The sequence below is a fragment of the uncultured Duncaniella sp. genome, from assembly GCF_910577345.1.
Taxonomy (GTDB): domain Bacteria; phylum Bacteroidota; class Bacteroidia; order Bacteroidales; family Muribaculaceae; genus Duncaniella.
The window spans coordinates 1-50,304 of sequence record NZ_CAJTMT010000023.1 but is presented as its reverse complement, the minus strand read 5'-3'; the positions used below and the strand labels follow the sequence as shown (position 1 = coordinate 50,304).

33 protein-coding genes, 1 other RNA gene and 2 pseudogenes are annotated in these 50,304 nt (G+C 51.8%); 21 read left to right on the top strand and 15 right to left on the bottom strand.

Translation table 11 applies throughout. The annotated features are described in order from the left end of the window. The first annotated feature begins 350 nt into the window (after positions 1–350). Positions 351–1,223, top strand: a complete 873-nt coding sequence (locus tag QZ310_RS10180) for an N-acetylmuramoyl-L-alanine amidase-like domain-containing protein (RefSeq protein WP_297072404.1) — start codon at positions 351–353, stop codon at positions 1,221–1,223. Positions 1,224–1,234: 11 nt separating this feature from the next. Here QZ310_RS10180 and QZ310_RS10175 read toward each other — a convergent pair whose 3' ends face one another. Together QZ310_RS10175 and QZ310_RS10170 are read right to left on the bottom strand one after the other, a co-directional pair. Next, positions 1,235–2,485, bottom strand: coding sequence for a sigma-54 dependent transcriptional regulator (locus QZ310_RS10175; RefSeq protein WP_297072401.1), 1,251 nt, complete (start codon positions 2,483–2,485; stop codon positions 1,235–1,237). Between the two features lie 37 nt (positions 2,486–2,522). Further along, positions 2,523–3,371: a lysophospholipid acyltransferase family protein gene (locus QZ310_RS10170; protein ID WP_297072399.1), complete on the bottom strand. Its 849-nt coding sequence runs from the start codon at positions 3,369–3,371 to the stop codon at positions 2,523–2,525. Between the two features lie 234 nt (positions 3,372–3,605). On the opposite strand from QZ310_RS10170, the gene QZ310_RS10165 reads away from it, so the two are divergent. After that, positions 3,606–4,796 carry an aminotransferase class I/II-fold pyridoxal phosphate-dependent enzyme gene (locus QZ310_RS10165; protein ID WP_297072397.1) on the top strand — a complete coding sequence of 397 codons (1,191 nt, stop codon included), beginning with the start codon at positions 3,606–3,608 and terminating at the stop codon, positions 4,794–4,796. 255 nt (positions 4,797–5,051) lie between these two features. On the opposite strand, the gene QZ310_RS10160 is transcribed toward QZ310_RS10165, so the two are convergent. Further along, complete coding sequence (locus QZ310_RS10160) at positions 5,052–6,041, bottom strand: YitT family protein (protein WP_297072395.1); 990 nt, start codon at positions 6,039–6,041, stop codon at positions 5,052–5,054. Between the two features lie 363 nt (positions 6,042–6,404). Here QZ310_RS10160 and rplM point away from each other — a divergent pair, with 363 nt between their 5' ends. The 8 genes and pseudogenes from rplM to QZ310_RS10120 all read left to right on the top strand — a co-directional run. Continuing rightward, positions 6,405–6,884 (top strand): 50S ribosomal protein L13, encoded by a 480-nt coding sequence (gene rplM, locus QZ310_RS10155; protein WP_297072393.1) that lies wholly within the window; start codon positions 6,405–6,407, stop codon positions 6,882–6,884. Positions 6,885–6,891: 7 nt separating this feature from the next. Further along, positions 6,892–7,278 (top strand): 30S ribosomal protein S9, encoded by a 387-nt coding sequence (gene rpsI, locus QZ310_RS10150; protein WP_297072391.1) that lies wholly within the window; start codon positions 6,892–6,894, stop codon positions 7,276–7,278. A 289-nt stretch (positions 7,279–7,567) separates the two neighbouring features. Beyond that, on the top strand, positions 7,568–8,392 hold the full coding sequence (gene rpsB, locus QZ310_RS10145; RefSeq protein ID WP_297072390.1) for a 30S ribosomal protein S2: 825 nt from the start codon (positions 7,568–7,570) through the stop codon (positions 8,390–8,392). A gap of 57 nt (positions 8,393–8,449) precedes the next feature. Then, positions 8,450–9,442: a translation elongation factor Ts gene (gene tsf, locus QZ310_RS10140; protein WP_297072389.1), complete on the top strand. Its 993-nt coding sequence runs from the start codon at positions 8,450–8,452 to the stop codon at positions 9,440–9,442. Positions 9,443–9,696: 254 nt separating this feature from the next. Beyond that, positions 9,697–10,791, top strand: a complete 1,095-nt coding sequence (locus QZ310_RS10135; RefSeq protein WP_297072388.1) for a sensor histidine kinase — start codon at positions 9,697–9,699, stop codon at positions 10,789–10,791. A gap of 23 nt (positions 10,792–10,814) precedes the next feature. Next, positions 10,815–11,543 (top strand): LytTR family DNA-binding domain-containing protein, encoded by a 729-nt coding sequence (locus tag QZ310_RS10130; RefSeq protein WP_297072387.1) that lies wholly within the window; start codon positions 10,815–10,817, stop codon positions 11,541–11,543. An 822-nt stretch (positions 11,544–12,365) separates the two neighbouring features. Then, positions 12,366–13,034: a hypothetical protein gene (locus tag QZ310_RS10125; protein WP_297072386.1), complete on the top strand. Its 669-nt coding sequence runs from the start codon at positions 12,366–12,368 to the stop codon at positions 13,032–13,034. A 218-nt stretch (positions 13,035–13,252) separates the two neighbouring features. Further along, positions 13,253–13,978: pseudogene (locus tag QZ310_RS10120) on the top strand (SDR family NAD(P)-dependent oxidoreductase); the annotation flags it as partial. A gap of 438 nt (positions 13,979–14,416) precedes the next feature. Here QZ310_RS10120 and QZ310_RS10115 read toward each other — a convergent pair. The 9 genes and pseudogenes from QZ310_RS10115 to prfA form a co-directional block, all read right to left on the bottom strand. Next, positions 14,417–15,148, bottom strand: coding sequence for a porin family protein (locus QZ310_RS10115; RefSeq protein ID WP_297072385.1), 732 nt, complete (start codon positions 15,146–15,148; stop codon positions 14,417–14,419). A 9-nt stretch (positions 15,149–15,157) separates the two neighbouring features. After that, positions 15,158–16,993 carry a LysM peptidoglycan-binding domain-containing protein gene (locus tag QZ310_RS10110; RefSeq protein WP_297072384.1) on the bottom strand — a complete coding sequence of 612 codons (1,836 nt, stop codon included), beginning with the start codon at positions 16,991–16,993 and terminating at the stop codon, positions 15,158–15,160. A gap of 247 nt (positions 16,994–17,240) precedes the next feature. Then, positions 17,241–17,801 (bottom strand): LysM peptidoglycan-binding domain-containing protein, encoded by a 561-nt coding sequence (locus QZ310_RS10105; protein ID WP_297072383.1) that lies wholly within the window; start codon positions 17,799–17,801, stop codon positions 17,241–17,243. A 15-nt stretch (positions 17,802–17,816) separates the two neighbouring features. Then, positions 17,817–18,122: a LysM domain-containing protein gene (locus QZ310_RS10100; protein ID WP_297072382.1), complete on the bottom strand. Its 306-nt coding sequence runs from the start codon at positions 18,120–18,122 to the stop codon at positions 17,817–17,819. Positions 18,123–18,381: 259 nt separating this feature from the next. Beyond that, on the bottom strand, positions 18,382–18,636 hold the full coding sequence (locus QZ310_RS10095; RefSeq protein ID WP_107033022.1) for a type B 50S ribosomal protein L31: 255 nt from the start codon (positions 18,634–18,636) through the stop codon (positions 18,382–18,384). Between the two features lie 123 nt (positions 18,637–18,759). Further along, on the bottom strand, positions 18,760–21,744 hold the full coding sequence (locus QZ310_RS10090; RefSeq protein WP_297072381.1) for a M64 family metallopeptidase: 2,985 nt from the start codon (positions 21,742–21,744) through the stop codon (positions 18,760–18,762). Positions 21,745–23,453: 1,709 nt separating this feature from the next. Next, positions 23,454–24,272 (bottom strand): annotated as a pseudogene (locus QZ310_RS10085) (pectate lyase); the annotation flags it as partial. Positions 24,273–24,628: 356 nt separating this feature from the next. After that, complete coding sequence (gene pyrF / locus QZ310_RS10080) at positions 24,629–25,459, bottom strand: orotidine-5'-phosphate decarboxylase (protein ID WP_297072380.1); 831 nt, start codon at positions 25,457–25,459, stop codon at positions 24,629–24,631. Positions 25,460–25,505: 46 nt separating this feature from the next. Next, on the bottom strand, positions 25,506–26,615 hold the full coding sequence (gene prfA, locus QZ310_RS10075; RefSeq protein WP_297072379.1) for a peptide chain release factor 1: 1,110 nt from the start codon (positions 26,613–26,615) through the stop codon (positions 25,506–25,508). A gap of 284 nt (positions 26,616–26,899) precedes the next feature. Here prfA and thrA point away from each other — a divergent pair, with 284 nt between their 5' ends. The 6 genes from thrA to QZ310_RS10045 all read left to right on the top strand — a co-directional run bounded on the left by thrA (position 26,900) and on the right by QZ310_RS10045 (position 37,572). Further along, on the top strand, positions 26,900–29,332 hold the full coding sequence (thrA, locus tag QZ310_RS10070) for a bifunctional aspartate kinase/homoserine dehydrogenase I (protein ID WP_297072378.1): 2,433 nt from the start codon (positions 26,900–26,902) through the stop codon (positions 29,330–29,332). 15 nt (positions 29,333–29,347) lie between these two features. After that, complete coding sequence (locus QZ310_RS10065; protein WP_297072377.1) at positions 29,348–30,586, top strand: cofactor-independent phosphoglycerate mutase; 1,239 nt, start codon at positions 29,348–29,350, stop codon at positions 30,584–30,586. 43 nt (positions 30,587–30,629) lie between these two features. Then, positions 30,630–31,934: a threonine synthase gene (thrC, locus tag QZ310_RS10060; protein ID WP_297072376.1), complete on the top strand. Its 1,305-nt coding sequence runs from the start codon at positions 30,630–30,632 to the stop codon at positions 31,932–31,934. A gap of 165 nt (positions 31,935–32,099) precedes the next feature. Continuing rightward, positions 32,100–33,962: a methylmalonyl-CoA mutase small subunit gene (gene mutA, locus QZ310_RS10055; protein ID WP_297072375.1), complete on the top strand. Its 1,863-nt coding sequence runs from the start codon at positions 32,100–32,102 to the stop codon at positions 33,960–33,962. 28 nt (positions 33,963–33,990) lie between these two features. After that, a complete protein-coding gene (gene scpA, locus QZ310_RS10050; RefSeq protein ID WP_297072374.1) occupies positions 33,991–36,126 on the top strand; it encodes a methylmalonyl-CoA mutase in 2,136 nt (711 codons plus the stop codon). Positions 36,127–36,402: 276 nt separating this feature from the next. Next, positions 36,403–37,572 carry an iron-containing alcohol dehydrogenase gene (locus QZ310_RS10045; RefSeq protein ID WP_297072373.1) on the top strand — a complete coding sequence of 390 codons (1,170 nt, stop codon included), beginning with the start codon at positions 36,403–36,405 and terminating at the stop codon, positions 37,570–37,572. A gap of 175 nt (positions 37,573–37,747) precedes the next feature. Here the strand turns inward: QZ310_RS10045 and QZ310_RS10040 are convergent, their stop codons facing one another. Together QZ310_RS10040 and uvrB are read right to left on the bottom strand one after the other, a co-directional pair. Continuing rightward, a complete protein-coding gene (locus QZ310_RS10040) occupies positions 37,748–39,805 on the bottom strand; it encodes a YgiQ family radical SAM protein (protein ID WP_297072372.1) in 2,058 nt (685 codons plus the stop codon). Between the two features lie 15 nt (positions 39,806–39,820). Continuing rightward, complete coding sequence (gene uvrB / locus QZ310_RS10035; protein WP_297072371.1) at positions 39,821–41,920, bottom strand: excinuclease ABC subunit UvrB; 2,100 nt, start codon at positions 41,918–41,920, stop codon at positions 39,821–39,823. 302 nt (positions 41,921–42,222) lie between these two features. On the opposite strand from uvrB, the gene QZ310_RS10030 reads away from it, so the two are divergent. Beyond that, the gene (locus tag QZ310_RS10030; RefSeq protein WP_297072370.1) at positions 42,223–44,226 is read left to right on the top strand and encodes a KUP/HAK/KT family potassium transporter; all 2,004 of its coding nucleotides are present in this window, start codon (positions 42,223–42,225) and stop codon (positions 44,224–44,226) included. A gap of 803 nt (positions 44,227–45,029) precedes the next feature. Here QZ310_RS10030 and ahpC read toward each other — a convergent pair. Beyond that, positions 45,030–45,596, bottom strand: a complete 567-nt coding sequence (gene ahpC / locus QZ310_RS10025; RefSeq protein ID WP_297072369.1) for an alkyl hydroperoxide reductase subunit C — start codon at positions 45,594–45,596, stop codon at positions 45,030–45,032. Between the two features lie 411 nt (positions 45,597–46,007). Here ahpC and QZ310_RS10020 point away from each other — a divergent pair, with 411 nt between their 5' ends. The 4 genes from QZ310_RS10020 to ssrA all read left to right on the top strand — a co-directional run bounded on the left by QZ310_RS10020 (position 46,008) and on the right by ssrA (position 50,029). Further along, positions 46,008–47,504, top strand: coding sequence for a HAMP domain-containing sensor histidine kinase (locus QZ310_RS10020; RefSeq protein ID WP_297072368.1), 1,497 nt, complete (start codon positions 46,008–46,010; stop codon positions 47,502–47,504). A gap of 6 nt (positions 47,505–47,510) precedes the next feature. Next, a complete protein-coding gene (locus tag QZ310_RS10015) occupies positions 47,511–48,218 on the top strand; it encodes a response regulator transcription factor (protein WP_297072367.1) in 708 nt (235 codons plus the stop codon). Between the two features lie 186 nt (positions 48,219–48,404). Next, positions 48,405–49,439: an alpha/beta hydrolase gene (locus tag QZ310_RS10010; protein ID WP_297072366.1), complete on the top strand. Its 1,035-nt coding sequence runs from the start codon at positions 48,405–48,407 to the stop codon at positions 49,437–49,439. 191 nt (positions 49,440–49,630) lie between these two features. Further along, positions 49,631–50,029: a transfer-messenger RNA gene (ssrA, locus tag QZ310_RS10005) on the top strand. Positions 50,030–50,304: the final 275 nt, after the last annotated feature.

Below are 50,304 nucleotides of genomic sequence, written 5' to 3'. Positions count from 1 at the left end.
TCTTTAACAAGATTTTAACTTTTCTTTAACTTTTCATCGGCAAACCGAATCAAGCTTTTCAGCGTTTCAATCTTTACCGCCTCACCGCTGTGGGGCTTGCTCCTCAAAAGCGAGTGCAAAGGTAGGCACTTTCTGCATATCCTCCAAATTTTTACAGGTATTTTAACGCAAATTTAACACTATTCATCAACTATGGTCATTTTTAATTACAAAATTTCACATTTCAATCAAAAATGAAGACTTTAAAGACAAAGCTTATGGCACGGATATTTTGCCAAGAACAAAGAAATGAGTAATTTTGGGGAAACAAAAAAAGTCTCTCCTTAATTTTAACCTGAACCAGAAAACTCATGAAAAAAGTATCCACCTTATTATATATAGCGTTTTTCATGGTTGCACCGTTGGTCCACGGAGCGACTCACGACAATATCAGATGGCACAATGAAGCTGCCGACACGACCAACATAACAAATTTACTTATAAAAGCTACCAATTTCGGTGCCTCAAACCCGAATGAACTCATCGAATTCATCGGGAAAGAATTCATCGGCACCCCCTACAAAGGTGGAACTCTTGAAGGCAAGCCGGAGGCTCTCACCATAAACCTCGAAGAATTTGACTGCACGACGTTTGTCGAAACCGTCACAGCACTCGCTCTCACAATCGAAGAAGAAAAGAATTCCTGGCAAGACTTCGCCAACAGCCTCGAGACCTTGCGCTACCGCCAAGGTGAGGTCAACGGATATGCATCACGCCTTCACTACTTCAGTGACTGGATAGTCTCGAACACCCATCGCGGCATTGTAAAAGAGGTGACTGACCGCATCCCACAGTCGGATTCCCAAATTAAAACTCTCGACTTCATGTCGCGCAACCGTTCGGCCTACCCTGCCCTGGCTGACTCAGCAGACTATGCAGGCATCAAAAACATGGAGGTCGGATTCCGCTCCCACCGCTTCCCCTATATAAAATCAGCGCGCCTCACGGCCAAACAGGTCATGGGCGCACTAAAAGCGGGCGACATAATAGCATTGACGACAAAAACAAACGGTCTTGACGTGAGCCATGTCGGAATTCTTGTCATTGAAAAGGATGGTCCTCATCTGCTCCATGCTTCATCAAAGGAAGGGAAGGTAGTGATAGACAAACTCCCATTGACCGAATACATGCGCAAATCGCCAAACCTGACCGGCATCAGGGTTATCAGGCTTCAGGACCAATAGCCACTGAGCGGTTAGAGTTCAATTCCGTAATCCTTGATTTTCCTATACAGCGTGCGTTCTGAAATATTCAGTTCGCGCGCTGCTTCTTTACGCTTACCACCGTTGCGTTCAAGCGCACGGCGTATGGTATCGCGTTCAGTCTCCTCGAGTGTCACAGGCGAGGATTGGGATTCCGGCTGCAATGGCGCGCTGCCACACGGAGGCAGAGGCGAAGAAAACGGCTGGAATCTCACGAGAGATCGGACAGGCACATCATCGCCTGACGGAATCTCCTCGACAGGCTGAAAACCGCCGCCATGGCCGGACTGCGCTCCGGCGGAAAGCTCGTCGATTCTCGCGTTGAGCGATTCAATCTGACGCTGCAAACGAAGAATCATACCAAAAAGCGCATCACGCTCGGTGGAATACTCATGTGGATTCTCCTGATGCGCTGCGACAGGACTGTAGTTGACCGAGCCGACAGGCAGGAAAGTTCCCACCATCTCGCCATCAACAGTGTTGCCGGATTCGAAAAGCGCAATCTGCTCGACTATATTTTTCAACTGACGGACATTTCCCGGCCAACGGTAGCGCATGAGCATCCCACGTCCGGAATCGTCAAACGACACGGGCGGCATCGTGTAACGCTCGGCAAAGTCAGCAGCGAACTTGCGGGCAAGCAGAGTGATGTCATTGCCCCTCTCACGAAGAGGCGGGATATGGATGGACACTGTCGAAAGACGATAGTAAAGATCCTCTCTGAAACGTCCCTCCGCAACAGCCTTCGCCATGTCGACATTTGTCGCAGCCACTATGCGGACATTTGACTTCTGGACAGTCGAAGAGCCTACCTTGATGAATTCTCCGCTCTCCAACACACGCAGCAACCTGGCTTGAGTGGTTAATGGCAACTCAGCAACCTCGTCAAGAAATATCGTGCCGCCATCCGCCTCCTCGAAATATCCTTTTCGCGAAGAGATGGCCCCGGTGAACGAGCCTTTCTCATGGCCGAAGAGTTCCGAGTCAATGGTTCCTTCCGGAATTGCACCACAATTGACCGCAATATATTTAGCGTGTTTACGGGGCGAAAAGCCGTGGATAATCTTCGGAAAAAATTCCTTGCCCGTACCGCTCTCACCTGTGACGAGCACAGAGAGGTCGATTGGTGCCACCTGAATGGCACGCGAGATGGCGGCGATAAGACCGGGAGCATTCCCGACAATACCGTAACGCTGTTTTGCCTGCACTATTTCCGCAGGCAATTCCTGTAGATTAAGTTGCATGATTGAATTTCCTCTGGAATAAAGACAGGACCTGAAATCATTTAATCGACTGGAGCGAATATGTGCGCTCACGCAGGAAATCGCCGAGTTCCTTAAGCGAACCCGAATGAGCCTCAATCTCCTCGACAGTGATGGGATCCCCGACAGAGATGTGGAGGGTATCGTTCTTGCGACGGAACACTTCGGCAGGCAAACGCAGTGTGCGCAACTGCCAGCTCACTATTCCCAGGAAGCGGAACCACCAACTGTTGTAACCATGGAAGAAAATAGGAATCACCGGCACCTTCAACTGCTGAATGAGACGGATGATGGACTCGCGCCACTCGCGGTCCTCGAATTTCAGATGCTTATTATAATTGCCGACAGCACCGGCGGGGAAAAATCCGATCGGATGCCCCTTGCGCACCTGCATTATCGCCTCCTTTATACCCTTCATCGAGACAGCCTTCTTCGCAGGATCATCGCTTGCAGTCTGGTCAACGGCTATGAAATTGGGGCGCATGGCCACGATATAGTTGAGAATCATGTTGACCATCACCTTGAAATCTGGACGGCGACGACCGATTATATCAATAAGCGTGATGCCGTCCAACGCACCGAAAGGATGGTTGCTGATGGTGATGAATGCGCCCTCGGGAAGATTGTCGAGCACCTTCTCATTGTCGATGCGCAGCTTTATGTTCAGATCCTCCAGCAAGCCGCGGCAAAACTGCGGGCCGGGAGTGTCGAAATTATGATCGTGAATCCAATTCACCTTGTCGATGTCAAGAACCTTCATGAACCACTCGACCAGACGGCGCTTTCCCTTGAAAAAAGGAGCCATCTTCACTATATCGTCATAGTCAAGCACAGTTCGCTTGACAGTTGTAGTTTCGCTTGTTTCCATTATTTATACCTTAGTATTATCTTGCAAAATTAACAAAAATCCCCCAATCCTCACTTACACCTGCGAACATAAGGCCAAAATCGTTGACTAAAAGGGAACGAAAAAGCCCCGTTTCGTAAAATTAACAAATAAAACGCGCACAAAAAGTATAAAAATGTGAAAAAATTCCTAACTTTGCCCACCGCAAAAATAAGCATAGTCATATAGTTTAATCGCGGAAGCAAGTTACCGATTATGAATTTACTACAGAAGAAACTATCACAATACACAGCGCCGCAGCAAGCCAAGGCAGCAGGAGTTTACCCCTATTTTCGCGCCATTTCAAGCGAACAGGATCCTGAGGTCATCATCAACGGCAAGAAAGTATTGATGTTCGGCTCGAACTGCTACACCGGCCTCGTAAACGACCCGCGAATCAAGGAAGCAGCCATCGAAGCAACCCGCAAATATGGTACAGGCTGCGCCGGTTCTCCGTTTCTCAACGGCACCCTCGACATCCACAAGGAACTTGAGGCAAAGCTCGCCGAATACACCGGCAAGGAAGACGTGATGATCTACTCCACCGGTTTCGGTGTGAACCTCGGTGTCGTCTCTGCCCTCACCGGCCGTGAGGACTACATCCTCTGGGACGAACAGGACCACGCCTCAATCATCGAAGGCCGTCGCCTCTCCTTCAGCCAGCAGCTCAAATACAAGCACAACGACATGGAGTCGCTCGAAAAGCAGCTCCAGAAATGCGACCCCGACAAAGTGAAGCTCATTGTCAGCGACAGTGTCTTCTCAATGGAGGGCGACATCGCGAATATACCCGGCATGGTGGAACTTGCCAAGAAATACAACGCAAGCATCATGATTGACGAAGCCCACGGCATCGGCGTGTTCGGCGAAGGCGGACGCGGCCTCGTGAACCACTACGGCTTGACCGATGATGTGGATCTCATCATGGGTACCTTCTCTAAATCATTCGCATCACTCGGCGGCTTCATCGCGACCAACAAAGAAGTCACCAACTTCCTCCGCCACCACTCGCGCTCCTACATCTTCACTGCAAGCATCACACCGGCCTCCACTGCAGCAGCACTGAAAGCCCTCGAAATCATGCAGACCGAACCGGAGCGTCAGGAAAACCTCTGGAAGCTCACCAACCATGCGCTCGACGGATTCCGCTCACAGGGATTTGAGATCGGCCACACATCGACCCCTATCATCCCCCTCTTCATCCGTGACGACTTCAAGACATTCGCCATCACACGCGACCTCCTTGAAGAAGGCATCTTCGTCAATCCCGTCGTATCGCCCGCCGTCGCCCCGACCGACACTCTCATCCGCTTCTCGCTGATGGCCACACACTCGATGGAACAGGTCGACCGCGCGCTCGAGACAATCACCCGCGTATTCCGCAAATACGACCTCCTGCCGAAGTAAAGTCCTCCTCCGGACACTTTACCGATAAAAAATCAACGCGCATTTCCGAAATCTCAGGAAATGCGCGTTGATTTTTTATTGATTGTCTTTTTAATAAAAAATAAGTGAATCATAGACAATCCAAATATCCATAAACAAAATCAATTAGATCAAGTAAAGGCCGGAGTATAGGGATGTGAATATTTCTATTCGCTGCAAAGATACAACTATTTCACAAATAAACAAAATTTTCAGCAATTTCCTTACTAATTGCAATCAATCAGCCTCGGAATTTTTAGAATTGACAGCCAGGGCTGCGTCTGAGCCTACTTCCTGCGTCGATGCGGAATCTGCCTCTTCGCCGAGTTTCTTGCTCAACTCCTCATCGGCTTTCAGCTTGATAGGGTCGAAACCCTGACCATACACACCGTTCACGTTAGCCTGAGTGATGAAGGCATTCGGATCCACATCCTTCACAATACGGAAGATTGTCACGGATTCAATCTTTCGGCTGACCACAAGTAGAATCTTGATCGGCTGTTTCGTATACCAGCCCATCCCGTCGAGAACCGTCACACCGCGACGGCCATACTTGTTCACCGCAGTGGCAATCTTCTCCCAATGCTTCGATATGATGATGAACTGCACCGCCTGACGGTTGGTATTAATCATCAGGTCCACCATATATGTAATGATAAACAGGACGATGAAACCGTAGACCACCGTAGTTATATTATGAAAGAACAGGTAGCTCGACGAAATAATAGCGAAATCCACATAGAGCATCGTTCGTCCGACAGTGACATTGGTCTTCTTCGCCACTATAGCCGCGACAATATCCGTGCCGCCGGTACTGCCGTTGTGGATAAACACAATTCCAAGAGCAAGTCCCGAAAGGACAGAACCGATACACACACTCATGAACGGCTGCCCGGGAATCAGAGGCCCGTCAAAGAGCGGAGGCATGAGCGTGACCACAAGCGAAACCGCCGTAGCACCATAGATGGTCTTGTAGACAAACGTCCGTCCGACCACTCTCCACGCAACCGCAAGCAGCGAAAGGTTGATTGCATACTGAGTGATACCGATAAGATACACATTGCCGGTCAGAAAATAAACGATGGTACCCACACCCGTAACACCCCCTATGACCACCTTTTCAGGCAGGATGAAGGCCGAAAAACCTAAACCGTAGATAAGCACAGCAAGCGTGATCATGATATAGTCACGACTCGACATCCAGAGCTTTTTTCTCGAAAAAGTCATATTATTTAAGTGATAAATGATTATGACGCAAATTTATGTTTTTTAAACATACCCTCCAAATTGATTTCACCCGTCGGTCCGACTTCCTGATACCCCCCGACACCCGCAACATTATAAATCCGCATCAAAAACGCTCGGTTTTGTAACGATTCTTTGCACCTTGGCCAAAGTTGATTCGCAAAATAAACAAACCCACTGAATTGTTAAAGATTCATAAAACACATTTGCTAATCGCCGAAAAATGACTACCTTTGCAGACCGATTATGTCCAATTAATAAACCCGGTTGCATCCGGCCGAAGCTTTTGGCCAAGCCAAGCCAGCGTGCAATCAAAAGTAACTTTCTATTAATTAAACATTTAACGTGGATACTTTAAGCTACAAGACCATTACTCCCAACGCACAGAGCGTTGAACACAACTGGGTCGTTATCGACGCTACCGATCAGGTGCTCGGTCGCCTTTGTGCAAAAGTCGCCCTTATCCTTCGTGGTAAGAACAAGCCCAGCTACTCACCCAACATCGAGTGCGGCGACAACGTTATCATCATCAACGCCGACAAGGTTCGTCTCACCGGCAAAAAGTGGACTGACCGCGAATATCTTTCTTACACCGGCTATCCCGGAGGTCAGCGTGTCGCTACTCCCGAGATCATGATGAAGAAATCTCTCAACAAGCACATCAAGCCCGGTTACCACCCCCTCTTCACAAAGGTTGTAAAGGGTATGCTTCCCAAAAACCGCCTCGGTCGCGCCATCATCGGCAACATGCATGTCTACAATGGCCCCAACCATCCCCACGAAGCACAGAATCCTATTGTTATTGACATCAACAAAATTAAATAATTGAAGAATGGAATCAGTTAATGCAGTTGGCCGCCGTAAAGCTGCCGTAGCTCGCGTGATCGTTAAAGAAGGAAACGGTCAAATCACCATCAACAAACGTCCCCTCGATGTTTACTTCCCCTCTTCCATCCTTCAGTATATCGTAAAGCAGCCCCTGAGCACCCTCGAAGCTACTGAAAAGTACGACATCAAGGTCAACCTCAACGGTGGTGGCTACAAAGGCCAGGCTGAGGCTCTCCGTCTCGCTATCGCCCGCGCTCTCGTAAAGATCAACCCCGAGGACAAGCACGCACTCCGCGTCGAAGGCTTCATGACCCGCGACCCGCGCGTCGTTGAACGTAAAAAGCCCGGTCGTCCCAAAGCACGCAAGCGCTTCCAGTTCTCAAAGCGTTAATCTTACCCCGACGATTAAAAATTTCAGTTTTAAAGTACTTGGAGCCAACCTCCCCGGAAAAGTCAGAGCTTAGGGCTTAGAGTATATGTTTAAAATCACTTAGAGTGTATATTTAAAATCAAGGGCCTATCCCCTCTATACTCTATACTTTATACTCTATACTTTAATCTCTATACTCAATACTTTATACTTTAAAACCCGTGTTTAGTATCTAAACCGCCGAGATGGACACGTTCCCTACTCCCCGGTTGTAATTTTCAAAAGAACGTAAACAACATTTCAAACGACAATGTCAACTCCCAATTTTGACCAACTCCTCGAAGCAGGTTGCCATTTTGGCCACATGAAAAGAAAATGGAATCCTGCTATGGCTCCTTACATCTTCATGGAGCGCAACGGTATCCACATCATCGACCTCTATAAGACTCAGGCCAAGCTCGAAGAAGCTGCAGCAGCCCTCCGCAACATCGCAAAGGGTGGCAAGAAAATCCTTTTCGTAGCTACCAAGAAGCAGGCCAAGGAAATCCTCGCTGACAAGGCTCAGAGCGTCAACATGCCCTACGTTATCGAACGTTGGCCCGGTGGTATGCTCACCAACTTCCCCACAATCCGCAAGGCTGTGAAGAAGATGACCTCTATCGACAAGATGCAGAAGGACGGAACTTTCGACAACCTCTCAAAGCGCGAAAAGCTCCAGATCTCTCGTCAGCGCGCCAAACTCGAGAAGAACCTCGGTTCAATCGCTGACCTCAACCGTCTTCCCTCCGCACTCTTCATCGTTGACGTTTGCAAGGAACACATCGCTGTTGCCGAAGCAAACCGTCTCGGTATCCCCGTGTTCGCTATCGTCGACACCAACTCTGATCCCTCTAACGTTGATTTCGTAATCCCCGCAAACGACGACGCATCAAAGTCAATCGAGCTCATCCTCAACACCGTTTGCTCTGCAATCAGCGAAGGTCTCGAAGAGCGCAAGGTTGAAAAGGCCGACGAAAAGGCTGCCGGCGAGAACGCCGACGCTCCCCGTCGCGAACGCCGTCGCGTCAACCGCAAGGACGAAGCCGAGGAAGAAGTTGTAGCTGAAGCAGCAGCTGAGGCTCCCGCCGCTGAATAATCGGCATCCCCAACCAATCCATTAAATTCAACAACCCCATTAAAACTCCAGAATAATATGGCAGTAACAATGGCAGAAATCACCAAACTGCGCAACCTCACAAGCGCAGGTTTGATGGACTGCAAAAAAGCTCTTGCTGAAACTAACGGTGACATTGAAGCCGCTGTCGAAATCCTCCGCAAGAAGGGTCAGGCCGTAGCTGCAAAGCGTGAAGACCGTCAGGCTTCAGAAGGCTGCGTAATCGCCAGAACCGATGGCACTTTCGCAGCTGTCCTCGCCCTCAACTGCGAGACTGACTTCGTGGCTAAGAACGCCGGCTTCGTGGCTCTCGCCAACAAGCTCATGGACCTTGCCATGGCCAACAAGTTCAAAACCGTTGAGGAACTCAAGGCTTTCACCGTCGACGGCCAGACTGTTGCCGACCTCATCACCGAGGAAAGCGGCAAGACAGGCGAAAAGACCGAAATCGGTGCCTACGAAGTAGTTGAAGCTCCCACAACCGCCGCTTACAACCACTTCAACAACAAACTTGCAGCCATCGTTGGTTTCAACCTCGAAGGCGTTGATCCCCAGGTAGGTCGCGAAGTATGTATGCAGATCGCATCCATGAACCCCGTTGCTGTAAGCCGCGAAGACGTTCCCCAGGCCACTATCGACCAGGAAATCGCCGTAGCTGTTGAAAAGACCAAGCAGGAACAGGTTCGCAAGGCCGTTGAAGCAGCTCTCAAGAAAGCTGGCCTCAACCCCAACCACTTCGACTCTGAGGACCACATCGAATCAAACATCTCCAAGGGCTGGATCACCGAGGAAGACGCAGCTAAGGGTCGCGAAATCATCAAGACCACTGCCGAAGCCAAGGCCGCTAACCTCCCCGAGGCTATGATTCAGAACATCGCCAACGGTCGTCTCAACAAGTTCTTCAAGGAGTCTTGCCTCATGGAACAGGAATATGTCCAGGACAGCAAGCTCACTGTCGGCCAGTTCCTCGACAGCACTCAGAAGGGCCTCGTTGTAGTAGCCTTCAAGCGTGTTAACCTCAATCAGGATTAATCCAATCCGCTGAAAGTCATAACAACGCACTATACCTTGAACGGTTGCCGCCTGCACTGTCAGAACGGCAACCGTTCAACTTTTTTTGAACAGTCACCTCCACTCCCCACCGCAATCGTTAACAATATTTCATATTCCCCGCCATCACGAATCATCTTTGTCGGTGAAAACCAAACTCCTGTCCATCTGATTTGTAAGGACAGTAAAAAAAAATTACATTTGCGCTTATCTTTCACCAAATCAGAGTCGCAGCCATGAGAGAAATACTCACCCGACAGCGGGTCAATACCTTTCTGACCCACTTACTCTGCATAATCATCCTTTTCATCCTGCCCGAGATTATCACAAGTCTTGCCAACCCCGGTCGTCCTATAAAACCGTGGATGTACACCAAGACTTTCGTCTTCCTCGGAGTCTTCTATGTGAACTACTACTGGATCATCGAGCGTTCTCTCGACAAGCCCAAACGTTTCATCCGCTTCTTCGGCTACAACCTCATTCTCATCCTCATCTCCCTCGGATTCATATATCTCATCTGGCGGTTCAAGGGTCACTTCGGAGGGAAGACTCCACTGCGGAACCACGTCGACCCGACAGAATGGATGTATCTCGCCAAAGCTGCAGGCATCCTTTCGCGCGACCTCGTGATGCTCATCCTCGTCATCGGATTCGCCACAGCGCTCCGCCTCGGCGACAAATGGATACAGCTTGACCGACGCCGTCAGGACATGCTCAACTCCCAGCGCGAGGAAGAACTGAAAAATCTCAAAAGCCAGTTGAACCCTCATTTCCTATTCAACACACTCAACTCAATCTACGCCCTCATCGCAATCTCCCCTCAGAAAGCCCAGTCGGCTGTCCACGAACTCAGCCGCCTTCTCCGCTATGTCCTCTACGACACTTCCGCAACCGTCAGCCTGAAACAGGAACTCGATTTCATCGACACCTACATCAGCCTGATGAAGCTGCGCCTCAATTCCGCAATCAAACTTGATGTCAGACTCGATGGAGGCAAGGATGACAACATCCCTGTTGCCCCCCTCCTCTTTATCACTCTCATTGAAAATGTATTCAAACATGGTATCCACAATCCATCCGTACCCCTCCAAATTTCCGTGACCGCAACCGACGGCGTCATCAGATGCACGACATCCAACGGACTTCCCCCGGCCGACACTGTCACTAACGTTGAAACCAAAAACACCGAAGGAGGTATCGGCCTTGCCAACCTCCGCCGCCGCCTCGACCTAATCTACGGCAACAACGCCGACCTGAAGGTGGACACCTCTGACGGAAACTACAACGTTTCCCTTACAATCAACACAAATTCATCAAAGCTTATACGTTAACCTTACATACTTCTATAACCAATATGTCACTCCGCTGCTGCGTCATTGACGACGAACCCCTCGCTTCCGGTCTTATTGCGTCATATATTGAAAAGACCCCGTTCATGGAACTCATTGGAGAATACTCATCTCCAAAGGATGCCATATCAGCCATACTCAACAACAATGTGGATGTCGTTTTTCTCGACATACAGATGCCACAGCTCAACGGCATAGAATTTGCCAAGATAATCCCACCGACAACAAGAATCATCTTCACAACCGCCTATTCGACCTATGCCGTCGACGGATTCAAAGTCAACGCTCTCGACTATCTTCTCAAGCCCGTCAGCTACGAGGAATTTCTCGCTGCCGCCAATCGCGCGCTCAACTGGTATGACCTCACCCGCCGTTCCCAGCCAAATCTTGCCGACGCAGCCGCCGACAGCGAATACATCATCATCAAGAGCGAATACAAACTCGTCCAGATCAAAGTCGACGACATCCTCTATGTTGAAGGACTGAAAGACTACGTCAAAATCTATCTTGACGGCACCGACAAGTCAATCATGACACTCCTCAGCATGAAGACACTCGAACAAACCCTTCCCCAGAGCCGCTTCATGCGCGTGCACCGCTCCTTCATTGTCAACCTCTCCAAAATCCGCATCATCGAGCGCAACCGCATCCTCTTCGGTAAAGTCCAGATTCCCATTTCCGACAGCTACAAGGACGCCTTCTCCGACTTCATCAGCCGCCGCACCCTCGGCTAACACCCCAACATTAAAGACGCCTCGCCTATCCCCGCCTATCCCCTACAGAATACATCAACAGTCAAGCCCCCACAGAGGAAACACCCCCGATTAATATCTCCATAGAAATAATCCGCATGGCAACCGGAAAGCTGCGCAACAGCGATGCACTGATAGCCCCACCACGAGCGGACAAATCCGCACGGCAACCGGAAAGCTGCGCAGCAGCGATGCGCTGGTAGCCCCACCACGAGCGGACGGATGCGAGCGACGACCGAAGGTCAAAGCTCGTATCCGGAAGCGAGGCGTGGGGTAAATGGACAATTCTCCACAATGGGCATCGAAGATGTCCGGCAATACTATCCGCCACCAACCATTGGAAAAATCGTCACCCTCCTCAGGCGACAAAACCAAAAACAACAGAGGGTCAGTCATCACGACCAACCCTCTGTTGCTTTATACTTAACCCACTCATTGCCAAGAGTGGAGTAATTACAAATGGAAGCTAAATTAATCTCGTATTACAGAGAGCAAACAATTTTCATCTGCTCTCACTAATAAGACGCATAATGACCCCGAATAGTTACACATAGACATCAAATTTTCAGATAAATTAACATATCTCATACGTTTTGACCCACTTCAACGTCGATTCATAAACGTTAAAATCAGTTAATAACTTGTTTTCATTTATTTTTAAGTGTAAATTTGCCAATCAATTGAGCTACGGCTATTTCACCATGAAAATGTCTTAACGAAATTAGATACCAACAATTTAACCACATTTTGAAAATTTATTTACAAAATAATTTCTAACCTTTTATTAACTTAAATCAATCGTTTATGAAGAAAATCTTTACTCTTCTTGCTGCCGCTGCTGTAACCCTTTCAGCCATGGCTGACACAATGATTCTTTCTAACCCAGGTAAAGTTAAGCAGAACATTCTCGCCGGAGCAGATCTTGGCACTGATGTACCCGACGGATGGCAAATGCAGTGCATGAATGAAGCAAAAAATCTTGAAGCTGGAACCGCATCATTCGATATTAACGGAAACCAATATATTCCTATCAAGTTCTCTAATGGAGCTCAAAACACTGTTACACTTCCCGACGGTCTTGTTGCTACTAAGGTAACTTTCTACACAACAATTAACAAAGACGCGGCAACTCAACGTCCTTGCTACTGGGCTGAAGCTGGCGGTGTTGAATACACTCTCGAAGACAACCATGGCATTATCGAATCTTTCAAAGATTATGGAAATCCTAACATCCAGTCTTTCGACCTCAACAACCTCAACCAGTTCACATTCAAGAACGCTGGCGAACAGCCATTTGCCGTTCTCGAAGTTGAATATACCAAGGGTGACACTTCTGCCATCACCGACATCGCTGCTGACGAAAACGCTCCTGTTGAATACTTCAACCTCCAGGGTATGCGCGTAGAGAACCCCGCAAACGGTCTCTTCATCAAGCGTCAGGGTTCAAAGGTAAGCAAGGTTATCATTAAGTAATCCCCGCTACTGACAACAATCTTTCATTCCCTACATAACAGGTCGGCCGACAGACTCATGTGTCGGCCGACCTCATTTTTTCCACATCCATCAGCAAACTTTTCACAATCCTTAAACTATCCGCCAGTTCCCGACGTTTTTAACAATAGACCGAAAGGGTAAAAACCGCCCTCGGATTATTACTCACTTATCAACAAAACCCACCCACACAAACTGAGATGAAACGCATCGTAATCATGGGCGCAACCTCCGGCATCGGCCTCCGGGTTGCTGAAATATTCGCCAAAGCAGGATGGATGGTTGGCGCAGCCGGCCGCAAAGAAAAAGTATTGAGAAAACTTCAATCCGACTTTCCCGAGCGCATACGCTACGCACAGATCAACATCGACGACCCAGCAGCCGTCTCCAAACTCCAGGACCTCATCAACCGTCTCGGAGGAATGGACATTTACTTCCACATCTCAGGTATCGGCTACGAGAATGAAGCCCTGATTACCGACCACGACACCGCTACGGCAACCACCAACGTCGTCGGCTTCACGCGCATGATAGACACCGCCTTCCGCTACTTCCGCTCCCACGGCGGACACGGACGCATCGCAGCCATAACATCCGTTGCAGGAACCAAAGGCATCGGCGAACTTGCATCCTACTCCGCTTCGAAAAAATATCAGCAGACCTATCTGACCGCGCTCTCCCAACTCGCCCGCATCCAGCAACTCGACATATCCTTCACCGACATCCGTCCGGGCTGGATACGCACACCGCTTCTCAACCCCGACCGCATCTACCCGATGACCATGAGCCTCGACTACGCCGTCGTCCGCATTGTCCGCGCCATCATCGCACGCAAGCGCGTATGCGTGGTCGACTGGCGCTGGAATCTCCTTGTCGACGCATGGCAGCTCCTCCCCAACTGCATCTGGGAACGCCTCCCCATCCGCGTATCCACTCCCGCAACACCTGCCGAAGACAAGACTGACACCAAAATCGAAAAACAGCTCCAAGTCCCCGCCCCTCCCGCACAAGTCCCCTCAATCAAACCGGAAAGCAAGCAAATCCCGGAACCAAAGCAAATCCCGGAACCCCAAAAACCGGAAAGCAAGCCAATCCCGGAACCAAAACAAATCGAGCAAGGAAAAGAGCCCGAAAAATCAAAGACAATCAGCTGAAAAAAAGCTTATCTCCAGAAAAAACACCGCAGGAGCGGTTAGCGCAACGCTAACCGCTCCTGCCTTATATTTCCAGCTATCTATCGGCCTTATCAGCCCTATTGGCCCTATTTAACTTATTAGCCCTATTAGCCTTATTAGCCCTATTTGGCCTATTAGACCTATCAGCCCTATTGGGCCTATTTGCCCTATTAGCCTTATAAATCCCTCCTACCTCACTCTTATCATATACTTCAAAGTAACTTCAATCGACTGGTTTCTCGATGCCGCAAAAAAGTCCCTTTTCGAATCCTTGTAGATATTACCCAATCCGAAATAATACCTGCCTTCGAGCAAGAATGAATGTTTGCGCTTGACAATAAACTCAATGCCTGCGCCACCGGCGATACCATAGTCAAACTTCCGGTCTATGGGCATGTTCAACTGCTCGTTAGTGCGGTAGCCCTGCGGGAAATCAGGAATCGACTTATAATTCTCATAGTCAAAATTCGCACTGATATTGTCCGACAGCATGAAGCTCACCTCCGGTCCAAGATTGAAGAAACCCCTGACCTTGTTGGAGCCGAAATAGATATGTGTCATCAGAGGGATTGACACATAATTGAGGGTGCGGGTATACTTGAACTGCGGAGCCTCATCCTCAGCGAAATCCTCATCCCATCCGCGCTGGATGAAATTAATTTCCGCGATAAGTCCGAAATACTTCTCTTCCGTATAGCGCGCAGCCACACCCATCGTCATACCCTGGGTGAATTTCTGATGCACCTCAGGAGAAAAAGACATGCGCGACAACGTCGCACCCGCCTTGCCTCCGATTGCGAAATTCGGAGAATACTCCCTTTGAGCCAAAGCGACCCTGGGCACCGACAGCAGACCTATTGCAAAAAGCGGTCCAAGCAGCTTCCGGAGACCGCGACATGATATGATACTGTTGAAATTCATGCGCATTTTTTACAGATTAGTCTTCTCGACCATTCCACCCGGACGGTAGTTAATCAGGTAAAGAAGACGGTTGCAATCACCGGCGGCTCCCTGCGGAACAAAGAAGTCGAAACCGTTCTGGACACCGTCATAGAGGCCGGTAGCACCCTTCAGATAGTTAAGCGCAAACATTCCGGTGTCGAAACCGAGCATACCCTGACGTGGCACGGCATTCTCCATTCCGGCACCATACCACTCCTTGAACTTGTTTTCAAGACTGCGCGAACGGGGATTGTTCTCATCGTCAAAGAAACGCGAGTAGACGGTGGTGTTAAGATTGTGCATATTGGCAAGAGTCTCCCCACGGAAAGTAATCCATTCGGGGTAGCCCATCACCTTGACCGAAGGCAGCACAACCTCGTCGCGCCACTCAATGATGGCGGGAAGAAGACGGTTGACGTCGCTCTGTCGGCCTGATGTCGGGACAAATGTATAGTTGCCTTCCGATGCAAGCGTCTTAAGGTCGTTGACAGTCAGACGGCCATCGACATTAATAGTCTTATAGACGATACCCTTGGCATCAAGAGCCGCCTTCAGCGCATCGACCACCTCACCCTTGTCGTTCATACCGTCCGACAGATTGAGGAACACAGGCATGGTTCCCGCCATGCGCGAGGCCATTGCATTGACAGCCTTTTCAAGCATGAGACCCGAAGGAATATTGCCCTGCATCACCGACGGATTTGTCAGATATGTCTCATCGCGCACAATGAAGTTGTTGAGAACCTTCATGCCGTTGACGCGGCCATAGTCGCTGATGAGAGCGAACTGCTCGACATTGTCGGGCGCGATAATCATGCGGTGGTTTCTGAGTTCGGGATTCGCAAGAATCTCACGGACCTTGCTGATGCTACCCTCCGTGTCATAGACACTTATGCGGACAGGAGTGCCGTTGTTGCGCAGACTGTCGGCTGCAAGGAGGAAACCTTTATAGAATTCAGTGTAGCGCTGTGCGCTCTTCGAGGGAGTCTCCTCATTGAGCATGAAAGGAAGGATGACGGCCACCGAGAGTTCCGACGACTGCGGAGTCACGCCCGAAGCGGCTGCAAGCTCATCAACACCAATGGTTTTTGTACTGTCGTTGACAGCGGCAAGACCGGGAGCCGATGCCGCGCCTCCTGCTGAAGCCTGACCGCCCGCCGAAGGAATATTCAGCACCTGGCCCTCACGCAACACAGTGATACCGGGGTTGGCGGCTTCAAGCTCTCCAACCGTGATGCCGTGGGCATTGGCGATGGAATAGAAAGTCTCCTTTTTCTTTACGATATAGCCTTCGTTGGCCGCCGAAGCGGCTGCTGTCCGCAAAGCCTGTTCCTGAGCCTGGGGCTGGACCGAAGGCGACATGGCATGATCCTTCGAGGGAATGGACAGATGGAGCGTCTGGCCTGCTTTCAGCCCCTCGCTGACAATCGGATTCTGACGTATCAGCTCGTCGGTCGAAATGCCGTAGTGAGTAGCTATACCATAGATGGTCTGACCCTTCTCGACATAGTGCGACACCATCGTCACCCCATGCTGCGCGGCATTTGACGGAGTGAGCGTCGCGCCCTCATCGACAGGGAAAAAGAGCATTGTGCCCGCACGCAGACCGTCGGCCACAGTCGGATTATACTGCACCAGCTCTTCCTTGGTGATTCCAAGGCGATGACAAATTGAATAGACAGTCTCTTTGGCCGTAACCTCATAGTAATGATAGCTACGACCGTTTACCTCACGCGTGGGTAAATCCTTTACCGAGGCATTTATTACGCCAAGCGCTGCCCAAGCCATGAGGACAGCCGAGATGCTTAGTCGGGTGAATTTCATATAATAAAATCTGTTCGGTGCAAATCCGTTTAAATTACATGCAAATTTACGCAGAATTATTCAGACTGCAAAGCCTTTGCGCCCCAACGCCTCTCCGACATTGCCAAAAACCGTTAATGCAGCAACGCATCCGGCTTCCTCTCACTCCGGATGAAAGATATACTGTTGATTTTCAACCGATGTGATAGGGATAGCGACGGATGCGTTGCAATGCAGCCGACCCGGAGTCTGTTGCCCGGACCGCCGTTCAGGGATGATTCTTCTGATGGACAGGGATGTGGAGGATCTGGCCTTCGCGCAACACCGTCACGCCGGGATTTGCAGCCTCAAGTTCCTCTACGGTAATACCGTGGGCCATTGCGATTGAGTAGAACGTCTCCTTTTTCTTCACGACATAACCGGCCTTACGGACAGAAGCGTTTGCCGACTGACGGCCATGTGTTGTTGCCGCCGATGAAGATGACGCGTTATATGCTCCTGTGCGGGCTGTCGCCGCCACAGCGTTTGATGTGGACGCTGAATTCGTGTAGGCTCCTGTCGATGTTGTTGAAGCTGCCGGAGCTGCGTAGGCCGAAGAGTGTACCGGCTGAACGGTAGCTGCCGGAGTCGCTGCACTTGCTGCCGGAGTCGCGGACGCAGGCGTTCCTTGAGAGGCATAGCCCTTGGCCGGAATCGTCAGGTGGAGTGTCTGACCGGCCTTAAGCCCGTTGGCCACAATGGGATTCTGACGGATAAGCTCATCGGTCGTAATCCCATAGTGCGTGGCAAGACCATAGATGGTCTGTCCGCGCTCGACATAATGCGACACGACTGTGACACCATGCTACCGGCTACCGGCAGTCGGAGCTGCCTGGACGGCCTGCGGATTCATGGCATCCACCGGAAAAACGAGCACTGTGCCTGCACGAAGACCGTCGGCCACTTTCGGATTGTATTTCACAACCTCGTCCTTCGTGACGCCAAGCTTCTTACAAATCGTGTAGAGGGTCTCTTTCGACGTGACCTCGTAATGATAATACTTTTTGCCATCAACCGTAAGCATAGGTAAATCCTTGACTGAGGCGTTAGCAAAACCAACCGTGCCACACATCATTAGAATGGCTAAAATTGTTACTCTGGTGATTTTCATAAATTAAAATATTCGATCGGGATAAGTTGGGTTAAATCACATTGCAAATATAAGTAGAAATATCAAGACTTCAAAGACATCAGCGACAAGCGGAGCAATTTCATGCCACTGATGACCACTTGACAGCTCCATACCACCATTGCGGGAGCCGCCCTGAAAGGCCGGATGCAACACGCGCTCCACAATCCCGGCCCTGACGGACTACGGTTTTGCGGAGCGCGCGTTATGCGTTGAAGCAAATAATCGAGACAGCCCGATATTATTTCTTCTTGCGGTTGCCGTAGCGGCTCATGAACTTGTCCACGCGACCTGCGGTGTCGACAAGCTTCTGCTTACCGGTGAAGAAGGGGTGTGACGAGCTGGTGATTTCAAGCTTGACCAAAGGATAGGTCACGCCGTCAACTTCGATAGTTTCCTTTGATGCGACAGTAGAACGGGTGATGAAGATTTCATCATTTGACATGTCCTTGAATACTACTTCGCGGTAGTTGGAAGGATGGAGATCTGCTTTCATTTTCTTATCTGGAGTTTTTTGTTGTCAAAGTTACCGAAATGCGCTGGTAGGACGCGTGGATTCGTAATGGCGGTGCAAAGGTAAGGATTTAAATCGACTTATCAAAACTCTTGCACTCTTTTTTCATTCACTTACATAGAAATCAATTAGCTTCGCGAGGGCTTCACGGCAAGCGGGACAGAAAACCGGCCATGCGTTGTCGCGCATACGGCAACGGTCGGCTGGACGGTAGACTCCATGAAACGTATAGCCCCCACCCTCATAGACTCCGAGCGGATACTTTTCAGCATCTGCAACGGGTGTCGGTACCGGCGTTCCCTCCGCAAGCTGCGACTTCCACTTGCTATCGAAATCAACAAGTGTGGTGAGATTCGGCTCCCACGGCTCAACATCAAGTGGATAGCTGTTGTCCATCACGTCACCTTCATAGAAATATTCGTCCGCGAGACCTCCGAAACTGTGGCCGAACTCATGGACTACGACCGGACGGAAATCCTTGTGGCGGGAGGTGGTGAGGGTATAGCTGTTGTAGATGCCGCCACCGCCATATTCCTCCGTGTTGGCGAGTATGATGATATGCTCGTAGGGTATGCCCGCAATCGCGTCGTGGATGTCCTTGACATGGAGGGTCGTAAGATAGCGGTCAGAATAGAACGTGCTGAAATTCGACGAGAATGCCGTCGACTTCCAGTCGTCGAGACGCGGGACACTCACTCCGGACTCCTCCGAAGGTGTGGCCACCGCGACGAAATTGAACTTTGAGGCGCGTTCCTTGAAGGGATCATAGCCGAGAATCGACTCTACAGCCACCTCGGCATGACGGTAGAAACTGTCCATCTCATCCTTCTTGTAGCCCTCGGCAAGAATCACCACATCAATTGCCTCCGCCGGATCGCCTCCGCGATGGATGTAGCGATGGTCGGGGAGCTTGCCATCTCCCTTCTTGGCAATCAGTATGTCCTTCGGGTCAAAACGATGTTTCATCCCTGCTATCCGTTTATGACGGTTGTCGAGAAGGTCAATATATATGGTAGCCGGCTCTTTTGGATAGGGCACGAGCACACAATGCTCAAACGCCTTCGGGGTCTGTGTCGATTCCTCGGTCGAAAGCCATTCATGATAGAGCGACGAGAACGAGGTGCGGTAGAGCGTATCGCCAGTTGCCTCGGAGCATACGGTCACAGTTCCGTTGCCTTGCAGCGGAAGTTCCGACAGGTGGAAACGCCGTCCTGCCCACCCCTTCATCGAGGACTGACCTGACAGATGAACTGCGCGCTCCCCTTCCGGTGTCGCCGAGAAGAGATAGTCAAGACGCAGGGTGCGGTCATGGAAATTCTTGTCGAAGAATGCGGATGAGAAATGCTTCTTACCACCCATCAGTTTTCCGTCGGTCAATCCGGCCTCCATGATGGGAGCGACAAGCGAATTCATGTAGACTTCAAGATTTGTATAGCCCGCCTCGGCAAGCTCGCTGCCGTCCGAAGCATTTTTCGGGTCGAGGCCGTTGGCCTTCTCCCATGCGTCGGGCATTCCGTCGCCGTCGGTGTCACGCGGAGCTTTTTCGCTTTTGAGTTCCGGCCAGCCACGGCTACCGTCGGCATACACCACTTCATCCTGAGAATTGATGATACCCCCCTTGCCGAAACTTGCCTTTCCGCTGCGGGTATCGGCGATGACAATCTCGTCGTATGCGTCACGTCTGAGCGAGGCACCGGCATAGTCGAGCACAAGCTCGTAGGCCTTCTCTGCCGTATGGGTCGTTGTCGGAGCATATTCCATCGGTGAATCCAGACATATCTCGCGCTCCAGTGCCGAATCCCAGTAGTTGTCGAAATCCTTCGGCTGTATCTGGTCGATGACTCCGAGTTTCCAGTTGTCGTCACCGACAGCGGCTATCTCATGGTTGACATTTCCGCGCACATAGAAGCGCCCCCATTTGTGGAGCATCGGAGTCCAGACATTCCATTTGACATTGATTTTCTTACCATCTATATCCACCATATTGTCAGTCATATCAATGTCGAATACGCGTCCTCCTATCTCCACCTGATTCTTTCCGTCGGCAGGCTGACCGGAGCGCGTCCCCTTGACGTCATCTTTTGTGAACGAAGTGCCGAAAAGGGCATTGTAGTCCTCAGCGAGCTTACGGGTGTTGAGACAATAGCGGACTGTGCGGATGCCTGGACTTGCGATGCGCTCGGGCATCATGTTGGTGGTCACGCCGGGGCGGAAATAGTTGTTGACGATGTTGACCGTCATGCCCTCGCCGCCATAGCAGCCGTTGGAACCGTAGTTGTAGATGACATTGTTGCGAAGGTCCATGCGCTCGTCGGTCTGAGTGTGGGGGCTCGGCCCGAGACGCGGAGTGCGGGAGGTGTGGTTGGCAATGAGGTTGTGGTGGAAGCTCGCACCGCTGCCTCCCCAGTTGCCGCCGTAGCCGTGAGGGCCCTTCTGGTGTCCGCTGTCATGCAGACTGTGGGATGCGATACACCACTGCACCGTGCAATCCCTCATGCCGTAGACCGACAGACACTCGTCAATGCTCCAACTGACCGAGCAATGGTCAACGATGACATTGCGGTGGCCGCTTCCTCCCAAGCCGTCACCCTCATGGTGTGCCACCTGACGGTCACCGAGACGGAAACGCATGAAACGGAGAATCACATTGTCGGCCTGAATCGTGAAGGGGAAGTCAGCGATACAGACACCGTCGCCGGGAGCTGTCTGTCCGGCTATCGTCACATCCGGCTGCTCCAGACGCAACTGCGACTTCAGATAGATAGTTCCGGAGACATCAAACACGATTGTACGCCGTCCGGGTTGATTGCAGGCATAACGGAAAGAGCCCGGAAGGTCGTTATCATCAAGAGTAGTGACATGATAAACTGCTCCTCCACGGCCTCCTGTCGTATAGCGGCCGAAACCCTCCGCTCCGGGAAAAGCCGGAACCGGATCGGCATTTATTCCAGCCGAAAGCGGATCGGAATTCACACCTGCTGAAAGCGGATCGGAATTCACCCCTGCCGAAAGCGCAGCGGCATTCACACCTGCCGAAAGCGCGGCGGGCCAGATGACCAATGCCGAAAGAAGGCATTTTAATTTATTCATGATGAATGTTGGTATTATACATGATGAATGTTGGTATTATAAATGTAAAAAACCTGTAGGGACGCTTTTCAAAGCGTCCGCTATGACCACGGATATTCCGCGAATCAGGTTGCGGACGCTTTGAAAAGCGTCCCTACAAAATTAATACAAAATTAATGCAAAATTAATACAATTAATACAAATCAATGCAATAATGATTATCGCACGATGAATTTCTTACCGTCGCGGATATAGACACCGGGAAGAAGCGGTTCATGAACCTCAACACCCATGATGTTGTAAATCTTGCCATTGCCCTTCACGTCATCGGAATCTGTGATAATATCCTCGATTGCGCTGGTAGAGCCCTTGACAGCATGGATGGTCAGCTTCAGACCAAGCTGTTGACCTGCAGGACGGAAAACGAACTGTGAAACCGGAGTGTCGAACATCTTGGTATATTCCTTATAGACATTCTCACCCTTGGCACCATCGTCAATCTTGGCCGGGAAAATAAATTCGCTGCTTGTATCCTCACCGTTGACAGACTGCATATAGCCGTCGGCACCGGTCGCATTGGCATAGCCATAGAAAGTCACACCTTCGGCAATAAGACCTTCTGGCATTGCAACTGTAAAATTCACATTTCGTGAGAACTTGATACAATCCTCAACACCATTGGAATAGCCCTTATCCGTAAGAATGTCAATGCCGTTCGAGAAGTGCCATACACCTGTCTCCGAACCGTCGGAAGTACTGATGGCAAGCACATAATCCTCATGCTTCACCTCACCGTCACCTCCATTGGGATCGTAAACCGGCAACTCAACGGCATCGTCAGCGAAAGTAAGCTCGCCGTTGAGCATCTTGCCGTTGGCGTTTCCGGCCTCCATGATATGGGCAACGATTGAATTGAGGTAAAGCTCCAGATTTGTGAAACCGCTGTCGGAAGCCTTTGCACCGTCAGTGGCATCATTCGGGTCAAGACCGTTGGCGGTTTCCCAGTCGTCGGGCATACCGTCGCCGTCGCTGTCCTTCATAGCCTGAGTGGACTTCAATGCGGGAAGCACACCGTCGAGTTCAGTGCCCGAGGGATATGTCACATCATCGGGGACATTGATGAAGCCTCTGTCAAGACCACTTCCCGTTCCGGAATTTGCGACATTGTTCTTCGCGTCGTTGACAACCATCTCGTCAAGAGCATCACGCTTAAGGGATGCACCGGCGTAGGCCAACACATTCGTATAGGCATCCTGCGGGCTATGGGTAGTCGTATAGACATATTCTATCGGGAGATCACGCCTCATGTCCTGCTTGGTGTTGGTCCATGAAGCCTCATCCGGACAATTCTCATAACGTGAAATCTGGTCATAGACACCTAAGCCCCAGTTGTCGGATTTCACAGCAGAGATATTGTGGTTCTCATTACCGTCAACATAATATGTGCCGAGCAGATGCAGCGCGGGAGCGTATGCGTTCCAACTGATATTCACAGTCTTGTCGTCGACAGTAATCTTGTTGTCATCTGAAATTTCATATCTCTTTCCTGATATTGTCACACATTTCTTTCCGTTGACAAATGAACCCTTGATGCTGCTGGTCGAGATGCTGGTACCCATCGCATTATTGTAGGCAGTGGCTATCTTTGTCTTGTCGAGACAGTAGTCCACCGTGCGGATTCCGACCGAGGCGATACGGGTTTCCTTGGTCTTGCCCGAATACTTGTTGCCGGGACCGGGCTTGTAGAAATTGTTGACAATATTCACATTCATGCCCTCACCGCCATAGCAGCTCTCACCTGAGTAGTTGAACATGACGTTGTTGCGCATATCCATGACTTCGTTGAGCTGAGTGGATGGACGCGGACCGAGGCGGGGCGAACGCGATGTGTGATGGGCAAGGAGATTGTGGTGATACGAACCGTATTCGCCACCCCAGTTGCCGCCGTAGCCATGACCTCCCTTGCTATGACCGGAGTTGACAAGGCTCTGCGAGACGATACACCACTGGACGGTGGTGTTGTGAGTTCCGCTGAACGAAAGACATTCATCAATACTCCAACTGACAGAGCAGTGGTCAACAATGATGTCGCGCTGGTCGAGCGAACCGAGGCCGTCCCAACCGTCCGCTCCGTCTTTCGTCACATTTGCATTACCAAGACGGAAACGAAGGAAACGGAGGATGACATTGTTGGCCTTTATCGAAAACGGATAGTCTGCGATGCAGATACCGTCACCGGGCGCAGTCTGTCCGGCAATAGTCACGTTTCCGCTTCTCAATTGGAGTTCTGAATTAAGATGGATATTACCGGAAACATCAAAGACAATGGTGCGTGTGCCTGACTGATTGACGGCATAGCGCAAAGAGCCGGGTTCGCCTGTATCCTCAAGTGTTGTCACATGGTAGACCTTGCCGCCACGTCCGCCGGTCGTGTAGCGGCCATAGCCCTCAGCGCCGGGAAAAGCCTCAAGCTTGTCAATGGTCTCGCGGGCTGAAACGCCTACAGTACACAGTGCAGCCAAGGCTGAAATAAGTAAAGTTCTTTTCATATTGCAATGAAATGGTATAAAGATTTAATAAAAATCAAGACAGGGATATTTTTACAATAAGGTTAGCAAAATGTGAATCACAACTGACTAACTGTTACTATATCAATGTGCAAATATAGTTTTTTTACGCCAACTTTCAAAAAACGCCGCCTCCATCCCGACATGAAATAACTAAAAAAGTCAGATTTTAACATCAAATACTGAAATTATGGCGATGACTCCGGAGAAGACTGACTCAAATCTGCAAACACCGGCCCGGTTAGCACACTAAAAATGAAACGGCACCTGATTCAATGTCATCTGACAAGAACCAAGTGCCGTGAACTGTTATTTTTACAGGGATAAGACGCCCCTTATCAGATCACTCCGTAGGTTGAAAGGAGGATGGTCATGTGGTCGCGAAGCTTGCGGGCTTCCGCAGCGGCTGCTTCAGCAAAGTCCTCGCCGTTTGACGCATAGATGATGCCGCGCGATGAGTTGACAAGAAGACCGCACTCATGGGTCATGCCCCACTTGGCAACTTCCTCAAGACTGCCACCCTGCGCGCCCACACCGGGAACGAGGAGGAAGCTCTGTGGAGCCACACGGCGCACTTCGGCAAACATCGCGCCCTGGGTAGCGCCGACGACAAACATGAGATTCTCCGGGCTTCCCCACTTCTGTGCGGTTTCGAGAACCTGCTCGAAGAGGCGGGTGCCGGTCATGTCGGTACGGAACTGGAAATCATGGCTTCCGGGGTTGGATGTGAGCGCAAGCAGAATCACCCATTTTCCCTCATATTCCATGAAAGGCTTCACGCTGTCGAAGCCCATATAGGGAGCGACAGTGATGGCATCGACACCCATATTTTCAAAGAACGCGCGCGCGTAAAGCGACGATGTGTTACCGATGTCACCACGCTTTGCGTCAGCGATGATGAGCTGATCGGGATAATTCTCGCGGAGATACTTGACGGTGCGGTCGAGCGACTTCCATCCGTCAGTGCCAAGGCTCTCATAGAAAGCTGTGTTGGGCTTGTAGGCCACACAGTAGGGAGCTGTGGCATCAATGATGGCCTTGTTGAATGCGAAGATGGGATCTTCCTCGTTGAGAAGATGCTGCGGCACCTTCTTGATGTCAGTGTCGAGACCTACACAAAGAAACGAACCTTTCTTCTTGATCTGTTCAATGATTTGCTGGCGATTCATATTATTTATTGCTATTATTTTGTCTCTGAAATGTGTGTTGGGGGGATTAAAGTTCTGCGGCTTTCAGCTTCTCGGCGTTCTCGGCGATGGTGAGTTGGTCAATCACATCCTGGATGTCGCCGTCCATGAAGGCCTGCAGATTATATATGGTATAGTTGATTCGGTGGTCGGTGATTCGTCCCTGCGGATAGTTGTAGGTACGGATTTTGGCCGATCGGTCGCCTGTCGAAACAAGGGTCTTGCGGCGCGAGGCTATGTCGTCGATATACTTCTGATGCTCCTTGTCATATATAAAGGTGCGCAGGCGGCTCAACGCGCGCTCCTTGTTCTTGGGCTGGTCGCGGGTCTCCGTACACTCGATGAGAATCTCCTCAGTCTCGCCGGTGTTGGGATTGCGCCAGAGATAGCGCAGACGCACACCCGACTCGACCTTGTTGACGTTCTGACCGCCGGCACCGCCCGAACGGAAAGTGTCCCATTTGATTTCACCTTCGTTAATCTCAACGTCAAACGCCTCGGCTTCCGGAAGCACTGCGACTGTGGCAGCAGAGGTGTGGACTCGGCCCTGCGTCTCCGTTGCGGGGACACGCTGCACACGGTGGACACCGCTCTCATATTTCATCGTGCCATAGACATTCTCGCCTGTCACAGCCATAACGATTTCCTTGAAACCTCCGGCTGCGCCCTCGCTGAAACTGGTGACAGCGACATTCCAGCCTTTCGACTCGCAATACTTGACATACATCTTATATAGGTCACCTGCGAAGATTGCCGCCTCATCGCCACCCGTGCCACCACGGATTTCAACGATTGCATTCTTCCCATCCTCAGGGTCGGCCGGAATGAGCAGCAGTTTGATTTCCTCTTCGAGTCCGGGAAGAGCCGAGGTAGCCTCGTCGAGTTCCTCCTTGGCCATATCGCGGAGTTCAGGGTCATTTTCGGATGCAAGCACCTCGCGCGCCTCGTCGATATTGCCGAGGAGCGAACGGTACTGACGTGTCACTGCCGTAAGTTTCTCAAGGTCCTTGTATTCCTTGGTCAGACGGACGTAGCGTTTCATATCCTGAATCACGGAAGGGTCGGTAATCAGCGTGCCCACTTCCTCGAAGCGGGCCTCGATACCGTCCAGACGTGACAAGAGGGTGTTTTCTGCCATAATGAATTTCTACTTTTAGGTTGCAAATTTACGAAAATTCCCCGACATTTCTGTCTTCAAAGGTGGAAAAGCACTCTTCATCATGCGTTTTCCCGTCGGCGCAGGATGTCCCATTTCACGTTTCTCTTAACATTTTCAACAAAAACATTGGTTTGGACGAATAAATTTGCTTAATTTTGCCCCAAAATTAAACAACTGTTTGTAAAGTTACGTCGCCGCTACCGGAATGAATGGTCTGCAGACCCTGAAAGCGGAAACGGCAAAAAATTTTTTCAACCCACAAAATGAAAGTATTAAAATTTGGCGGGACATCCGTAGGTTCCGTAAACAGTCTCCTTAATCTTAAGGAAATCGTCGAAGGTCAATCAAAACCGACCATAGTTGTAGTGAGCGCCCTCGGAGGCGTGACAGACCTTCTAATCAAGACAGCCCGGACAGCCGCCGACGGCAATGAAGACTACCGGGAACTTTTCGAAAGCATAGTCACACGTCATCACGATATAATCGCCGGAGTGATTACCGACAGGACCGGGGAACTTCTGAAAGAAACCGACACACTCCTCGCCGAACTGTCATCAATCTATCAGGGTGTCTACCTCATCCGTGACCTAAGTCCAAAGACCCAGGCGGCAATCGTCAGCTATGGCGAACGCCTCAGCAGCCGCATCGTCGCCCGCCTGATAAGCGGAAGTATGCTCCACGACTCGCGCGCATTCATCAAGACCGAACGCAAACACGGTCGCCCCGTCCTCGACAGTGAACTGACCCGTTCGCTTGTTGTCGAGGAGTTCCGCCCCGAAGTCCTCGGCGAACGCATCCACGTGGTCCCCGGCTTCATCAGCACTGACAAACATTCCGGCGAGGTGACCAATCTCGGACGCGGAGGCAGCGACTACACCGCATCAATCATCGCCGCCGCGCTCGATGCCGAGGCCCTCGAAATCTGGACCGACGTGGACGGCTTCATGACCGCCGACCCGCGCGTAATCCCGACCGCCTACACAATCAACTCCCTTAGCTATGTCGAAGCAATGGAGCTGTGCAACTTCGGTGCAAAGGTCATCTATCCCCCGACAATATATCCCGTCTGCGTCAAGAATATCCCCATCCGCGTCAAAAACACCTTCAATCCCTCCGCTCCGGGGACTGTCATCCGCAACGATGTCGAGGATGACCGCAAACCCATCAAGGGTATCTCAAGCATCAACGGGACCTCACTCATAACCGTCACCGGCCTCTCGATGGTCGGCGTCATCGGTGTCAACCGCCGAATCTTCACCGCGCTTGCCGACAATGGCATATCGGTCTTCATGGTCAGCCAGGCATCGTCGGAAAACTCGACCTCCATCGGTGTGCGCGACGAGGATGCCGAAGAAGCCATCCGTGTGCTCAACCATGAATTTGCAAAGGAAATCGAGGAGGGAGCCATGTTCCCCATGCACGCCGAGAGCGGCCTTGCAACAGTCGCAATCGTCGGCGAGAACATGAAGCACACCCCCGGCATAGCCGGAAAGCTTTTCGGGACCCTCGGACGCAGCGGCATCAGCGTCATAGCCTGTGCGCAGGGTGCGAGCGAGACCAACATATCGTTCGCCGTCCACGGCGACTATCTGCGCAAGTCGCTCAACGTCATCCACGACTCTTTCTTCCTCAGCGAATACAAGGAACTCAACCTCTTCATCTGCGGCATAGGCACTGTCGGCGGAATGCTCATCGAGCAGATACGCAGCCAGCAGGAGAAACTGCGCCGCACCCACCGCTTGAAACTCAACGTCGTCGGCATCGCGTCGAGCCGCCACGCCATCTTCTCCCGCACCGGAATTGACCTTTCAAGCTACCGCGAGCAGCTTGCGGCAAGTCCTGAAAGTTCGCCCGAACGCCTCTGCGAAGAAGTAGTCGGAATGAACATCTTCAACAGCGTGTTCGTCGACTGTACCGCAAGCCACGAGGTGGCCGGACTCTACCAGACATTCCTCAACCACAATATATCGGTCGTCGCCGCCAACAAGGTCGCAGCGTCAAGCAGCTACGAGACATACCGCAGCCTGAAGGATACTGCCCTCAGCCGTGGTGTGAAATTCCTCTTCGAGACCAACGTTGGCGCAGGTCTGCCAATCATCGGCACCATCAACGACCTCATCTCGTCGGGCGACCGCATCCTGAAAATCGAAGCCGTCCTCAGCGGTACGCTCAATTTCATCTTCAACGCCATCTCGGCCGACATCCCCTTCTCGGAGACAGTCCGTCTGGCCAAGGAGATGGGCTACAGCGAACCGGATCCACGCATCGACCTCAGCGGTCAGGACGTGATTCGCAAACTCGTCATCCTCACCCGCGAGGCGGGCTACAAAGCCGAGCAGGAAGAAGTCGAGAAACATCTCTTTATCCCTGCGGAACTATTCGAGGGTTCACTCGAAGATTTCTGGAAACGTCTGCCCGAACTGGACGCAGATTTCGAGGAGCGCCGCAAGGTGCTTGAAGCCGAAGGGAAACGCTGGCGCTTCGTTGCCCGCATGGAGAAAGGCCGTATGAGCGTAGGACTGGAGGCTGTCGACAGCCGTCACCCCTTCTACGGACTCGAAGGCTCCAACAATATCGTCCTTCTCACCACCGAACGCTACCGCGAATACCCGATGCTCATCCAGGGCTACGGTGCAGGAGCGGAGGTCACCGCCGCAGGCGTGTTTGCCAACATCATGTCGTCGGTCAACAACTAAGAGGAGGCTCACATCATGAAACATCTTATCATCCTTGGCGATGGAATGTCGGACCATTCCATCGCCTCACTGGGTGGCAAAACGCCACTGCAGTATGCCTCCACACCCGCTCTTGACCGTCTTGCAGCCGAAGGTCGCTGCGGTCTGCTCGTGACCGTCCCAGAAGGTTTCGCCCCCGGAAGCGAAGTTGCCAATACAGCCATCCTCGGCTATGACCTCAATGAGGTCTACGAAGGCCGCGGACCGCTCGAAGCCGCAAGCATCGGCTACGAGATGAATCCTGAGGATATGGCCATGCGCTGCAATATCATCACTCTCGGTAAAGGAGGAGAAATCGCCAATCACCACGGCGGCCACCTCACAACCGAAGAGGGAACGGAACTCATAGAATATCTCGACAAGCATCTCGGCAACGAACGTGTGAAGTTCATTCCCGGCATCCAATACCGTCATCTCCTTGTCGTCAAAGGTGGAAACAAGCACATCACCTGCGCTCCGCCACATGATAACCCGGGCAAACAGTGGCGACCGCTGCTCATCACTCCGGATGCAGATGCTCCGGCCGAAGATGGCCGCATGACTGCCGAGGAAACAGCGGAACTGCTCAACGACCTCATCCTCCGTTCGCAGCAACTTCTCGCCGACCATCCGATAAACATGAAGCGTAAGGCAGAGGGCAGGCTTACCGCCAACTCAATCTGGCCCTGGAGTCCCGGCTACCGTCCGCGCATGTTGACTTTGCAGCAGATGTATCCTGCAATCAAGACCGGGGCAGTGATTTCAGCAGTCGACCTCATCCGTGGCATCGGCCACTACGCGGGATTGCGCACAATAGTTGTACCCGGAATGACCGGTCTCGCCGACACTAACTATGAAGGGAAAACCCAAGCCGCTATAGACGCTCTGCGCACCGATGACTTTGTGTTCCTCCATCTCGAAGCCACCGATGAAGCGGGTCATGACGGCGACATCGAGCTTAAGACCCGCGCGATAGAGTATCTCGACAATCGCGTAGTCGCCCCCATTCTCCGCGAACTCTCGACATGGGACGAACCCGTGAGGATTGCCCTCCTCCCCGACCATGCCACCCCCGTGGAGAAGCGCATCCATATCGCCGAACCTGTCCCCTTCGTCATCTACACCCCCGATGGCACCCCCGACGCAGTCCTCACCTACGATGAAGCAAGCTGCGCCCAAGGCTCCTACGGCACCCTCCGCCTCCAGCAGTTCATGAAAGAATTCATGAGCGAATAACCCCACTCTACACTCTACACTCTACACTCTATACTCAAAAAAAATGAACTACTACAGCACCAACCGCCAGGCTCCCGAAGCCACACTCGAAGAGGCCGTCGTCAAAGGTCTCGCTTCGGACCGTGGTCTATATATGCCCGAACATATCAAAGCTCTCCCAAAAGAATTTTTCGACACAATCGACACCCTTTCCTTCCATGAAATAGCCTGCCGCGTGGCCGAAGCATTTTTCGGTGACGACATACCCAAGGAAGACCTCGACCGGATTGTCTGCGACACACTCGCCTTCGACTGCCCTGTTGCGGAAGTCGAACCTGACATCTACAGCCTCGAACTTTTCCACGGCCCTACCCTCGCTTTCAAAGATGTCGGCGCCCGCTTCATGGCCCGTCTGCTTCAATATTTCATCAGAAAACGCGATGATTCCCGCGAGGTCAATGTGCTTGTCGCCACGAGCGGCGACACAGGCTCGGCCGTTGCCAACGGCTTCCTCGGTGTCGACGGCATCCACGTCTATGTCCTCTACCCCAAAGGCAAAGTAAGCCCGATTCAGGAATGTCAGTTCACCACCCTCGGACGCAACATCACCGCCGTTGAGGTCGACGGTGTGTTTGACGACTGCCAGCGTCTCGTAAAGAGCGCATTCATGGACGAGGAACTTTGCAATAAGATGGTCCTCACCTCCGCCAATTCAATCAACGTCGCCCGCTTCCTTCCGCAGGCATTCTACTATTTCAACGCCTACGCACGGATGAAAGCACTCGGCAAGGCCGATGAGTTGGTCATCAGCGTACCCAGTGGAAATTTCGGCAACATCACTGCCGGACTTTTCGCCCACCGCATGGGTCTGCCCGTCAAACGCTTCATCGCAGCCAACAATGCCAACGATATTTTCTACAATTATCTGCTTTCCGGTGTCTACAGCCCCAAGGCGAGTGTCCAGACCATAGCCAATGCGATGGATGTCGGCGACCCGAGCAACTTCGCCCGCATCCTTGACCTCTACGGCAACTCCCACGAACGCATCACGTCACTGATTAGCGGTGCCACCTACACCGACAGCCGGATTCGCGAGACAATGCTTGACTGCTACCGCCACACCGGCTACATCCTTGACCCTCACGGAGCCTGCGGCTACCGCGCCCTCAAGGAAGGCCTGCGCGAAGGAGAGACAGGAGTATTCCTCGAAACAGCCCATCCCGCCAAATTCAAAGAAACAGTCGAATCAGCCCTCTCAGCAGAAGTCGCCATCCCCGACCGCCTCGCCGCCTTCATGCAAGGACGCAAACAATCCACCCCAATGACCGCCGACTTCGCTGACTTCAAAGCCTATCTGATGGGCAGATAAATAATCGCCTGAATAAAGTCATTTCTTCCAACTAAAGCGCCCTTAGAGGCGCTTTTTTCTTGTTATTTTCTTTGCTGTTAAGAAGTTTACAATTATCTTTGCACTACAAATTTACTGACATATCGGTTAACCTGAACCTGATACAGAATATTTAATACCATTATCATGGCAGAAAAGAAAGAAAAATTGTTTGAACAGTTTCCTCCTATCTCCACCGCAGAGTGGAAAGCTAAGGTGGAAGCTGACCTGAAAGGCGCACCTTTTGACAAAAAATTAGTGTGGCGCACCAACGAAGGCTTCAATGTGCAGCCGATGTATCGTCTGGAGGACATCGAAGACTTCAAAACCACCAACTCTCTCCCGGGAGAATTCCCCTACGTCCGCGGAACCCGCACCGACAATGACTGGCTCACCCGTCAGGAAATCATTGCCGACACTCCCGCCGAAGCCAATCAGAAGGCTCTCGACGTTCTCACCAAGGGCGTGACCTCCCTCGGATTCCACATTGAGGAACCCACTGTAGAAACCCTCGAAATCCTTCTCAACGGCATTGACCTCTCGAAAGTCGAGATTAACTTTGCCTGCTGCATCAAGAAAGCGCTTCCCCTCACCAAGGCTCTCGTAGACTATGTGACAGCCAACGACTGCGCTGACTGCTTCAAGGGTTCAATCGACTTCAATCCCTTCCGCAAACCGCTCCGCAAGGGTGTGGCATTCGATGCCGACAAGCTCACCGCAATGGCTTGCGAAATTCTCGATGCCGCTCAGGATGTGAAGAACCTCCGCGTCCTCTCTGTCGACAGCGACATGCTCGGAAACGCCGGCGCATATATTTTCCAGGAACTCGGCTATGCTCTCGCTTGGGGCGCACAGTGGATGACCCTTCTCACTGAAGCCGGCCGCAGCGCCGACGAGGTGGCTGACCGCATCAAGTTCAACATGTGTGTCTCGTCCAACTTCTTCATGGAACTTGCCAAGTTCCGTGCAGCCCGTATGCTCTGGGCGCAGATTGTGAAGCAGTATGGTGCATCCGAAGCAGCAGCCAAGATGATGGCCCACGCCGTCACCTCGCGCTTCAACCAGACTCTCTACGACGCACACGTCAACCTTCTCCGCAGCCAGACAGAGGCTATGTCGGCAGCACTCGCAGGCGTTGACTCAATCACAGTCACTCCCTTCGATGTTCCCTACAAGACTCCCGATGAATTCTCGGAGCGCATTGCCCGCAACCAGCAGTTCCTTCTCAAAGAGGAGAGCCATCTCGACAAGGTCATCGACCCCGCCGGTGGCAGCTACTATGTAGAGACCCTCACCGTGGCTATCGCCAAGGAAGCATGGAAACTCTTCCTCGAAGTTGAGGACGAAGGCGGTTTCCTCGCTTGCTGCAATGACGACAAGGTTCAGAAGGCTATCCGCGAAAGCGCTGAAAAGCGTCACACCGACGTTGCCCGCCGCAAGGAAATCCTTCTCGGTACCAACCAGTATCCCAACATCAACGAAATGGCAGCCGACAAGATTGTCGAACTCAAGGGTTCGCTCTCATGCGCATGTGGCAACCACGGTGATGCCTGTGAGGCTCCCGCCGGTCTTCCCACCAAGCGTGCCGCCAGCGATTTCGAGTCGCTCCGTCTCGAAACAGAAGCAGCTTCCAACCGTCCGAAGGTCTTCATGCTCACAATCGGCAACCTCGCAATGCGTCTTGCCCGTGCGCAGTTCTCGACCAACTTCTTCGGTTGCGCCGGATATGAGATTATCGACAACCTCGGTTTCGACACCGTGGAAGCAGGCGTTGACGCAGCTCTCGAAAAGGGTGCTGACATCGTGGTACTCTGCTCGAGCGACGACGAATATGCCGAACTCGCTCCCGCAGCGTTCAAGTATCTCGACGGCCGTGCAGAATTTGTGGTAGCAGGCGCTCCCGCATGTACCGACGACCTCAAGGCCATCGGCATCAACGATTTCGTTCATGTGCGCTGCAACGTCCTCGACACCCTCCGCGCCTTCAACGCAAAATTACTCAAGAAGTAAATCGTCAACCCCCACATATATATAAGACATGAAACCGAATTTCAAAGAAATCGATATTGTAAAAGATGCTTTCGGTGAGCAGCACGTTCCCGAAACTCAGGGGGAAGACTGGCTTACCCCCGAACTTATCCCGGTAAAGCCCATCTATACCAAGGAGGACCTCGAAGGTCTCGAACACCTCAACTACGTTTCAGGTATCCCTCCCTTCCTCCGTGGCCCGTACAGCGCCATGTATCCCCTCCGTCCCTGGACCATCCGTCAGTATGCCGGATTCTCGACCGCAGCTGAATCAAACGCCTTCTACCGCCGCAACCTTGCTTCGGGACAGAAGGGTCTGTCAGTGGCATTCGACCTTGCCACCCACCGTGGCTATGACGCAGACCACGAACGTGTGGTTGGCGACGTAGGTAAGGCCGGTGTGTCAATCTGCTCGCTCGAGGACATGAAGGTGCTCTTCGAAGGTATTCCCCTGAACAAGATGTCAGTCTCGATGACAATGAACGGTGCCGTTCTTCCCGTCCTCGCTTTCTACATCAACGCAGGTCTCGAACAGGGTGCCAAGCTCGAAGAGATGGCCGGTACAATCCAGAACGACATCCTTAAGGAATTCATGGTGCGTAACACCTATATCTACCCGCCGGAATTCTCGATGCGAATCATCGCCGACATCTTCGAGTACACCTCGCAGAATATGCCCAAGTTCAACTCTATCTCCATCTCAGGCTACCACATGCAGGAAGCCGGTGCTACTTGCGACATCGAGCTTGCCTATACTCTCGCCGACGGTCTCGAATATCTCCGCGCAGGTATCAACGCAGGCATCGACATCGACGCTTTCGCTCCCCGTCTGTCATTCTTCTGGGCTATCGGCATGAACTACTTCATGGAGGTTGCCAAGATGCGTGCAGCACGTCTGCTCTGGGCTAAGATCGTTAAGCAGTTCAATCCGAAAAACCCCAAATCGCTTGCGCTCCGCACACACTCGCAGACTTCAGGTTGGTCACTCACCGAACAGGACCCCTTCAACAACGTAGGCCGTACCTGTATCGAGGCTATGGGTGCCGCTCTCGGCCACACCCAGTCGCTCCACACCAACGCGCTTGACGAGGCCATCGCCCTCCCGACCGATTTCTCGGCCCGTATCGCCCGCAACACCCAGATTTACATCCAGGAGGAAACCATGGTCACCAAGCAGGTTGACCCGTGGGGCGGTTCCTACTACGTTGAGGCTCTCACCAACGAGATTGCTCACCGTGCATGGGAACACATCCAGGAAATCGAGAACCTCGGCGGTATGGCCAAGGCTATCGAGTCTGGTCTGCCCAAGATGCGTATCGAAGAAGCTTCGGCCCGCACTCAGGCCCGCATCGACTCAGGCCGTCAGACCATCGTCGGTATCAACAAGTACCGTCTCGACCACGAAGATCCCATCGACATCCTCGAAATCGACAACACCGAGGTGCGCAAGGACCAGGTGGCACGTCTCGTTGACCTTAAGGCACACCGAGACGAAGCAGCAGTCAAGAAGGCTCTCGAAGCAATCACCGAATGTGTACGCACCAAGGAAGGCAACCTCCTCGACCTCGCTGTCAAGGCTGCCGGTCTCCGTGCCACCCTCGGCGAAATTTCCGATGCCTGCGAAGAGGTCGTAGGCCGTTACAAAGCAGTAATCAGAACCATTTCAGGAGTGTACTCATCAGAAACCAAGGCTGACCCCGACTTCGTGAAGGCTCAGCAGATGTGTGAAGAATTCGCCAAGCGCGAAGGTCGTCAACCCCGTATCATGATTGCCAAAATGGGTCAGGACGGACATGACCGTGGTGCAAAGGTTGTAGCTACCGGCTATGCCGACTGCGGTTTCGACGTCGACATGGGTCCCCTCTTCCAGACCCCTGCAGAAGCAGCCCGTCAGGCAGTTGAAAACGACGTCCACATCCTCGGTGTATCGTCACTCGCAGCCGGTCACAAGACCCTCATCCCGCAGGTTATCGAAGAGCTCAAGAAGCTCGGTCGTGAGGACATCCTCGTGACTGCCGGTGGTGTTATCCCCGCTCAGGACTACGACTTCCTCTACAAAGCAGGTGTTGCAGCCATCTTCGGCCCCGGCACACGCATCCCCGTGTCAGCAATCAAGATGCTCGAACTCCTCGAAGCTGAAGAATAAGCCCCGAACACAAGCCTTAACCAAAAGGCATATCCAATAAAAACCAAACCTTGCAGAGACACACATCACTGCAAGGTTTGATTTTTTAGGGACAAAGCCATCAGGCTTTTATTAGGCTTGTTGGGCCTATTAGGCTTATTAGCCTTATTTGACCTATTGGGCTTATTGGGCCTAATAAGTCAAATAGGCCCAATAAGCCTAATAAGAACTAAAAACTCAAAAACTGACAACTAAAAACTGACAACTAAAACTAAAAACTCAAAACCAAACTCCCCCATGAACAACTTCACTTTCTGCACTCCCACCCGCTATGTCTTCGGCAAAGGAACCGAAGAGAAAGCTGCCGAGCTGGCCAAGGCTGCCGGATGGCAGCGCATCATGCTCGTCTATGGCGGACAGTCTGCAATCCGCAGCGGTCTTCTTGACCGCGTGAAAAAATCGCTCGATGCTGCCGGACTCCCCCACATTGAACTTGGCGGTGTAAAGCCGAATCCTACCGACGACAAAGTATATGAGGGAATCGAGCTCGGACGAAAAGAGAACGTCGATGCAATCATCGCCGTCGGCGGCGGTTCCGTAATCGATACCGCAAAGGCCATTGCCTGCGGCATCCCCTACTCCGGCGACTTCTGGGACTTCTATTGCGGCAAAGCGACAGTCAGCGAAGCTCTGCCCCTCGGCGTGATTCTCACCATCCCTGCTGCCGGAAGTGAAGGCAGCGGCAACTCTGTCATTACCAAACTCGACGGCCTGCGCAAACTCTCGCTCCGCACCGACACGGAACTTCGTCCGAAGTTCGCCTGCCTCAATCCCGAACTCACTTTCACTCTTCCGCCCTATCAGACCGCAAGCGGCATCGCCGACATGATGGTCCACATCATGGAGCGCTATTTCTCACCCACCGAACAGGTGGAGGTGACCGACCGTCTCTGCGAAGGATTGCTCAAAGCAATCATAGAGGAGGCTCCAAAGGTAATCGCTGAGCCTGAGAACTACGACGCCCGTGCCAACATCATGTGGAGCGGAACCCTCGCCCACAACGGCATCTGCGGCTGTGGCCGACAGGAGGACTGGGCATCACACTTCATCGAACATGAGCTGAGTGCGCTCTACAATGTCACCCACGGAGCCGGACTTGCAGTCATCACACCCGCATGGATGACCTACGTTGCTGAAATCAAGGCCGCAAAAGTCGCTCAGTTCGCACGTCGTGTCTTCGATGTGACTGAAAGCGATGAAATGAAGGCAGCGACAGAAGGCATAAGCCGTCTGCGCGACTTCTTCCGCTCAATTGGTCTTCCTGTGACCATGAAAGAACTCGGCATCGAGAACCCCGACATCGAGCTTCTCGTCAAGAAACTCCACGAAAACAAAGGCCCGAAAATCGGAGGCTATATCCAGCTTGACTCCACCGCAACAGAGGCAATCTTCAAGCTTGCGATTTAGTTTTTGAAGTTTTTGAGGCAAGCATCAGCCTCAGCCACTATCAGCCTCAGCAGCCCAGAGCCCTATCGGGCTTATTTGACTTATCAGGCCTATTGGGCCTATTGGACTTATTGAAATTTATAAGTCAAATAGGCCCAATAGGCCTGATAAGGCTAATAAGCAAGGCAAACCTTCATCAGCGGCGGGGGCCTTTGGGGGCTGATTTTGAGTTTTTATGGGAAGTATCTTTTATGTTTTTGCGGGAATTGGAATCCTTGCCGGATTTTCCTGAATGGTCCGGGGTCCATGCCGGGCGCCCGATGGTATTCCCGAACAATTTGTTGAGAATATCCGGGCGGTGGAGGCGCTGGAGGGAACGGGTGATGTCGGGGCGGTAGGCGCGGTCATACCAGAAGAAATATTTGCGCTGGGCGAGTTTCTCTTCAGGGGTAGTTGCGGTGAAGATCTTTTCGCCGGTGTAGGGATGGTAGCCGGTGTAGTATATCTCCGTCGAGAGGGTCATGGGCGTAGGGGTAAAATCCTGCACCTGTTCGAGATGCAGGTTCAGTTCCTTGGTCTCCGCCGCAAGCTCGGCCATGTCCACCTCATGACAGGCGGGATGGGAGGATATAAAATAAGGTATGAGTTGCTGTTTCAGACCGTGGCGCGAGTTGACGGTATCGAAGAAACGGTTGAACTCATGGTAGAGCTGAAATGATGGCTTGCGCATCATGTTCAAGACCGTGTCCGAAGTATGCTCCGGGGCTACCTTCAACCGTCCGGACACATGAGAGGTAATCAGCTCCTCATTATACTGCCGGTTGGCCGCATCAATCCGGCTGTCGCCGGTGCGGTGCATGGAGAGGTCGTAACGCACACCACTGCCGATGAAGGATTTCTTAATCCCGGGGACGGCATCTATGGCATGATACAGTTCAAGAATCGGACGGTGGTCGGTGTTGAGATTCGGACAGACCTTCGGATGCAGACATGATGGTTTCAGACACTTCTCACATACCGAAAGGTTCTTTCCCCCCATGCGGTACATGTTGGCACTCGGGCCTCCGATGTCACTGAGATAGCCTTTGAAATCGGGCATCTGTGTGACTTGACGGACCTCACGGAGCACGGATTCCTTGCTGCGCGAGGCGATGAATTTTCCCTGATGGGCAGAGATGGTGCAGAACGAACAGCCCCCGAAACAGCCACGGTGGATATTGACCGAATGGCGTATCATCTCGTAGGCGGGAATGCGCTTATCCTTGTAGCGTGGGTGAGGAAGACGGGTATACGGGAGGTCAAATGAAGCATCAATCTCACCGGTCGTCATCGGAGGATACATTGGGTTGACCTTCACCCAGAAACCATTGTGGAGTTGCCAGAGAGTCTTGCCGTGCATGGCGTTGCTCTGCTGCTCTATGTGTTTGAAATTCTCGGCTTGAAGACGCTTGTCGCGCAGACAGTCGGCAAAGGAATGGAGCACAATGTCATTCTCCCCCGCATTGAAATCCGCCTCCGGAATCCTCACGACCGTCTGCGGAAGGTCGCGGAGCGAAGCGATATGCTCGCCTGCATCAAGCCTGCGCGCGATGTCGAGAATGAATTTCTCACCCATGCCATAGCTTATCATGTCGGCCTCGCAATCAGCGAGAATCGACGGGCGCAGCTTGTCCTGCCAATAGTCATAGTGGCTCAGACGCCGCATCGAAGCCTCGATTCCACCGGCTATGATAGGAGTGTCGGGGAAAAGCTCACGCAATATTTTTGAATAGACAATCGTAGGATAGTCGGGACGCGCACCGTGACGGCCACCGGGGGTATAGGCATCATCGCTGCGACGGCGACGCGCCGCAGTGTAGTGGTTGACCATCGAGTCCATCGCACCGGCCGACACACCGAAAAACAACCTCGGCGCACCGAATTTCTTGAAATCACGTAAATCGTCCTGCCAGTTGGGCTGCGGCACGATTGCCACATTGTAGCCCGCATCCTGAAGGACACGACCAAGCACCGCCGCTCCGAACGAAGGATGGTCGACGTAGGCATCGCCGGTGAAAAGCACCACATCCACATGGTCCCACCCGAGGGCTTTCATCTCCTTCACGCTCGTCGGGAGGTAGCGGTCGAGAGGGGGATATACCAGTTGGGAAGATGCTGATTGCTGCTGCGGAGCCGATTTCGGTTTCTGCTCTGAAACCGCTTTCGGCTGATGCGCGCGAGTTGAGTTTGATATATGTTTTTTCGATTGATTCATGACAGGATATTTTGTTTACTCCGCCGGCATTTTCGCCAACTGCTCCTCCATGGCAAGGATTTCGTCGCGCATACGGGCGGCCTCGATGAAATCCATGCGCTTTGCGGCATCGACCATCTCCACGCGGCGTTTGGTGATGAGCTTCTGGAGCGCATCGGCCGACAGATATGGCATGACGGGATCGGCAGCAAGGTTGACCTTCGTACTGTATTCCTCCGCGTAGGGCACAGGGGCAGAGGAGCGCCCGGTCTTCGGCTGTCGCGACGGGGAGGCGGCGCGCGAACGTGCAGCCTTGAGATTGTCGGCTGTCTCGTCCTCTGTTTCGAGTCCGATGATTGAATTGCGGGCCTTGATGATAGCCTGAGGCGTAATGCCGTGTTCCTCATTGTAGGCAAGCTGTACGGCTCGGCGACGTGCAGTCTCGTCGATGGTCTGCTGCATGGAGTCGGTAATCTTGTCGGCATACATGATGACCGTTCCGTTGAGATTTCGGGCCGCACGACCGACTGTCTGCGTCAGCGAACGGTGCGAACGCAGGAATCCCTCCTTGTCGGCATCAAGGATGGCAACAAGCGAAACTTCCGGCAAATCAAGACCTTCACGAAGAAGATTGACACCCACAAGCACGTCAAACTCTCCGGCGCGCAGACCGTCGAGAATCTTGATGCGGTCGAGGGTATCGACATCGCTGTGGATGTATGCAGTCTTGATGCGCAGACGGGTCAGATAGTCGTTGAGTTCCTCGGCCATGCGCTTGGTGAGGGTGGTGACGAGCACACGCTCGTCGCGCTCGATGCGCTCGTTGATTTCATGCAACAGGTCGTCAATCTGATTGAGCGACGGACGCACCTCAATTATCGGGTCGAGCAAGCCGGTCGGGCGGATAATCTGCTCAACCACCACACCCTCGCATTTCTCCAGTTCGTAATCAGCAGGAGTGGCGCTGACGTAGAGCACCTGGGGTGTCAACCTCTCGAATTCCTCGAATTTAAGCGGGCGATTGTCAAGAGCGGCAGGAAGACGGAAACCATACTCCACAAGGTTCATCTTGCGCGAGAGGTCGCCGCCATACATCGCACGGCACTGCGGGAGCGTCACATGGCTCTCGTCAATAATCGTGAGGAAGTCTTTCGGGAAATAGTCGAGAAGGCAGAAGGGGCGCATACCGGGCTGACGTCCGTCGAAATAACGGCTGTAGTTCTCGATGCCGGAGCAATGACCAACCTCGCGAAGCATCTCGACATCGTAGGTGACACGTTCGAGCAGTCGCTTGGCCTCCAGTTCCTTGGCCTCGCGCATGAAATAGTTGTACTGCTCGCCGAGGTCAAGTTCAATCTGACCGATGGCCGAGCCCATGCGTTCGGGGGAGGTCACGAAGAGATTGGCGGGATAAATCTGGAAAATGTCGTGGGTGCCGAGCGATGTGTTGTCGGATGGATGAAGGGTCTTGATCGACTCTATCTCGTCGCCCCAGAAGGTGACGCGCACAATGATTTCCTCGTAGGCCAGACGAATGTCGACCGTGTCCCCCTTGACACGGAAAGTGCCTCGGGAAAGCTCCATCTCATTGCGGGAATAGAGCGACCCCACGAGCGAACGCAGAAATTTATTGCGGGTTATCTTCTGACCGACTTTCACCGTGACGACATTGCTGTCGAAATCCTCCGGATTACCCATACCGTAGAGACAGGAAACCGAAGAGACAACCACGACATCCTTGCGTCCGGAGAGCAGGGCAGAGACTGTGGCAAGACGGAGTTTCTCAATCTCATCGTTAATCATGAGATCCTTCTCGATGTACTTGTCGACGGTCGGGATGTAGGCTTCCGGCTGATAATAGTCATAGTACGACACGAAATACTGCACCGAATTGTTCGGGAAAAATCCCTTGAACTCGCTGTAGAGCTGTGCCGCGAGGGTCTTGTTGTGGCTTAGGATGAGAGTGGGCTTCTCGACCTGTTGGATGACATTGGCCATCGTGAAGGTCTTACCCGAACCGGTGACACCGAGGAGGGTCTGCGCCTTCTCCCCGGCACGGATACCGGCCACAAGCTGCTCGATGGCCTGCGGCTGGTCGCCCGTCGGTTTATATTGTGAAGATAACTGGAAATTCATAACTTACAAAATTACGAAAATATACCGTAATCTCCAACAGACAGTTTTCTCATTTCAAAAATTTTAAGATGGCGTTTGCATTATCGCACCATTTCGCGACTTTCACGCCGTAACTTTGCAACATCAACACAATCCCCCAATTCCCCTTGAAAACAATCTGAAATCATTCACCCTCCAAACCCTCCTCACCATGCCAGAAATCAGAACCGACAGCGAAAATCTCCACTCCAAGGAGCAGACCAGAACAAATCATGCAAGCCGATGGTTATATAAGGATAATTTACCGATTATTCACCATCATTATGCAGTCATCAGCACAAACTTCGTCACCCCATATCCACAAAGTCACAATGGCGGCCCTCCTTGTGACCATAGGCATCGTATTCGGCGACATCGGCACCTCACCACTCTATGTGATGAAGGCCATAATTGGTGTGAACCCTCAATTTGACCCCGACTATGTCATCGGAGCCGTGTCATGCGTGATATGGACACTCACCTTGCAGACAACGCTTAAATACGTCGTCATCGCACTGCGGGCCGACAACAAGGGCGAAGGTGGCATCCTTGCCCTCTACTCCCTCATCAAAGGCCTGAAAAAGCATTGGATTTATGTCCTCGCCGCAATCGGTGCAAGCGCACTCATCGCCGACGGAGTGATAACACCGGCCATGACCGTCACCTCTGCCATCGAAGGCCTCCGCGACCTCAACCCCACGGCACCCGTCCTGCCGATTGTGGTGGTCATCATCTCGGCAATCTTCCTTGTCCAGCCACTCGGCACAAAGGCCATCGGAAAATTCTTCGGCCCATTCATGCTTGCATGGTTCCTGATGCTCGGAATACTCGGAACCGCTCATCTTGCCGACCACTGGGCGATAATGAAAGCGTTCAATCCCTGGTATGCAGTCCGCCTGCTCATCGACTATCCCGGATGGTTCCTCATACTCGGCGCAGTCTTCCTCTGCACCACCGGAGCCGAGGCCCTTTATTCGGACATGGGTCACTGCGGCCGCCTGAACATCACCTACAGTTGGCTGTTCGTGAAACTCATGCTCATCCTCAACTATCTCGGACAGGGAGCATGGATAATCGCACAAGGCAGCAGCTTTTCCGACACTGTCAACCCATTCTACGGAGTGATGCCCGGATGGTTCCTCCCAGCGGGAATCGTTATGAGTACCGGAGCGGCAATCATTGCAAGCCAAGCGCTGCTGAGCGGTTCGTTCACGATTTTCAGCGAGGCCATGAGCCTTGATTTCTGGCCACGACTGCGCATCAAGTACCCATCGACACTCAAAGGACAGCTCTATATCCCGATGGTCAACTGTTTCCTCTACATCGGCTGCCTGCTCACCGTCCTGCTTTTCCGCACTTCCGGCCACATGGAGGCTGCCTACGGACTGGCAATCACAATCACCATGCTCATGACGACGGTGCTTCTTGCGCTCTATCTCCGCCATCGCGGTGCAAAGCCCTGGACAGTCGGGCTCTTCACGGTGACTTTCACACTGATTGAAGGTGCGTTTTTCGTCGCCAACATGTTCAAGTTTGTCCACGGCGGATGGTTCACGCTTCTTATTGCAGGACTCGTATGTGCAGTGATGCTCGTATGGCGGAGAGCCACAGTCATACGACGCAAGTTCATCGAATACCGCCCATTCAGCCAATACACCGACATCATCACCGACATCAAGAATGACCGTGAGATACCGAAGTATTCATCCAACGTTGTCTATCTCAGCCGTTCGCCGAAAGCCGACGAGGTCGAGTCAAAGCTCATCTACTCCATAATCAACAAGCAGCCCAAACGCTCCGACCACTACTGGATCATGCGTGTGGAGTTCACCGATAGCCCCGACACTCTCGAATATGAGCGTCAGATAATCATCCCCGGAACGCTCACGAGCCTCAATTTCCGTCTTGGATTCAGAGTGGAGCCTCAGCTAAGTGTCTATCTCCGTCAGGCCATCGAGGATATGGTCGGAGAGGGCCTGATTGACCTGACAAGCACCTATCCGTCACTGCAGTCACATGGAATCGCCGGTGATTTCCGCTTCATCATCATCCACAGGATATTCTCGCCGTCGAGTCAATGCAACGGCTCGGATCGGATACTGATGAATCTCCACGCAATCCTGCGCAAGATGGAGCTCAGCGCCGGGAAGGCTTTCGGACTTGACACGAGCACACTGAAAGTCGAGACCGTCCCCCTCATCATCAACACCCGCTCCCCCCGCCGCATCAAGCGCATCGAATCGGAGGAAATCATGTCTGAGCGAGCGGATACAGAAACAACTGCCTGAGAAGAGATACAAAAGAGAAAAACCTGTCCGGGAAGAGATAATCTGTCTGGGAAGAGATACAAAAGAACAAAAGGGATACAGAAGTAACAGAAGGATATGATTTTGAATATCCCGAACCGAAGGAACAGACATACAATGCAAATAGCTGTCACAGCTCCGCGGTGCTCCAATGTGCTCCGATGTACACCGATATCCCTGAACGAGATCCGCAAATATCAGCGGGTGTCCGCAGGACACCGATTTCTCCGTAACCCGGTACATCGAGCGCAGCGACGATGTGCCGGGCAGATGGCCTGCTAATAAAAATGGTGTCCGTAGGACACCGATTTACCGGTCTGAAAAGATTCGCGCCGTAAATCGATGTCCTCCGGACATCAACGCTCTTGTTTTATTCCATTCCCGGCACATCTTCGCTGCGCTCGATGTACCGGGTTACGGAAAAATCGGTGTCCTGCGGACACCCGCTACCCTATTCATCTACCTATCCAACCCGCATTCCTCATCCTCTCCTCATCATACCTCCACCTCCTCACCACACTCCCTCCCCGCACCATCTCTATACTACCCATCATACTACTCCCCTATCTATACACCCCATCATATATCCACCACTCATCCCTACTATATTGCGATTGCAACAATACGTCCGGATAAAAAACACCAAAAGCCAAGGAAGATGAGTCTAAGACTCATCTTCCTTGGCCAATAATCTTTTGAGCGGGATTAATTCAATCCCCTAACCAATATTCCTGTGATTGGATCTTACCGACAAGATGATTAAATCTTATCTACAAGCAATATAATTAGATCTTACCTACAAGATCAATACCGGGCTTAAGGGTTTCTTTACCGGGTTTCCAACGGGCCGGGCAAACCTGATCGCCGTGCTGGGCTACGAACTGTGCGGCCTCAAGCTTACGGAGAAGCTCTTCGGCGTTACGGCCGATACCGTTGTCCTGAACCTCAGCAATCTTAATCTTACCCTCGGGATTGATGACGAAGGTGCCTCTGTACGACATGAAATCGTCAGGGTTCAGCACTCCGAAATATTCCGAAAGAACACCGGTCTTATCAGCCAGCATAGGGAATTTAACCTTCTTAATTGAATCGCTGGCATCGTGCCATGCCTTGTGGGTGAACTGGCTGTCGGTGCTTACACTGTAGACCTCGGCTCCAAGTTCCTTGAACTTATCGTAGTTCTCGGCCATATCGACCAATTCGGTAGGACATACGAAAGTAAAGTCCGCAGGATAGAAGAAGAGGATTGACCATTTGCCTTTGAGGTCAGCATCGGTCACTTTTTTAAAATCACCGTCGACAAATGCTTCGACGGAAAACTGGGGGATTTCCTGATTGATGATTGTCTGCATAATTGGTATTATGTTTTTTAGTAGTTTATGTGTTTATCACAGTTTGGCCGGGAAAGACGCGTTGGATTGTCGGCGCCTCCATCCCGGCCGCCATATAAAACAACGCTCACCCACAAAATTTGGTTCGTCTTCGCCACTACAGGGCTTTTTACTTAAAATTATCACAACTTCAAGTATTATAAATAGTTAAAAGGACGGTTTTAAATATAATAATGTCAACTATGTGGGAAAACCCGTTGGATTATTCACATTTTTATGTTAATTTTGACGCAAAATGTTAACGCGATTGAAACTTGTTTGAAAAATTTTACAACAATTATACATTGCAATTGTTAACATATTAAATATCCACACAAAGTTCATGGCGCTACCCCCTGAAAGGGGACGCACGATATACTTACAAAAGAGAGAATGAAAAAGTCAACTATCTGGTTCCTTACCATAATAATGGCACTCACATTCATAGGACTGCTTTATATACAGATAATGTATATGAACAACATGAAGAAGATGCGTGACGACCAGTTTGCCGAGGGAGTGAAACGCTCTCTCTACGCTGTCAGCACCCGGCTGGAGCAGGACGAGACAAAGCATTTTCTCGAAGAGGATATGGCCACGATGGACACCCAGTTCATCCCACGCACAAATGCCGACGGAACAGTTGACATGAACTACAACTTCACCACCTCCGACGGCACCAACTACGACCTAACTCTCAAAGGAAGCGTCGACAAACCCAAGAGCAACAGCTCAATGCGCGAAATCATGCGCGGCAAGTATCTCTATCAGAAGGGACTGCTCGACGAAGTCATCTTCAGCATCATCACCCAGTCGAGCAACCGCCCGATAAGCGAACGTGCCGACTCAGCCGAAGTGCGCAGCTACCTACGCTCGGAGCTCGACAACAACGGATTGACCCTGCCGTTTGAATTCGCCGTTGTCAACCGCGTCGGCGGAATCGTCTATCGCTCGGAAGGTTATCACCCGACACTGAGCGACGAGAACTCAATGTTCATCCAGACGCTCTTCCCCAACGATCCGAAAAACAAGATGTATTACCTGAAGGTCTATTTCCCGACCAAGAGCGACTATATCTTCGGGTCGATACGCTTCATGATACCCTCGTTTATCTTCACCTTCATCCTGCTCGTGACCTTCCTCTGCACCATCATCCTCGCCTTCCGCCAGAAGAAGCTCACAGAGATGAAAAATGACTTCATCAACAACATGACTCATGAATTCAAGACCCCCATCTCGACCATCTCGCTTGCAGCCCAGATGCTCAACGACGGTGCAGTCCTGAAATCACCGGCCATGCTGTCACACATATCGACCGTCATCAACGACGAAACCAAGCGCCTGCGCTTCCAGGTCGAGAAAGTGCTTCAGATGTCGATGTTCGAACGTCAGAAAGCCACCCTCCGCCTGCAGCATGTAGACGCCAACGTGCTCATCGCCAACATCACCTCGACTTTCAAGCTTAAGGTCGAGAAGTATGGCGGAAAGATCGAGGCCGTCCTTGATGCAGAAGACTCTACCGTCAATGTCGACGAGATGCACTTCACCAACGTCATCTTCAACCTTCTCGACAATGCTGTCAAGTATCGCCGCGAGGAGGAACCGTTGAAGCTCACGGTGAGCACACGCAACGTCAGCGCCCACGGTGTCGAGAAGATAGCCGTCACCATCGGCGACAACGGCATCGGCATGAAACGCGAGGACCTGAAAAAGATTTTCGAGAAGTTCTACCGTGTCTCCACCGGCAACCGCCACGACGTGAAAGGCTTCGGCCTCGGTCTGGCCTACGTCAAGAAAATGGTGGGCGAACTCGGAGGCGAAATTAGTGTCGACAGCGAACTTAATGTAGGAACAAAATTTATAATAACATTACCAATAACTAAAAACTAAAGAACTATGGAAGAACGTTTGCGCATACTACTTTGCGAAGACGACGAGAACCTCGGTATGCTCCTCCGCGAGTATCTTCAGGCCAAAGGTTTCAACGCCGATCTCTTCGCCGACGGGGAAAGCGGCTACAAAGCATTTCTCAAGGGGAAATATGATCTCTGCGTCCTTGATGTGATGATGCCCAAAAAAGACGGTTTCGCACTCGCTCAGGAAATAAGAACCGTAAACTCGGAAGTGCCCATCATCTTCCTCACAGCCAAATCGCTCAAGGAAGACATTCTCGAAGGATTCAAAATCGGTGCGGATGACTACATCACCAAACCGTTCTCGATGGAGGAACTCGTGTTCCGTATCGAAGCCATCCTCCGCCGCGTGAAGGGCAAGAAAGGCAAGGAAATCACAATGTACAAGATCGGCAAGTTCACCTTCGATACCCAGAAGCAGGTGCTGCTTATCGACGACAAGGTGACCAAGCTCACAACCAAGGAATCGGAACTCCTGAGCCTCCTCTGCGCCCACGTCAACGAAATCCTCGAACGCAATTTCGCGCTCAAGACAATCTGGATCGACGACAATTACTTCAACGCCCGCTCGATGGACGTCTATATCACCAAGCTCCGCAAGCACCTCAAAGACGACCCCTCGATCGAGATCATCAACATCCACGGCAAGGGCTACAAGCTCATCGCCCCGGAACTTGAATCGTCGAACTAACCGACAAGCGACCCGTCAACCCCGTAAGAATTCATACACACAAACCCCACAATTTTGACCGGCCCGATGCCTCCTGCTCAGACAGGCGCCGGGCCGGCAATTTGTATCCACCAAGCCGGTAGAGGAAATATCCCTCGAAAAAATGCCGACGGCCTCCGAATGCACTACACACTTACAGAATCTCCTATGCAAAGACATACATTGCGCACCCTTCTCGCACTAATCCTCGTTAGCATCACACTGCAGCTCTCCGGACAGGTTTCGGACCGATGGGTTCCCGACATCCTCGGCGACGGCTACGAGATGCGCCATATCGAACAACCCGACGACTACACGGGGCCTGTCATCTCGACGGTCATCCGCAAGCTCGTCACCCCGAGAATCGACAGCACGACCGTCAACCGCGGCGTGCTCTATGTCCACGGATTCAACGACTATTTCTTTCAAGCCGAGATGGGCGACCGCTTCGTCGAGCACGGCTACAACTTCTATGCCGTCGACCTTCGCCGCTACGGACGTTCACTCGTCAAGGGCGACAAGCCGTTTGACATACGCGACATGTCGTCATACTTCCAGGACATCGACTCCGCGCTCGTCATCATGAAGCGTCAGGGCATCACCGAAATCATCCTCATCGGCCACTCCACCGGCGGACTGACATCGGCCTACTTTGAAAGCCGCTGCCACCCCGAAGCCATCAAGGCCCTAATCCTCAACAGCCCCTTCCTCGATTGGAACCTCGGTTGGAAAGAGAGGCTGATTCCTGCAATCTCACTCCTCGGGAAGATATGGCCAAGCTTCAAAATCAGCCAAGGAATGTCGACCGCCTACGCCGAAAGCCTGCTCAAACAGTATCACGGAGAGTGGACATATCGCACGGACTGGAAATTCATCCAGTCGCCACCCGTGACTGCCGGATGGGTGCGCGCCATCACCCGCGCACAGAAAGCCCTGCGCAACGGCAAGGCCGACATCAGGATTCCCGTCCTGCTGCTGTATTCTTCCGCCAGTGTCGATGGTTCGGACTGGACACCCGAACACAACCGCGCCGACGGAGTGCTCGATGTCAAGGACATAAAGAAATATGGCATGGAGCTGGGTCCCGACGTGACCTGCGCGAAAGTCGAAGGTGGAATGCACGATCTCGTCCTCTCGGCAAAGGATGTGCGCGAACCGCTCTACCGTTACATCTTCGCCTGGCTTGCACGGAAAGGATTGTAGGCGCAACAGATATGAGTCAATGGAGTACGGTAATTGCGCCCGCGCAAAAGTTAATTAGAGTTAAAAACAAATGATTATTTGCATCATCTACGATTTAGCGCTATCTTTGCAGACTAATAGCGCCATACCGCACGGCATGAAATAGAGATTTCTTGTCTGTCAGGCGCGATTACCTCACTACAGAAACCTACGGGGCTGACCGGTTTTGACAGCGTGTAGAGGTGGTGAGTAAGCATGCAGAGCAATGATGGCTACGCTCTTAAATCAGGGACATCAAAATTTCAAATGGCGAAAACAACTACGCTCTCGCTGCTTAATCGAAGTACAGTAGATTAGCTTTATCTCCGCAACAGTTGCAGAGACGAGACATCACCCGATTGTCCTTTTTCCGAGACGGATCGAACAGGTGGTGCAGTTAAATCGGAAATATGGCGACGAAAGCCTCGCGACTCGCCGAGAAACTTAGAGGATAAGGTCGAGATTGGTCGTTTCTTGCCTGTCTCAACTCGAAAACCAAGTAGAAACTAAGCATGTAGAAAGCTCATTAGTTCCACGTTTGGACGAGGGTTCAAATCCCTCCAGCTCCACCCCTACTAATCACCAACCGTTATATTAAAGGTTGGTGATTTTCTAATTGAATGGTGCTCAATGAGATAAGTCCAATTGTGGTATTGACTTTTTTAATTGAGATTAACGCCACTGGGTTACTAACTCCACCCTCAACCACAAATTTGTTAGAACATTTGTTAGAACAAATATTGAGGGTGTTCAGCCAGTAACTAATATCGTTACTCACTGCTAAACGATAAAAAACAAATGGCAGTAATCAATTTTACATTCACCACCTCTCCACAGGGTTATAAAG

Bases quoted from the DNA above. Each gene is read 5' to 3' on its own strand.
- QZ310_RS10180 (WP_297072404.1), top strand. From the start codon at position 351: ATGAAAAAAGTATCCACCTTATTATATATAGCGTTTTTCATGGTTGCA.
- QZ310_RS10175 (WP_297072401.1), bottom strand. From the start codon at position 2,485: ATGCAACTTAATCTACAGGAATTGCCTGCGGAAATAGTGCAGGCAAAA.
- QZ310_RS10170 (WP_297072399.1), bottom strand. From the start codon at position 3,371: ATGGAAACAAGCGAAACTACAACTGTCAAGCGAACTGTGCTTGACTAT.
- QZ310_RS10165 (WP_297072397.1), top strand. From the start codon at position 3,606: ATGAATTTACTACAGAAGAAACTATCACAATACACAGCGCCGCAGCAA.
- QZ310_RS10160 (WP_297072395.1), bottom strand. From the start codon at position 6,041: ATGACTTTTTCGAGAAAAAAGCTCTGGATGTCGAGTCGTGACTATATC.
- rpsI (WP_297072391.1), top strand. From the start codon at position 6,892: ATGGAATCAGTTAATGCAGTTGGCCGCCGTAAAGCTGCCGTAGCTCGC.
- rpsB (WP_297072390.1), top strand. From the start codon at position 7,568: ATGTCAACTCCCAATTTTGACCAACTCCTCGAAGCAGGTTGCCATTTT.
- tsf (WP_297072389.1), top strand. From the start codon at position 8,450: ATGGCAGTAACAATGGCAGAAATCACCAAACTGCGCAACCTCACAAGC.
- QZ310_RS10135 (WP_297072388.1), top strand. From the start codon at position 9,697: ATGAGAGAAATACTCACCCGACAGCGGGTCAATACCTTTCTGACCCAC.
- QZ310_RS10130 (WP_297072387.1), top strand. From the start codon at position 10,815: ATGTCACTCCGCTGCTGCGTCATTGACGACGAACCCCTCGCTTCCGGT.
- QZ310_RS10125 (WP_297072386.1), top strand. From the start codon at position 12,366: ATGAAGAAAATCTTTACTCTTCTTGCTGCCGCTGCTGTAACCCTTTCA.
- QZ310_RS10115 (WP_297072385.1), bottom strand. From the start codon at position 15,148: ATGAATTTCAACAGTATCATATCATGTCGCGGTCTCCGGAAGCTGCTT.
- QZ310_RS10110 (WP_297072384.1), bottom strand. From the start codon at position 16,993: ATGAAATTCACCCGACTAAGCATCTCGGCTGTCCTCATGGCTTGGGCA.
- QZ310_RS10100 (WP_297072382.1), bottom strand. From the start codon at position 18,122: ATGAAAATCACCAGAGTAACAATTTTAGCCATTCTAATGATGTGTGGC.
- QZ310_RS10095 (WP_107033022.1), bottom strand. From the start codon at position 18,636: ATGAAAGCAGATCTCCATCCTTCCAACTACCGCGAAGTAGTATTCAAG.
- QZ310_RS10090 (WP_297072381.1), bottom strand. From the start codon at position 21,744: ATGAATAAATTAAAATGCCTTCTTTCGGCATTGGTCATCTGGCCCGCC.
- pyrF (WP_297072380.1), bottom strand. From the start codon at position 25,459: ATGAATCGCCAGCAAATCATTGAACAGATCAAGAAGAAAGGTTCGTTT.
- prfA (WP_297072379.1), bottom strand. From the start codon at position 26,615: ATGGCAGAAAACACCCTCTTGTCACGTCTGGACGGTATCGAGGCCCGC.
- thrA (WP_297072378.1), top strand. From the start codon at position 26,900: ATGAAAGTATTAAAATTTGGCGGGACATCCGTAGGTTCCGTAAACAGT.
- QZ310_RS10065 (WP_297072377.1), top strand. From the start codon at position 29,348: ATGAAACATCTTATCATCCTTGGCGATGGAATGTCGGACCATTCCATC.
- thrC (WP_297072376.1), top strand. From the start codon at position 30,630: ATGAACTACTACAGCACCAACCGCCAGGCTCCCGAAGCCACACTCGAA.
- mutA (WP_297072375.1), top strand. From the start codon at position 32,100: ATGGCAGAAAAGAAAGAAAAATTGTTTGAACAGTTTCCTCCTATCTCC.
- scpA (WP_297072374.1), top strand. From the start codon at position 33,991: ATGAAACCGAATTTCAAAGAAATCGATATTGTAAAAGATGCTTTCGGT.
- QZ310_RS10045 (WP_297072373.1), top strand. From the start codon at position 36,403: ATGAACAACTTCACTTTCTGCACTCCCACCCGCTATGTCTTCGGCAAA.
- QZ310_RS10040 (WP_297072372.1), bottom strand. From the start codon at position 39,805: ATGAATCAATCGAAAAAACATATATCAAACTCAACTCGCGCGCATCAG.
- uvrB (WP_297072371.1), bottom strand. From the start codon at position 41,920: ATGAATTTCCAGTTATCTTCACAATATAAACCGACGGGCGACCAGCCG.
- QZ310_RS10030 (WP_297072370.1), top strand. From the start codon at position 42,223: ATGCAGTCATCAGCACAAACTTCGTCACCCCATATCCACAAAGTCACA.
- ahpC (WP_297072369.1), bottom strand. From the start codon at position 45,596: ATGCAGACAATCATCAATCAGGAAATCCCCCAGTTTTCCGTCGAAGCA.
- QZ310_RS10020 (WP_297072368.1), top strand. From the start codon at position 46,008: ATGAAAAAGTCAACTATCTGGTTCCTTACCATAATAATGGCACTCACA.
- QZ310_RS10015 (WP_297072367.1), top strand. From the start codon at position 47,511: ATGGAAGAACGTTTGCGCATACTACTTTGCGAAGACGACGAGAACCTC.
- QZ310_RS10010 (WP_297072366.1), top strand. From the start codon at position 48,405: ATGCAAAGACATACATTGCGCACCCTTCTCGCACTAATCCTCGTTAGC.